This is a genomic window from Pleurocapsa sp. PCC 7319 (genome assembly GCF_000332195.1).
In the GTDB taxonomy this organism is placed as follows: domain Bacteria; phylum Cyanobacteriota; class Cyanobacteriia; order Cyanobacteriales; family Xenococcaceae; genus Waterburya.
Genome location: NZ_KB235917.1, coordinates 1 through 57,671, shown reverse-complemented (window position 1 = coordinate 57,671; position 57,671 = coordinate 1). Strand labels below are relative to the sequence as shown.

Annotated in this window: 53 protein-coding genes and 3 pseudogenes (1 of these 56 running past the window's edge); 23 read left to right on the top strand and 33 right to left on the bottom strand. The window is 39.3% G+C overall.

The genetic code is table 11. The features are described from left to right. From PLEUR7319_RS0100685 to PLEUR7319_RS0100645, 9 genes are all read left to right on the top strand, one after another. On the top strand, positions 1-1,001 hold the 3' portion of the coding sequence (locus PLEUR7319_RS0100685) for a helix-turn-helix transcriptional regulator (protein WP_192816063.1). Its footprint begins 415 nt before the window's first position; the window shows 1,001 of its 1,416 coding nt (coding positions 416-1,416); its start codon lies off the left edge, out of view; the stop codon is at positions 999-1,001. A 773-nt stretch (positions 1,002-1,774) separates the two neighbouring features. Continuing rightward, positions 1,775-1,969, top strand: a complete 195-nt coding sequence (locus PLEUR7319_RS0100680) for a hypothetical protein (RefSeq protein ID WP_019503276.1) — start codon at positions 1,775-1,777, stop codon at positions 1,967-1,969. Positions 1,970-1,975: 6 nt separating this feature from the next. Continuing rightward, positions 1,976-3,856, top strand: a complete 1,881-nt coding sequence (locus PLEUR7319_RS37610; protein ID WP_019503275.1) for a hypothetical protein — start codon at positions 1,976-1,978, stop codon at positions 3,854-3,856. A gap of 222 nt (positions 3,857-4,078) precedes the next feature. After that, the gene (locus tag PLEUR7319_RS0100670) at positions 4,079-5,263 is read left to right on the top strand and encodes a J domain-containing protein (RefSeq protein WP_019503274.1); all 1,185 of its coding nucleotides are present in this window, start codon (positions 4,079-4,081) and stop codon (positions 5,261-5,263) included. A 27-nt stretch (positions 5,264-5,290) separates the two neighbouring features. Beyond that, positions 5,291-6,019, top strand: coding sequence for a hypothetical protein (locus PLEUR7319_RS0100665; protein WP_019503273.1), 729 nt, complete (start codon positions 5,291-5,293; stop codon positions 6,017-6,019). Between the two features lie 60 nt (positions 6,020-6,079). Next, on the top strand, positions 6,080-6,283 hold the full coding sequence (locus PLEUR7319_RS0100660) for a hypothetical protein (RefSeq protein WP_026102224.1): 204 nt from the start codon (positions 6,080-6,082) through the stop codon (positions 6,281-6,283). 137 nt (positions 6,284-6,420) lie between these two features. Beyond that, on the top strand, positions 6,421-6,693 hold the full coding sequence (locus PLEUR7319_RS0100655) for a winged helix-turn-helix domain-containing protein (RefSeq protein WP_019503271.1): 273 nt from the start codon (positions 6,421-6,423) through the stop codon (positions 6,691-6,693). A 79-nt stretch (positions 6,694-6,772) separates the two neighbouring features. Beyond that, entirely contained in the window at positions 6,773-7,981 is a 1,209-nt protein-coding gene (locus tag PLEUR7319_RS0100650) for a SprT-like domain-containing protein (RefSeq protein ID WP_019503270.1), read from the top strand. A gap of 275 nt (positions 7,982-8,256) precedes the next feature. Beyond that, complete coding sequence (locus tag PLEUR7319_RS0100645) at positions 8,257-11,391, top strand: AAA family ATPase (RefSeq protein WP_019503269.1); 3,135 nt, start codon at positions 8,257-8,259, stop codon at positions 11,389-11,391. Positions 11,392-11,412: 21 nt separating this feature from the next. Here the strand turns inward: PLEUR7319_RS0100645 and PLEUR7319_RS39845 are convergent. Further along, positions 11,413-12,491, bottom strand: a pseudogene (locus PLEUR7319_RS39845) (IS630 family transposase). Positions 12,492-12,561: 70 nt separating this feature from the next. Between PLEUR7319_RS39845 and PLEUR7319_RS0100630 the strand changes: the two are divergent. Beyond that, positions 12,562-14,394 (top strand): hypothetical protein, encoded by a 1,833-nt coding sequence (locus tag PLEUR7319_RS0100630; RefSeq protein ID WP_019503266.1) that lies wholly within the window; start codon positions 12,562-12,564, stop codon positions 14,392-14,394. Here the strand turns inward: PLEUR7319_RS0100630 and PLEUR7319_RS43320 are convergent. Next, positions 14,381-15,428: pseudogene (locus PLEUR7319_RS43320) on the bottom strand (ISAs1 family transposase). The gene PLEUR7319_RS0100630 and the pseudogene PLEUR7319_RS43320 overlap by 14 nt on opposite strands. A gap of 113 nt (positions 15,429-15,541) precedes the next feature. Between PLEUR7319_RS43320 and PLEUR7319_RS0100615 the strand changes: the two are divergent. Beyond that, the gene (locus PLEUR7319_RS0100615; RefSeq protein WP_019503263.1) at positions 15,542-15,748 is read left to right on the top strand and encodes a hypothetical protein; all 207 of its coding nucleotides are present in this window, start codon (positions 15,542-15,544) and stop codon (positions 15,746-15,748) included. Positions 15,749-15,788: 40 nt separating this feature from the next. Here the strand turns inward: PLEUR7319_RS0100615 and PLEUR7319_RS0100610 are convergent, their stop codons facing one another. The 11 genes and pseudogenes from PLEUR7319_RS0100610 to PLEUR7319_RS0100555 form a co-directional block, all read right to left on the bottom strand. Continuing rightward, complete coding sequence (locus tag PLEUR7319_RS0100610; RefSeq protein WP_019503262.1) at positions 15,789-16,556, bottom strand: Abi-alpha family protein; 768 nt, start codon at positions 16,554-16,556, stop codon at positions 15,789-15,791. Positions 16,557-16,657: 101 nt separating this feature from the next. Then, positions 16,658-16,981 (bottom strand): helix-turn-helix domain-containing protein, encoded by a 324-nt coding sequence (locus tag PLEUR7319_RS0100605; protein WP_019503261.1) that lies wholly within the window; start codon positions 16,979-16,981, stop codon positions 16,658-16,660. An 11-nt stretch (positions 16,982-16,992) separates the two neighbouring features. Then, entirely contained in the window at positions 16,993-18,048 is a 1,056-nt protein-coding gene (locus PLEUR7319_RS0100600; protein WP_019503260.1) for a YhcG family protein, read from the bottom strand. Positions 18,049-18,141: 93 nt separating this feature from the next. After that, positions 18,142-18,735 (bottom strand): recombinase family protein, encoded by a 594-nt coding sequence (locus PLEUR7319_RS0100595; RefSeq protein WP_019503259.1) that lies wholly within the window; start codon positions 18,733-18,735, stop codon positions 18,142-18,144. Between the two features lie 255 nt (positions 18,736-18,990). Continuing rightward, on the bottom strand, positions 18,991-19,287 hold the full coding sequence (locus tag PLEUR7319_RS0100590; RefSeq protein WP_019503258.1) for a hypothetical protein: 297 nt from the start codon (positions 19,285-19,287) through the stop codon (positions 18,991-18,993). A gap of 30 nt (positions 19,288-19,317) precedes the next feature. Continuing rightward, entirely contained in the window at positions 19,318-19,878 is a 561-nt protein-coding gene (locus PLEUR7319_RS33650; protein ID WP_019503257.1) for a Spy/CpxP family protein refolding chaperone, read from the bottom strand. 35 nt (positions 19,879-19,913) lie between these two features. Next, complete coding sequence (locus PLEUR7319_RS0100580; protein ID WP_019503256.1) at positions 19,914-20,246, bottom strand: hypothetical protein; 333 nt, start codon at positions 20,244-20,246, stop codon at positions 19,914-19,916. Between the two features lie 49 nt (positions 20,247-20,295). Then, entirely contained in the window at positions 20,296-20,730 is a 435-nt protein-coding gene (locus PLEUR7319_RS0100575; RefSeq protein WP_019503255.1) for a heavy metal-responsive transcriptional regulator, read from the bottom strand. A 66-nt stretch (positions 20,731-20,796) separates the two neighbouring features. Further along, positions 20,797-21,762, bottom strand: coding sequence for an efflux RND transporter permease subunit (locus tag PLEUR7319_RS0100570; RefSeq protein ID WP_071592892.1), 966 nt, complete (start codon positions 21,760-21,762; stop codon positions 20,797-20,799). Beyond that, positions 21,743-23,116, bottom strand: coding sequence for an IS110 family transposase (locus tag PLEUR7319_RS0100565; protein ID WP_019503253.1), 1,374 nt, complete (start codon positions 23,114-23,116; stop codon positions 21,743-21,745). The genes PLEUR7319_RS0100570 and PLEUR7319_RS0100565 overlap by 20 nt, the downstream gene beginning before the upstream one ends. Positions 23,117-23,425: 309 nt before the next feature. Then, positions 23,426-25,750, bottom strand: a pseudogene (locus tag PLEUR7319_RS0100555) (efflux RND transporter permease subunit); the annotation flags it as partial. A 190-nt stretch (positions 25,751-25,940) separates the two neighbouring features. Between PLEUR7319_RS0100555 and PLEUR7319_RS0100550 the strand changes: the two are divergent. Next, positions 25,941-28,604, top strand: coding sequence for a hypothetical protein (locus tag PLEUR7319_RS0100550; protein ID WP_019503250.1), 2,664 nt, complete (start codon positions 25,941-25,943; stop codon positions 28,602-28,604). 117 nt (positions 28,605-28,721) lie between these two features. Here the strand turns inward: PLEUR7319_RS0100550 and PLEUR7319_RS0100545 are convergent, their stop codons facing one another. The 3 genes from PLEUR7319_RS0100545 to PLEUR7319_RS0100535 all read right to left on the bottom strand — a co-directional run bounded on the left by PLEUR7319_RS0100545 (position 28,722) and on the right by PLEUR7319_RS0100535 (position 31,724). Beyond that, positions 28,722-29,156 (bottom strand): FixH family protein, encoded by a 435-nt coding sequence (locus tag PLEUR7319_RS0100545; protein ID WP_019503249.1) that lies wholly within the window; start codon positions 29,154-29,156, stop codon positions 28,722-28,724. A gap of 104 nt (positions 29,157-29,260) precedes the next feature. Further along, positions 29,261-31,048, bottom strand: a complete 1,788-nt coding sequence (locus PLEUR7319_RS0100540) for an efflux RND transporter periplasmic adaptor subunit (RefSeq protein ID WP_019503248.1) — start codon at positions 31,046-31,048, stop codon at positions 29,261-29,263. Positions 31,049-31,175: 127 nt separating this feature from the next. Then, positions 31,176-31,724, bottom strand: coding sequence for a DUF2808 domain-containing protein (locus PLEUR7319_RS0100535; protein ID WP_019503247.1), 549 nt, complete (start codon positions 31,722-31,724; stop codon positions 31,176-31,178). A gap of 336 nt (positions 31,725-32,060) precedes the next feature. Here PLEUR7319_RS0100535 and rppA point away from each other — a divergent pair, with 336 nt between their 5' ends. Both rppA and rppB read left to right on the top strand, forming a co-directional pair. Next, positions 32,061-32,741, top strand: coding sequence for a two-component system response regulator RppA (gene rppA, locus PLEUR7319_RS0100530; RefSeq protein WP_019503246.1), 681 nt, complete (start codon positions 32,061-32,063; stop codon positions 32,739-32,741). A gap of 34 nt (positions 32,742-32,775) precedes the next feature. Further along, positions 32,776-34,251: a two-component system sensor histidine kinase RppB gene (gene rppB / locus PLEUR7319_RS0100525; RefSeq protein ID WP_019503245.1), complete on the top strand. Its 1,476-nt coding sequence runs from the start codon at positions 32,776-32,778 to the stop codon at positions 34,249-34,251. 114 nt (positions 34,252-34,365) lie between these two features. On the opposite strand, the gene PLEUR7319_RS0100520 is transcribed toward rppB, so the two are convergent. The 7 genes from PLEUR7319_RS0100520 to PLEUR7319_RS0100490 all read right to left on the bottom strand — a co-directional run bounded on the left by PLEUR7319_RS0100520 (position 34,366) and on the right by PLEUR7319_RS0100490 (position 38,425). Continuing rightward, the gene (locus PLEUR7319_RS0100520) at positions 34,366-35,889 is read right to left on the bottom strand and encodes an IS66 family transposase (protein WP_019503244.1); all 1,524 of its coding nucleotides are present in this window, start codon (positions 35,887-35,889) and stop codon (positions 34,366-34,368) included. Between the two features lie 61 nt (positions 35,890-35,950). Further along, positions 35,951-36,157, bottom strand: a complete 207-nt coding sequence (locus PLEUR7319_RS33645; RefSeq protein ID WP_019503243.1) for an IS1 family transposase — start codon at positions 36,155-36,157, stop codon at positions 35,951-35,953. Positions 36,158-36,216: 59 nt separating this feature from the next. Further along, on the bottom strand, positions 36,217-36,642 hold the full coding sequence (locus PLEUR7319_RS0100510; RefSeq protein ID WP_019503242.1) for a reverse transcriptase domain-containing protein: 426 nt from the start codon (positions 36,640-36,642) through the stop codon (positions 36,217-36,219). A gap of 255 nt (positions 36,643-36,897) precedes the next feature. After that, the gene (locus tag PLEUR7319_RS0100505; protein WP_019503241.1) at positions 36,898-37,086 is read right to left on the bottom strand and encodes a hypothetical protein; all 189 of its coding nucleotides are present in this window, start codon (positions 37,084-37,086) and stop codon (positions 36,898-36,900) included. Between the two features lie 149 nt (positions 37,087-37,235). Further along, positions 37,236-37,574 (bottom strand): hemolysin XhlA family protein, encoded by a 339-nt coding sequence (locus tag PLEUR7319_RS0100500; protein WP_026102222.1) that lies wholly within the window; start codon positions 37,572-37,574, stop codon positions 37,236-37,238. A 109-nt stretch (positions 37,575-37,683) separates the two neighbouring features. Beyond that, a complete protein-coding gene (locus PLEUR7319_RS40380; RefSeq protein WP_144054206.1) occupies positions 37,684-37,920 on the bottom strand; it encodes a hypothetical protein in 237 nt (78 codons plus the stop codon). Positions 37,921-38,122: 202 nt separating this feature from the next. Continuing rightward, positions 38,123-38,425 (bottom strand): hypothetical protein, encoded by a 303-nt coding sequence (locus PLEUR7319_RS0100490; protein ID WP_019503238.1) that lies wholly within the window; start codon positions 38,423-38,425, stop codon positions 38,123-38,125. Positions 38,426-38,668: 243 nt separating this feature from the next. On the opposite strand from PLEUR7319_RS0100490, the gene PLEUR7319_RS33640 reads away from it, so the two are divergent. Beyond that, positions 38,669-38,896 (top strand): ribbon-helix-helix domain-containing protein, encoded by a 228-nt coding sequence (locus PLEUR7319_RS33640; protein WP_019503237.1) that lies wholly within the window; start codon positions 38,669-38,671, stop codon positions 38,894-38,896. A gap of 232 nt (positions 38,897-39,128) precedes the next feature. After that, positions 39,129-42,122 (top strand): phage/plasmid primase, P4 family, encoded by a 2,994-nt coding sequence (locus PLEUR7319_RS37605; protein ID WP_019503236.1) that lies wholly within the window; start codon positions 39,129-39,131, stop codon positions 42,120-42,122. A gap of 121 nt (positions 42,123-42,243) precedes the next feature. Here the strand turns inward: PLEUR7319_RS37605 and PLEUR7319_RS0100470 are convergent, their stop codons facing one another. Continuing rightward, positions 42,244-42,462, bottom strand: coding sequence for a hypothetical protein (locus PLEUR7319_RS0100470; protein WP_019503235.1), 219 nt, complete (start codon positions 42,460-42,462; stop codon positions 42,244-42,246). Positions 42,463-42,790: 328 nt separating this feature from the next. On the opposite strand from PLEUR7319_RS0100470, the gene PLEUR7319_RS0100460 reads away from it, so the two are divergent. The 3 genes from PLEUR7319_RS0100460 (at position 42,791) to PLEUR7319_RS0100450 (ending at position 49,701) form a co-directional block, all read left to right on the top strand. Beyond that, positions 42,791-47,170, top strand: a complete 4,380-nt coding sequence (locus PLEUR7319_RS0100460) for an AAA domain-containing protein (protein WP_019503234.1) — start codon at positions 42,791-42,793, stop codon at positions 47,168-47,170. Continuing rightward, a complete protein-coding gene (locus PLEUR7319_RS33630; RefSeq protein WP_019503233.1) occupies positions 47,151-48,845 on the top strand; it encodes a phospholipase D-like domain-containing protein in 1,695 nt (564 codons plus the stop codon). Before PLEUR7319_RS0100460 ends, PLEUR7319_RS33630 begins: the two co-directional genes overlap by 20 nt. A gap of 472 nt (positions 48,846-49,317) precedes the next feature. After that, on the top strand, positions 49,318-49,701 hold the full coding sequence (locus PLEUR7319_RS0100450; RefSeq protein ID WP_019503232.1) for a hypothetical protein: 384 nt from the start codon (positions 49,318-49,320) through the stop codon (positions 49,699-49,701). A 102-nt stretch (positions 49,702-49,803) separates the two neighbouring features. Here PLEUR7319_RS0100450 and PLEUR7319_RS0100445 read toward each other — a convergent pair whose 3' ends face one another. From PLEUR7319_RS0100445 to PLEUR7319_RS0100420, 6 genes are all read right to left on the bottom strand, one after another. After that, positions 49,804-50,034, bottom strand: coding sequence for a hypothetical protein (locus PLEUR7319_RS0100445; protein ID WP_019503231.1), 231 nt, complete (start codon positions 50,032-50,034; stop codon positions 49,804-49,806). An 81-nt stretch (positions 50,035-50,115) separates the two neighbouring features. Beyond that, positions 50,116-50,565: a hypothetical protein gene (locus tag PLEUR7319_RS0100440; protein WP_019503230.1), complete on the bottom strand. Its 450-nt coding sequence runs from the start codon at positions 50,563-50,565 to the stop codon at positions 50,116-50,118. Positions 50,566-50,601: 36 nt separating this feature from the next. Next, entirely contained in the window at positions 50,602-50,898 is a 297-nt protein-coding gene (locus PLEUR7319_RS33625; RefSeq protein ID WP_026102221.1) for a hypothetical protein, read from the bottom strand. Between the two features lie 105 nt (positions 50,899-51,003). After that, a complete protein-coding gene (locus PLEUR7319_RS0100430) occupies positions 51,004-51,855 on the bottom strand; it encodes a hypothetical protein (RefSeq protein WP_019503228.1) in 852 nt (283 codons plus the stop codon). 23 nt (positions 51,856-51,878) lie between these two features. Then, on the bottom strand, positions 51,879-52,265 hold the full coding sequence (locus PLEUR7319_RS0100425) for a DUF6573 family protein (protein WP_019503227.1): 387 nt from the start codon (positions 52,263-52,265) through the stop codon (positions 51,879-51,881). A 70-nt stretch (positions 52,266-52,335) separates the two neighbouring features. Beyond that, a complete protein-coding gene (locus PLEUR7319_RS0100420; RefSeq protein ID WP_019503226.1) occupies positions 52,336-52,788 on the bottom strand; it encodes a hypothetical protein in 453 nt (150 codons plus the stop codon). Positions 52,789-53,072: 284 nt separating this feature from the next. Between PLEUR7319_RS0100420 and PLEUR7319_RS0100415 the strand changes: the two genes are divergently transcribed. Then, positions 53,073-53,306 carry a helix-turn-helix transcriptional regulator gene (locus PLEUR7319_RS0100415; protein WP_019503225.1) on the top strand — a complete coding sequence of 78 codons (234 nt, stop codon included), beginning with the start codon at positions 53,073-53,075 and terminating at the stop codon, positions 53,304-53,306. 55 nt (positions 53,307-53,361) lie between these two features. Here PLEUR7319_RS0100415 and PLEUR7319_RS33620 read toward each other — a convergent pair whose 3' ends face one another. Next, complete coding sequence (locus PLEUR7319_RS33620) at positions 53,362-53,562, bottom strand: hypothetical protein (protein WP_019503224.1); 201 nt, start codon at positions 53,560-53,562, stop codon at positions 53,362-53,364. Between the two features lie 78 nt (positions 53,563-53,640). Further along, on the bottom strand, positions 53,641-53,874 hold the full coding sequence (locus PLEUR7319_RS40375) for a hypothetical protein (RefSeq protein WP_144054205.1): 234 nt from the start codon (positions 53,872-53,874) through the stop codon (positions 53,641-53,643). On the opposite strand from PLEUR7319_RS40375, the gene PLEUR7319_RS37600 reads away from it, so the two are divergent. Continuing rightward, on the top strand, positions 53,862-56,474 hold the full coding sequence (locus PLEUR7319_RS37600) for a VapE domain-containing protein (RefSeq protein ID WP_051044351.1): 2,613 nt from the start codon (positions 53,862-53,864) through the stop codon (positions 56,472-56,474). The genes PLEUR7319_RS40375 and PLEUR7319_RS37600 overlap by 13 nt on opposite strands. 71 nt (positions 56,475-56,545) lie before the next feature. Here PLEUR7319_RS37600 and PLEUR7319_RS0100395 read toward each other — a convergent pair whose 3' ends face one another. Further along, entirely contained in the window at positions 56,546-56,842 is a 297-nt protein-coding gene (locus PLEUR7319_RS0100395) for a hypothetical protein (protein ID WP_019503222.1), read from the bottom strand. Between the two features lie 130 nt (positions 56,843-56,972). Between PLEUR7319_RS0100395 and PLEUR7319_RS0100390 the strand changes: the two genes are divergently transcribed. Then, complete coding sequence (locus PLEUR7319_RS0100390; RefSeq protein WP_019503221.1) at positions 56,973-57,326, top strand: type II toxin-antitoxin system RelE/ParE family toxin; 354 nt, start codon at positions 56,973-56,975, stop codon at positions 57,324-57,326. 9 nt (positions 57,327-57,335) lie between these two features. Continuing rightward, on the top strand, positions 57,336-57,665 hold the full coding sequence (locus PLEUR7319_RS0100385) for a helix-turn-helix domain-containing protein (RefSeq protein ID WP_019503220.1): 330 nt from the start codon (positions 57,336-57,338) through the stop codon (positions 57,663-57,665). Positions 57,666-57,671 lie beyond the last annotated feature (6 nt).

Here is a 57,671-nt window from a genome sequence, read left to right as displayed (position 1 = left end):
GTAAGTTTACTCTTTCTGCTGACAATCTTATTAGGGAATTAGGTTGGGACAAGCGCACAGACATCAAGAAAACTCAAAAACTAAAAGAAATAGCTAAATTGGCATTTGCTTTAGGATGTCTTACTATTCAAGCTACCTGGGTTGAAGGAAGAGGTAATAATAAGATTTCATGCAGTGTGCAAACTTCTCGTATCTGGGAAACCTATGTTGATGTTAGAAGTGGACAGCTTAATTTAGAACAAAAAATAGATGAACCTACTGAAGTTTACATTACTGTTAGACCAGGACTTTGGACTGATGCCTTTTTAAATAAGGCTGGATGGGAAGCAAAAAATGCTTTATATCAATTTGGTTACTTGGCTCAAGATGTTCTTAAAATCGATCCTTATCGTGATGATTTGGCGTTAAGATTGGGTCTTCATCTGACAGTAGAAAGTCGATTTCACATAAGCGGTACTTATAGAGTACAAACTTTACTCGAAGCACTTTTACCAAAAACTGATATTGACGAAGCTTTAGAAAATTTTGACAAAGCTCGTAAACTCACTAATCGTTGGAATCATGCTTTGGAAGTTTTATCAGAATTAAAAAGAGCATTTCAAATTGAATTCGATCCAGGTACTTATCCAGAAGTATTACGCCCTAACAGCAAAAATAGAAAACCACGAGGCTATTTTAAGCAATTACTAGCTGCCAAGATAACAATTCATCCACCTGCACCCATTCCAGAATTAATTGCTATTAAAACTCAACCAAAATTGGTGAAACCCCAAAGTGTTTCATCCCCAAAAAATGCAAGAAATGTGAGTGAGCCAGCAACTAAAACTACTTTAGTAACAGGAACTCAAATCAAGAACGCCCGAAAAACAAAAGGCTGGAGTCAAGGTCAGCTTGCTGGGTTTCTGGGAATATCCCAAAACTTGGTTTCTCTAATTGAACGAGATAAGCGTTCGATCAATAGAAAGCTCAGAACTAAGTTAGGTAAGCTTCTGGAAATTTAGAACAAAATTTTTGTTTTAAAACAGAAATAAATTTGGCAAAAAATAGCCCTCAAAGTATTGCTGTATATACCTTGAAGTCTTAAAACAAGAGCATCTTAATACTGCCATAAACTTGTCTAGGTGGTGCAACAAAGTCATAAATTTGTATTTCTCGTTTTTCTGTAAATCCCTTATTTAATCGGGACTAAGAGCTTTTAAAACTCAATAACGGCAAGTACGAACATAAAAGATTTTTGTTTTAGTTTTAAAACAAATTTAGCAAATAAAAGCCCTCAAAGTATTGCCCTACGTTATTTTGAGCCTTAAAACAAGCACTCTAGAATGCTGCCACAAACTTGTTTCTGTACTATTTACTAATAAATATCGAATTTGCTTTATATCAATCTCTTGTGGAATAAGGGATATAGGCTTTTTCACTATTCTATTTAGACGCAATATATAGCGATGGGTATGGGCAATAATTTACGTTTCTTAAAAGAAAAGTTGTTTTAAAACAAAAAACTTGAAAAATAGGCTTTAAACCTTTGGTGCATATGACCTAGAGTCTTAAAACAAACACTCTAGAGTACTGCCATAAACACTCTAGAGTACTGCCATAAACAACTCTAGAGTACTGCCATAAACTCATTTTTGAGATCCATATACAGCAAGCATTTCAGCGTTTTAAAACAAACCCGATAAATATATATATTTGATCAATATAGATCCAACTCCAAAAACGAACTTTCGATTTCTGGCATTATTTCGGGGTTTCTGAATCTTTGTGATGTTGGATGCTTATTTTTCAGTTAGTACATTCCATTACCAATCGCTTCCTCAAAATCGGGCAAATTAAAGGACTATTTTCTGCCATCCGAAGAAATCATCGTCCTCATAGGTTAACCGCCCAAAATGAGGCTTTAAACCACCGCAGAATTGATGTGCTGACAGAAAGTGAATCTCCACTTTCTGCAAAAGGCTGGGGGTAAAGAAAAATGCCCAACGATTTTCTTTACCCTGCTAATCCCAATGCCAAAGAATTCTTCCAATACTTTTGCCATCATTGGGACTTTATTACCGCCCCTGTGGGAACAAAAGACTGGCAAACCATCAAAAACTACAAACTACAGCCCCGTGTATTGTGGCGTAGGTTTCAAGATAGCCAAAAGCTCCTCGGTGTACGCTTTGGACAGTACACAAAATACGGCATGGTCGATTTGGATCGCACCAGCTTGCTGCATTTTTTCAACAATCCTCAAGCCTTTAACGACCTCTGCGCTGCTTTCGAGCTTATTGGCTTATGTCGTTTTGTAATTCTCTTCTCCAGTTGGAGTAGCGGATTGCACATTTACTTCCCTCTACCCGATGAAGTAAATAGTTTTGACTTAGCTTGTGCCTTACGTATGGCAGTAGAAGGAGCGGGGTTTAAAATCAAAGGAGGGCAATTAGAATTATTCCCCAATACCAAGCTATTCAAAGAGAATCAAAATGGGACTGATTTTAGCCATTTTAACGGTCATCGTTTGCCCTTACAGCCAAATACAGGTTCGAGACTATTAGACGACGATTTAGCCCCTTATTCTGAGGGATTAGGGGATTTCCTCGACCAAATGAACTGGGCTGCTCAGGGTCAAGATATAGAGCGATTGAGAAATGTTTTATCCATCTCAAGGGATTGGTACTATCAAAGAAAATATCGCTTCATTCGCACTAGTAGTAAAAGCAAAGTCAGAGAGTGGCAAGAAGATACCGAATTTCTAATTAACGAAGGTTTTACCGATTTTGGACAAACCAACGACCTCATCCGTGAAATAGGTAAGTACGGAAGAGTGTTTAAAGCCTTAGAAGGCATAGAATTACAGCAGTACATGGTAGAAACCGTTACCAACCTGCCAGGATACCAACAATACTGCCGTCACCAGCATGAAATCCAAAAGCGATGCCATCATTGGGCGAGAATCATCGAACCATTTTGGTGGGCATTAGGAACTACTCCTACTCGTCATACCTCCTATCAAGAAATCAACGATAAAGGGCAGCAAACGGTCAAAAACAGTCAACTTAACCTAGAACGGGCTAGAGACTGTCAGGAGCGTTTAAAACAAACTATAGCTCATCTAATCGAACAGGCAATCGCTTTACCCAAAAAAGTAGGAGAACGCCTTGAATTGCTGCGTGAGACTAGTAAAAAGTTATTTGGTAAAGCATTTAGCGAGCGTACCTTAAAAAAATTAGCCTATCTTCCTCTCTGGCATCCCAAGTTTGACGAAGAACGAACTGAACCTGCGATCGCAGATATTCAACCTAAACTAGATTCCGAAAAACCCAAAAACATAATACAAAAAGATACACAGCTAGAAACTTCTCCAGTAGAAGAATCTGAAGATTGGGTCACACCCCCCGATGTAGTGTGTCAGCCAAATAGCCAAGCAAAACCTCCAAAAGCCTTACCCAGTAGTCAAATCAAAGAAATGGATCACACCCCCCCCTATATGAAGGGTTTTGAACCTGATGCTGAATTTGCCGAAGATCTATGGGCTGAGGATGCCCACGAGGTAATTGAGACTGAAAATGATAATCTGGAAATTGAAAAAAAAGAGAAAAATAATAAATCCAATCCAGAACATATAACTAAAACTTATGGGCAGGAATCCGAAGAAAATTGCTCAAACCTAGATAAGAAAAACTTATCAGAGGCACAGGAAAACTACTACCAGAAATTCCTAGCTCGCCATCCCGATTGGAAGTCTTTAGACGAAGAACGCCGAAATCCCGAATATCAGAAAGGAATAAAGACCCTATTTGCCGAGGTTAAGGAAATTCTGAAGAAAAAATCAAAATCTCGTAAGTCTCGCCTCGATCGCCATGATGAATAAAGGCGAGTGATTTTCCTTGTTCTCTTTAACAGCAAAATATGGGTGTTTTTATAGGTTTTGTGGTGCGTTCTAGCAAGTAGTAATCCTTTACGACTAATTGAGATTAACACACCCACTCTCAAAATTTCTTTTAGGAAAAAACCAGAATTGGTTCTGATGGAGAGTAATAAAATTTAGTCATAAAGGATTACTACTAAAAGCAAGCCTGCTTTTCTCTCTCTCATGGCATGGCACAATCGCTATATCATTCCCAAAGACCCTAAAAAACCTTCAGGCGGACTCAGACAAACAGTGACCTTCATTCGTGAAGACTTACTGTGGCATTCCAAAAAACCTCTAATCGATCCTCATACGTTCAGCGAAATAACTTTACCCATTGGCAAGTTAGAAGAAAATGAATTATGCCAGGGAGTAAATATTCTCGATGTCCTAGAGCGGGTAAAAGTAGTCGATAAATCCACTACTCCACCCACTACCGATGTCATCTGGCAACTAAGGGACACCAACGAATTCTTTACCACCCTCAAAGAACGAGAAGAGGGCGAAGAAATCATCAAAAAGAAATTTCGTGCTGGGGGTACAATAGTCTCCCTAGAAGATGACTTCATCCGCGTCGAAAAACGCTCGTCCGTCTCCGTCGGCTCTTTAGTTTATCGTCTAGCAGTCGGCATGACAGGAAACTATGCGATCGCCTCCCGTAGAATCGGCGAACTAGCAGCAGCAGCCTGGAGTCGGGATTTAGTCAGAGCAAAATCCCTCTACGACATCATTGTTGCCTCCAAAACTGGTCAAGTATCCCAGATAGATATTCCCAAAAGTTGTTTTGTTAGGTCAACCGTCTCCCAGGAAGTAGAGACTGCCATTCTCAGAGAATGCTGCTACTGGCTAGATGTCGATCCCGATACCCCCATTCAAAGAAAGATGGGGCAACCCCGCAAACACCATCATCGCAAAGAAAAAAATCGTCTGGCTGGCACGATTATCGAACTAGAGCTAACAGAAGAAGGAACAGCCATCGGTAGGCTACTTGTCAGCTTCGATAACCTAGAAGCAGGTACATTACTATCATCCCTAACCCTGATGCGTCTGGTGAACCTTCTGGCTGCCCTAAAAGACGAAGAAGACTTAGCTGATGATGCCGAACTACTAGAATCCTACCTGTTTGCCATTGATGAAGAATGGGAAGCCAAAGCAGCAGCCCAAGTCTACGGCAAAGACACCATCGAAGTAGATGACCCCTGGACTACCTTGGGAATAGACGATTCCGCCAGCCTCAAAGAAGTAAAAGCAGCCTATCGCGACATCATGAGAAAGGTTCATCCCGACTCCAGTAAGCTTCCCGATTGGATTTCGGCAAAAATCAATCAAGCCTACGAACAGCTTTGCGAAGAATTAGAAGAAGAATAATCGATTAACCCCAACTCACCAAAACCCATGCCTAAAAAGAAAAAAAACGCCCTAGCAACCAGCAAATCAGACTTTCTGGCTCAAGTAAGAAAAAGCAAAGCATCCGTTACCAAAGCAGATTCCACCAAACTAGCCAAAGCCCTAGAGAGAAAGAATCCCAGACTACTATTCAGTATGGATGCTACCGCCAGTCGCCAAGCAGCCTGGAATATCGCCAAGGAAATAACGGGAGCAATGTTTGATGCCATCCCAGGAGAGCTAGATGTAGCTTTGGCATATCATGGTGGGGGATTTCTACAGGATGTTACCCCCTTCACCTCCAAACAGACAGGATTCAAGCGCAAACTGCAACAGGTAAGCTGTAGGGCTGGTGGTACGGCTTTCAACCCCATCCTCGACAAAGCCGTCAACATACCTCGCCTCAAAGCCCTAATCTACATAGGTGACTGCTTTGAAGAAGATGAAGATCATGCCTATTTCCTCGCCAATCAACTGCTACTAAAGGGTGTTAGAGTTTTTATCTTCCACGACATTAGCTCCCAAGAACAAGGATATGACATCAATACAGCCCGTGAAGTGTTTCATGAAATAGCACGACGGAGTAAGGGCGCGGTATTTCCTTTTGATGTGAACTCCCCAGAGGTAGTCAAAGCACTCCTTGAAGCCATTTCTATCTACGCTGGACGGGGAATTAAAGCTCTTAGAGAAAGTAAATCCGAATCTGCCCAAAAACTACTCAAAGCTATTGGAGAATAGCAGCAGCAACCGCAGCCGAAGACACTGTGGAAAAAATATTAACTTTTACTGATATGAAAGATGAATATTCGATTTATGGGTAGTCCCGATCTGGTTGAAAGAATTAGAAATATTGCTAATAAGAAGGCAAAGCTATACGACAATCGTGGTTCGGACGACAAACGATTCTTTTTGGAAGTTGACGATCGCGTAGTGGAGCAATGGCTCGACTTAATAGAAACTGCTAATACTCCTATTAATATTGACCCAAAGGACTTTCGATAGTTTGCATCGAAAAGAAAATATTTTAGATTTTAGTTATTTTAGTTTTATTCCTAAGTAGTCGTAATCCATTACGACAAATTCAAGCTCAAGCCCATGCTACAACCACAAAATCAAAAACAATTACCCTTGATTCAAGTATGCTTGTACCCTTGATTCAAGTATGCTTGGTTTTACAGTTGCTCAAAAAGCCCTCCCAATCAGTCAAGGAATTGGCTGAAAATATCGACTTCTGCCAAACTACGGTCAGAAAACATCTTGCCAAGCTCGAAGAGTGGAAAGTAGTTAAAACTGAAAGCTGGCAACCAGTTCGATATTTTATAGCGGAAGATGCGCCCCAGGACTTTATTCGCCGATGCCATGCTGCCAAATCAGAATACAAAATCACCTTGTTCCTGCGCTGTCTGGATTAATAAACCATACATAGGTAGTTCTGTATTTGTTATAAAATCGCCTTAATAACAGATCGATCGCGCTTAAACTATCTTTCAAATGGTTCGTATCAAGGGAATTGTCAAAACAGCAGAGCGAGTAAAAAACCAACTACAGCATGGGATCGATCCCCAAGAAGTAGATTCCCTCAAAGCCTTTGTGCTTAATTCCCTGCATACTATCGAACAAATCTGCACTGAAGCCAAGACTACCCCCGATAGCCTGACTACCCGCTCTCGTAAAGCCTACTACTACCTCAAGAGTATAGACTGGCATAACTTACCATTAACCGAGCGATCTAAAGAAGAACCTACATCCACGTCAGTATCGACACCACCCCCAACTCTGCGAATCAAGAATATAGTCAAACAACAAAAAAATATTCAACAACAGATAGGACAACTAAAACCCGATCGCATCGATTCCCAGCTAGAATCAATCGGGCAAGCATTAACCGACTGCATCCGAGAAATCGATCGCATCTGCCAACAAAACCAGCTTACTCCTGCTGCTTTAACTACGCCTTCCCGTAAAGCCTATGCCTGGATGAAGTTTCTGACCGACCGAGATAATCTCAAGTTACATATCCAGACTACGCAAAGAATAAAGACTTTAGCCCATCGAGCCATTAAAGCCCAAAAGTCAAATATCTCAGAGATTCAAGTCACCATCACTAACTACAATGGCTTGTACAAATACAAACATAATCGCCAAGGAACTATCGAGCTACAGTTAAGTGAAGGCTTTATCCAGGCAGAGGATAAGATTCTAGAAGCCATTATCAACACTGCAATACAGGGAAATAATCCCCAAGATAAACAATTAATTCGTCACTTTAGTTCGACAGAAGCATATAGCGATATCATCCTCGAACTAGATTTAATAGCAGATCTTGATGCCGAGACACCCCAAGGAAACTATTACGATTTAGAAGCCCTATTTCACCTAATCAACCAAGAATACTTTGCAGGGGAGATGGCAAAACCCCGCTTAACCTGGAATAAGACTCTAACCCATCGTAAGCTAGGACACTACGAGCCTTTGCGGGATAGGGTAGTTATGAGTCGGACATTAGATAGCGACCGCGTACCGCAAATAGTTGTGGAATTAGTTCTCTATCACGAACTACTGCACAAACATCATGGTGCTAAATTGTTAAATGGAAAAAGGATGGTGCATACCCCTGAATTTCGTCGCAGCGAGCGTCAATTCCAACACTATCAAGAAGCACAACAATGGTTAGAGAGATCTCTAGCACTGGCGATGTAGCTAAAAAGTATTGAGTAGCAATTGTACCGATTCTTAGAGAGCGAAAAATTTCGGGGGAGCGATTTTATTTTTTTGAGAACCAAAGTGATCGCGGAGAATCATATCTTCCATCGACTCAACCCAACGCCAAAAATATTGTCCATTAAATCTAAATCGTTTTCGCGTTGTGCTGTAATTGATTACTATTAATTTCCATCCCACTATCCCAACTTTCTATTTCCTATTTCTATCGGTTATGCTTGTGAAGATATAGACATAATATACTAAGTTTTCTATTGTCAGAAGAATTTCAAGAGCAGATACCAGAACAAACATCATTAAATCTTCCTACTTCTGCTTTAGTCTCTCAATTTGATGAGTTGAAAAATGTATGGGAAGAACAACAGACTGCTCGTGCAGAGGGGGGTTTGCTTGCTTTAAGTGGCTTTGAACACCAGTTTCTTCTGACATTACTTAAATTAGTCCGTAGATGGCAAGAAGTTTCCGAAGCTGAAAGAGGGAATCCCGACGTTATTCAAACAGTTTTAACTGAAGCTATTTCTGATATTGCTGAATCTGGTTTAGTAGTAACTCTGACACAAGTTAAACAAACTCTCTCTAAACCTGCTATTGCAAAAGCACTTGAAGAACTCTGGGAAATTTTCAATCTAGCATTGCTACATACACCCAATTTAGTCGAACATTTACATTTTGTAGTTTCTGGGAAATTTGAAGATTCGGATGAAAATGATCCTGGCAAAGCTATTGATGGTTGGGGAACTAGAAAGTATAAAGATCGAACTCGACTGCTTAAAGAGTTTAAGTCTCGTGTTCGCTGGGAAATAGTTCCCAATCCAAAAGAGGATTTAACAACAGAATTAGAAGCTCTTGGACGAGATGAAGATACCAGTACAGTTATTAGCAGATGGTTGGGTTATCTGCTGCAATTAGGTTCGGGATTATCTCCTGAAGCTGCAAGTACCCTCGTCTGGAGAGAATTAACACATGATGCTAGTTTAAAAGCATTTCAGACTACTCTCGTACGCATATTTAGTCGTTCGCGATATCGATTAAGGGCAATTCGCTATGCGATCGCAGATCGGTTTAAATTATCTAGAACAAGCGAGCTTTCTCAGCTCCAAGACTCAATATCATCAAATCATATAACTTTATTGAGTGGTTCTTCTGGTTCGGGGAAATCAGCTCTCTGTAAAATTGGCATCCAAGAAACTTTTCAAGACTATACTTGCTTATTTTTACGCCCTGATGACGTGGCGATTTTTGAAGATGATTCTAATGCGGTCTTAAGTAAGGATCTGAGACGTTTTGATGAGTTACTGGCAGCCCGTATTATTGATCGCGTAATAGTATTTGTTGATGATGTCGATGAGGCTAATCAGCAATCCTTAGATTCTTTACTAAATCTACTGCAAAATACCATCTCTGGCGATGCACCTGCTAATGTTCGTTTTGTTTTCGTCACGCATCTTGATACCGAACAATACATTCAAGAACAAATCGCTGCCCGTTTTGATAGACAACCATCTATTGGGATGGTCGAGTTACCACAACTTCCCTTTGAAGAAATATCTTCTATAGATAATTTACCTAAAAGCATTACAGAGCTTATAAAGCGTTCCGAACAATTCGGTTCAGCTTTGAATTTTAAACTTCTTGACTGGCTTGTTCGCAAAGCTCAAACAGAAGAAGTAGATACTTCTAATTTTCAAACCGACCTAGATTTATTGAATTGGTTTTGGCGCAATCAGGTAGGTAATGGTCGAGAATCAAGTGAAGTCCATCATATCTTAATCAAGATATCTCAGTTGTTGGCAGAGAGATTTGCGCCTGATGTAGCAATATATGATAGCGATATCAATCCCAAAACCTTAACTACTCTAGCTCGTCGAGATTGTCTTCGAGTTGCTGAAGAACGGATCTCCTTAACGCACCGTTTTGTAGGCGACTGCGCTAGATTTCATTATCTTTTGTCAAAAAGACGTGAGTTAGAGACAGAAAACTTAGCAGAAATGCAGAGTAACATTTTGTGGTCGCAGCCAATGAGATGGTTTGCTCTTTACATTGCAATAGAATCCGACGAAACAGAAATCTGGCAAGAATTTTTACAGGAATCTATCGAGAGCGAACATAAGCAACTAATCAAGCTACTGATAGATGGTGCAATCTTAAGTGGGCGGGTAAAAATTCTGCTAAATAGTTTTTCTGAGGAACAAATTCCTTTTTTGTTAGAACAACTTTGCTCGCGTCTTATTGCTATTGCGACTCTGCCACACTCAGAATATATAGAAATTACAAAAAGTCTCTCCCCAGGAGCAAGAATAGCTTTCTTAGAGGAAAATCCTGGAACTCCTCGCGCTCATCTTTGGATACCAGCATGGCAGTGGATTTTATCTTTGGAGATGAAAATTCTAGCATCAGAAAACCGTTTAATTTTCAAAATAGCGGAAGCTTGGTTGAATTGGGGAAAGTCAGCAATAAGATTACCGCACCGTGCAGAAATTGCTAAGTTCATTTTCAAGTTAGCAAAATATATTTTATTTCCCGATACAGATAGAGAAGAACGATTACGGTTAGGAGATTCTTCAGCAACATATAAATGTATTGTATTTTCTCTAATTCATCTTCCCAATGATGCAGCTTGGTTACTAAAGGCTTTGGCAGGTCGTGAATTAACACCCAAAACACAGCTACCACCGACAAGACAGCATTGGATGTATAAGGACATTGTGGGAACACTTGAGTTTTCTCATCCCAAAGGGGCTAAGGGAGAAGTTAAGAACGATTTTCGTAGATTTATGCTTTCAACTAATGGTCTTTATCTCAATGCCATTGTCAGAGTAAATCCAGAACTCGGAGCGGAGATACTTTTAGCTCTTACCATTGCAGAGCCAGAATATCGTTTTCCACTAGCCGAACGCTCTTCTATTTTTGATGATGATTTGGGAACAGCAGGATCTTCATGTCTTGATGTTTGCACTTTTAAGTTTTTACCTCTTCTCTCTCTTCTTAATCTCAATGAAGAATTAGGTATTGAAGTGGTTTCTACTTTATGTCAGGTAGCTAACAATTATTGGCAAAAAAATCGCTGGGATAAAGATGAAACCGAAGGAATGCCCAAAACTGATATCAATCAAGTAGAGCTATTGATTAATAACGACAGAAAATGTTTTCAGGGCGGTCGGCATTCTCTTTACTGGCATCGCAAATATACATGGTCGCCTGACATTCTTGCCTGTCTTTTAATGACCTTAGAGGGCTGGCTATACGAACGTCCTGACGATGAATCGCTGAAAAGTTCAATTGAGCTTGTTTTCGATAAAGCTGATACTGTAGCAATGTTAGGTGTTTTAGTATCCCTCGCTAAAAAAGAGATGCACCTTCTCACTAGCTCTTTGCTACCTCTAATATGAAGTCCGTTTGATTAGTTCTAATTAAACGGCTGTTGCTAAACTAGACTGTGGCCACCAAGAGAAATTAGTAATTCCTTTGACCAATTCTGGTTGTTGCAAAATGACTTGACATCTGGTGTACAAGATTTCTTCTAATTGCTCCAAATTAGTAAAGCTACGATTAGCCAGAGGCTCATCTACTATCGGCCACAGTCTTTCGGCTGGCTGTAATTCAGGGGAATAAGGAGGGAGAAATTCCAGATGTAAACCTAATGGTAAATTTTGAGTAATTTCTTTGCTGACGTGCCAGCCAGCCCCATCCAAAACTAACAGAATCTGTTTACTTTCACCAAGATTAAACTCTCGCGCAAAATCTTCTAAAACTTGTAAAAACAACTCTTTGTTGACATAGGGAAGAATCCAAAAGTAAGTTTCTCCTGACTGGGGAGCTACAAAACCATACAACCAGAGCCATTGATACTTCCAATTAACATCTGCTGTCAGATTTTCGCCAATTTCTGCCCAAATTCGTCTTGGAATTAGTTTTAATCCCAAACGGTGTTCATCCATAGTCCATAGTTCTACTATGGCCTGGGGATTATCTCGGCATAGTTTTTGATATCTGTTTTGAAGTTTTTTTTCCATTTTTCTTGCTCAAAAGGGTCTGATTCAGTATGAGCTGGTCTCGGTTGTTTGAGTCTGAGTTCGTACCCTCTAAGATATTCCCATCCCCTTTGTTTACTCACGGGACGTTCTAAAAGCTCCGACATCCAGTCTGCCACTTTACGACTATTCCATAAACCTCCATCTACTGGTGGGGTTTGTAATCTTTGCCACAAATGAGCTAACTGCACATCATCTAGCAAAGGTTTATTCCCCTGATTTTGATGTCGGCGATCGCCTAACCCTTCCTCTCCTAAATGGTTATAGCGACTAGCTAACTTATAAATCCATTTTGTACTATAGTTGGTAATACTACTTACTTCTGCTACAGTCTTGCCACTAGCTAAAAGCCATATGATTTGATAATGAGAACGTTCTACTGAGTCACAACTGTTTCGATAACGTTGTTTTAGTTCTTCTAAACTCAGATGAGATTTTAATTTGAGGGAGCTGGGCATTGATTTATGTCATATTGATAGCTTCAATTAATTTTAGAACTAATTAAGCGGACTTCATATAATATCGTCTTTGCAGCTATTAACCTGGTATGAATATGAGCAAAGAGATCATGGTCAAAATTTTGGTTTTGATGATGTAAGAGCATATAGCTGCTTGCCTGAAAAAGAATATCAAGAGCTTCTTGACTTTCATCGAATGCCTCATCGAAACACCTCTCTCAGCTCAATAGCACTTCACTTGCTTCTAAATGAAGTATTTGAGACTAAAATAATTGATTTAATTCTAAAGGATTGGGATAACTATCAGCTAAATCTCATTCCCGAATGTAATCAATATTATGCTCGCAAATTTAGGCAACAATTTGAGCTAACTAACTGGCAAGAAGAGCAAAACAAGAAAGGACATACTTATTTTCGCTTTATTGGAACTTTGCCTGAAGATCCAAAAGCAGAAGCAGAAGCGAAAGCAGCACGGTATCAACTATTTCAAATGGGCTTTGCCGTTAAGTGTAGGCAGATTTTAGAAGGAAAATTATCTATAGAAGAAATCCCAAAAGAAGAACTAGTCAACTTTCTGACAAATGAAAAAGAACTTAGCGAGTTGAAAGAAAACTTAGATGAGGAAAAGTTTTTCGATACTCTTTGGGCAGCATTAGCTCTGGTTTTGAAGTTTTATTCTGATGTTGAAAATGAGAATTTAGACGAAATATACAAAGTTGTAACCGAAACTCTATTAGATTTTCCAGTGTCTTTACACTACCATGAACGCTGTCAAAATTATGATTTAGATGCTTCTGCATTTATGGCTAATGCAGCACCAAGGCTGCTGATAAAAACTGAAAATATAAATAGCAATTCTAATACTATTTTTCGCTGTCTGATTGGAGTAAGAGATAAAAATACTAGTATTTTTATGGCTTCTTTGCTTGAGGAGTGGGAAGTTTCTAGTCTAATTTGTCAAAGAATAATTCAGGCTATTCCACTCATCTCACGATTGATCTGTCTAACTCGTTCTTTGTCCGATGCTAACTGCGATATGGAAATTAACAGAGCCTGGGATACATTAGAGCAGCAATTTACTGACGATTTACTTCCAGAAATACATATTACAGATATCTTCAGTTGGACTCCTGATAATCTTGAACCTTTTTACCAAGAACTTCCCAAATATTTGAAAAACAATATTGATTGGAGTTTTGCGATCGCAGCATATGCTCCCGTGATAAATGCTGAATCTAGCAACAAAAACTCACCAGATATAATTATTGAAGCTAGAGAAAATGTCTTGTCAGCTTTGTTATATGAACGAGTTAGATTATACGAACATTGCAAATATTTACGAGAAGAAAAAGACAGGGAATATGACTATGGAAACAAAATAATTTACCCAGCACAAGAAACTTTAATATCTTTGCTTATTGGGTCATCAACTCAAATAATGTCTTCTCGAATTAATCGGATATTTTCTCAAATTGACAAACTAAATCTAAGAGATTTTATTCTAGTTGATAACATCATATATAAACTCCGAATAGGAGTGCTTAAGATCGATGTAATAGAAACAGATATAGATAAACATATAAAGGATATAGCATATACCATTGGTGATTTCCTTTCTAGTTATCGCAGTTATAGTGAATCAGAGCTTACTATATTGGGAGACATAGAGCGAAGCTGGGAAGAGTTAATAGAACTTTTAACTAGAGTTTTTCAGATAAAAGTCGAAGATAATAATCGAGTAGACCAGCTATTAACTAAGTTTTTTAATCGTTTTGATGCTTCAATACTTTCTTATCATGCTTCAAGAAGAAAAGTGTTTTCAATAGGAAGTAGTCTAGGGTATGAATCTTTCAGAAAAACTTTATTTAAAAAGCTATCCAAAGACAGGGCTATTTCATTCTAAAAAGAGAAGCAATCTGTTTTAAACTGAATTGGCATTTACGTTGTGCCTGAGCCATATTGTCAAATCCAGAATCTCGATATAAATTGAGAGCTAAGTTACGTGCGATCGCTAAAATCTGAGGTAATGGTAAGGTACGAATTCTAGATTTGTCTTCTCCTTGAGTAACATCGCGAACATAGTGAACTTTATTTTCTACACCCCAATAACCACGAATTCTTTGATAAAACTCGAAGGCTGATTCGGTCAAATCAGAGATATAGTATCTGGTACTAAACTCCGTTTTATACTTGAGTTGGCGTTCTGATTCTACTTTAATGAGCGTTTTAATACTCGACCATTTAGGCAACTTCAAATCTAAGTAAGCAGTACTAACTCTGCGTTTTTCGATTCTTCCGTGACCTTTAAAAATATTGTAAAAACTGTCATGTTCGACAAATTTCGTTTTTACAGCTTGATCTAGTTTGGGTTGATTTCCTTTGACAGCAGCAAGATAGTGATTTCCGCTATTGATAATTGTTTCAATAGTTTTTTTGTGTATTGATTGCATCAAATGCAAAAACTACCCCTTCAACGGCTAAAGCCTCAATAAATTTGGGTATTGCGGTAATTTCATTACTCTTGTTTTTAACTTTTTCTGGTCTTAGGATTAGTCCTCTTTCAACTAGGTAAGCCGTAACTAATGTGATTGCCTTGTGTGGCTCACAATGAGGGTTGTCTGACGAAAGTAAGTATGAGCCTTTTAACACTTTTCCGTCCAATGCCAAAGTCTCACCTGCTAACGGTTTGATTTCAAAAAAACTTGCTAATCTAGCTGAATACTCCTCGTAATCCAAATTTAATAATGCTCTCCTAATTGTGCTGTAAGAAGGGATTCTTCTGACTTCAAATAACTCTTTTAATTCTTCACTGTACGATTTTAGCCAATCTCCGAGCGCAAGAAAGCCTTGGTTGCCTGCTGTCACCCCCAGTGTAAACAGAGCCAAACATAATTGTAATGAATGCCTTGTTCCCTGTTTTCTTCTACGATCTGGCATTCGAGAGAATGCTTCTATTATCGCTATTTCACTCACTTTTCTAGTTTATTTACACTACCACAATTACAATATCACCTAGAATGAAATAGCCCTGATCCAAAGATTTAACTATTTTGGATAAATTATGGTCTGGAGAGGGGATACTTTTAGTTAAAACTTTAGCCAATTCATGGGAGTCAGAACGCTCATGGTTTTTCGGCAAACAATCAAGATTAAATGATTTAAAAAGAATATTAGAATATTTACACTCTAAAGATGTTGAAGGAGCTAATACTTTGTGTGAAAATATAGCTAATGATCTTGCAAATCGCCCTCAGTAAATACATCAGAAAAACCTGACATCAACTATTAAATATAAAATTAAGAGGAGAAATTCACAGCACGCATAAAATTACGGGTTAAGGTTCTCAAAGTAACTAAATATGCCGAATATTCTGTAACGTGTGGTTTTCCATTAATCATCTCTGCACAAAAAATTGACTCCGCCTTTGTACACAAAGACTGCTCTAAAAGAGCATCTATACATTCAGATATATGAACAGATTTGCATACAGAAAAAACCTGACTAGCATTATATATTTTACTTACTTTCCTAAACTTCTTCGCTCCTCTTTTTCTGATATAAGGAACTGCTATTGAATCTTCTTCAATGTCTCTTTCTAAAATTTCTAATTTATAGAACTCTGCCACTGGTTCTGTTCGATGAACAATAGCTTCAGAATCATTATGATAAATGGTGTCTAATACACTTGCATCTAAGGGTGTCAATGCTGATAAAATCTGAACATATCTCGGACGAATGCTAACACCAGATATCTCAGAAGCAAGTAATCTAGCCCATTTATCCTGTAAATTTTCATTGTTTTCTTGAGACATACCCTCCAAAATGGGGAGTACAACTTTAGTTTGAAACGATTGCGCTGGTAGATTAGATCTGCCTAATATTCTTTGCGTCTTTTTCAGACCTTTGATTAAATTTATAGTTCTAACTCTTCTAAAATAGTCACCGAATATTAAGCCTAATTCTTCTGCTCCTGGTTCTACAATTTTGACAATTATTTCTCTCAATTCTTTTGTTAACTCTGGTAGCTGCTCTGCTAGTTTTCCAATACCAGTGATATCTTCCATAAATATCGATAATTTTCAGTCAAACACTCAATATCTTTCTAAACTGAAGATTATAATTTATTTTTTCCAAAAGTGCTTTTTGATTTAGCAATAACCATTCCTTAGCAAACTCTAATCTCTGCTTCTCGATTTGAGTCAGTGTGGGGACGGACTGTAATTTTAATATCGAGACCTAACAAATTTAAAAACATAAACAGGCGATCGCAGTTAAACCCATCTAGATTACCTTTAGTCAGAGCTAACACTTGAGCGCGATCGATGCCTAGTATCTCAGCAGTTTCAACTTGAGATAAGTTTCGCTCCCGAACTATCTCACAAATCTGATGGGCTAATTGTGCTTTAGCCAGATAAAGCGATGGCTTTGGAATGTTTAAATCGGCAAAAACATTACCACTGCTTTCTTCTCTTTGATTGACCTCTATCATGCTGCTACCTCCTATTCTTCGGAATTTGATGACTTGGCTTCAATCTCTGCTGCTGCTTCGTTCAATTCCTGCTGTAACCGTTCCACCGTTGGTAAACTCTCCTGTAACTGCTCTGGAAGCTGTTCGATACTGTGAGTAGAAACCCCTATTGGGGTACTAATACCGCGTAGAGAGTATTCAACAATAGTATTTTCTTTTGACTTACAAAGCACTAGACCAATTGTCGGCTGGTCATCAGGATGTCTCAACAAGTCATCTACTGCATTGACGTAAAAGTTAATCTGTCCTGAATAAGCTGGTTCAAACTTGCCCATCTTCAGATCGATAACGATAAAACACCTGAGTTTGAGATGATAGAACAACAGGTCAATTCTAAATTCCTGTTCCGCTACCTTCAGTGCATACTGACTGCCGACAAAGGAAAACCCAACCCCTAACTCCAGAAGAAAATCTCGCATATGAGCAATCAAGGCACGTTCTAAATCTCTCTCTTGTGCTTCTTTGCCCAAACTCAAGAAATCAAAGTTGTACGGAGACTTGAGGATTTGTTGTGCTAACTCTGACTGGGGTTGAGGTAAAGCTTGGTCGAAGTTGGTAATTGCTTTTCCTTGTCGCTGATATAGTTTAGTTTCAATTTGATGTTCCATGACTGCCCGACTCCAGCCATTCTCAATAGTTTGTTGGATATACCAGATCCGCTCATCTTGACTCTTAACCGAGTCCAATATGCGGACATTATGACCCCAAGGAATTTGTGCAACAAGCTGTTGCACTATTTGCTCGTCGGGATAAGTATCGGCAAATGCTCGCATATAATTGATATTACGGCTAGAAAACCCCTTCATCTCAGGAAATTCAGCTTTGAGGTCTTTTGCCAGCCTACCAATAACTTTAGCTCCCCATCCCTCTTGCGATTGTCTTTCTAAAATTTCCTTGCCAATCTGCCAGTAGAGCAGCACCAGTTCTTTGTTAACTGCTAAAGCTGCCCGAACCTGAGCGGTGCGGATACGCTCTTTAAGGGAGCGCAGAAAGTTATCGTAATTATCGGGAACTGGTGTATTAGTCACGTACTGGTTAGCCCTTGGTTAGTTGTAAAATCATAGCTCTAAGCGTTTTATTCTAATTGTGCAGCAGCTTGTTGCACAAATTTAGTCAGTACCTTAAGACGTTTGTTTTTGATACTGGCTAATCTCCACCTTACGATACCGCAAATATTTATAGAGAGTGGCTTTGGAAATATTCAAGTCCTTAGAAATCTGGTTAACTGGCATTCCCTCTTTGTAATATGACTCGGCAATTCTTGCTTTCCTTTGTGCTTCCTCCGATAGTCCTGGTTTTCTGCCTCCTTTTCTACCCCTAGCTCTAGCAGCAGCTAATCCCGCATTAGTCCGCTCTCTAATTATCTCCCGCTCGAATTCTGCCAGGGATGCAAAGATATTGAACACCAGTCTGCCTTGAGCGGTAGTAGTATCAATGGGGTCATTCAGACTTTGTAACCCAATCTTACGTTCATTTAACTCAGCTACCAATTCAACCAGATGCTTGAGCGATCGCCCCAGACGATCTAATTTCCAAATTACAATCACATCATCTTCGCGAGCATTTTTTAACATTTCATCCAAACCAGGACGATTTGCTTTTGCTCCGCTAACAACATCCGAAAAAAAACGTTCGCATCCATGCGAACGCAGAGCGTCGAGTTGTAAATCTAAATTTTGGTCATTTGTACTAACACGGGCATAGCCAAGCAGCATTATTTTCGGTTTAGTTTATTTATCTCATCTACAAGACAGTATTTTAGACTTTGATTGCCTAAACCACAATAATGAACAAAATCTGAAAAATGAAAAATTAGAAATGTTAGAAACGATCGCAGTTTTAGAGTCTGCTTATTATTGTACTGCAACAGCTAGTACAGAGTCTATTAATACGGACGTTTTGTTGAACACTTATCAAGATCGAAATATATAGTAGTTAAGCAACAAAAAAGCTACTTCAACAAACAAAATTTATTGTTGTTTGTGCAGTCTTTTGACTTTCTTGTTAATTTGCAGCCACATTATGATTCCAGTAATAGCTATAAATAGAACACCAAAAGCGTTAATTAGAGGATAAATAAGCTCTAGATCGATAATGCCAAATTTGCCTCGATGTAATTCCAAAAGCCAGAGAAAGTCTTCTCCTTTACCTGTAATTACTGCTACTTGAAATAGCAAACCTGTAATTGCCGTTAAGAATATTGGCAAAAACATAATTGGGGCGAAAATATAATGTAGGTGACGCAAACGAGCTTTATTAATTGCCATAAGAAAATATTTACCTATTGTCAGTTAGTCTCAGTTTGCTATTTCATATCCTCGCAGTTGATTGTATTTTTTAATCTGCTCGGTAGATAAAATCGGGTTGATTTTCAAGTGCGCTTGTAAGTGAGTATTTCTTAGTTCTCCGTAGAGTGTTGCCAATTCCTCAGTTTGTTTTTCTAGTTCGGTATTGGTAATTTTTCCCGAAGCAAATGACTTGCCAAGTTCTTGTTCTTTACTGACTATAGTTTTGCCGATAGTTTTGGCTTGAGACTGCATCTGCTCGAAGGCTACTTGTATGTCTGTTTCCTGTTGAGCAGACAGCTTTAGTTCAGAACTTAAGTCTAAAACATGACGCAGCCCAGGATAGCCGTTAAGTTCAGCCATCCGAGCATAGCCAGAACCTCTGCCGTTAAGCAGATTATCGACTTCTTCAGAACTCAAACCACGCACGGGAGAGTCTAACTGCTCTACGTAAGGGGAACGAAAATTGTTATGTTGTTCGCTATGTTGGTGTTGTTGAGCAGAAACTGAGTTGACGCTGATTAGATAAATAGCAATTCCTATAAAAAGATATTTAATTATGCTTTTATTCATTTTTAATAAATAGACAAAGTTTTAATTTGGGAAACCTATCTATGTAGCCATTTTTTAAAGCTAAATAGAAAAAATGGACTAACAATTAGTAAAGTAAAAATAGATTCTCCAAACCCTGGAAACAACGTAGCAGAAGTCAAACTTTGTGTAGTTTGTATTTCTGTCGTGGTTGAGTTTTCTGTTTTATTTTCAGGAGTTTCGACTATTTGCTTTTTAGATGAAGAATTGTCTTCAGGTGCGACATTTTGAGAATCAGCGTTTGGCTCTGTAACTGTTTTTGTTTCAGTAGTTGATGGTTTTGGTTGTTCGACTGAATTAGATTTTTGATGGACTACTCCATTGTGAGCAATTAAAGATTGAAAACGCATGATTTATCTTGAATTAATAACTACAAAATATCGATTAATTTACTGAAGATTAAGCAGTAGTATCTAATGTAACGCTGGAAATTAGGGGACATACTTCTTGAGAGTCAGATTCGCGATTGGGGTTATTAATCCAGCTTGTGCGATATTCTTCTAACTCCTGCTTGAACAAGCTCATCTTCTTAATTTGAATCTCTAGCTGCTCGATCTTGTTATCTAGTAAGCCCTGCACTAAATTACACGGTTTCTCACCGCGATCGCGTACATCGAGAATGGTCTTGATTTCTTCGAGGGTAAAGCCAATAGCCTGAGCTTTCTTAATAAACTCTACCTGCCTACTGGCATTCTGACTGTAATAGCGATAGCCGTTATCGCCTCTTTGTACTGGTTGCAGAAGTCCGATATCGCTATAGTAGCGTAAAGTCCCCACAGCTAGACCTGTTTGCTTTGCCAGTTCGCCAATTTTAAGGTTTGTTGATTTGCTCATGATTGTCTGGATGTCATTAAACCATCTTTATTTACTGTAACTCTCTAGCTAACTAGAGAGTCAAGACTATGCTTGTGGAAGTTGTTTGCGAGAAGAACGTTTCTTCTTCCTACCTAACCCTTTCAACCCCTGAGTAATGTCATCAACAAAGGTATAAACGATGGGAATTACGATTAAAGTCAGCAGGGTGGAAACAGTCAGCCCGCCTAAAACTACTGTGGCAATGGGAGAATAAGCATCCATGCCAGTTTCGGGATAAAAAGCCAACCGCACGATCACAATCATAGTTGTCAAAGTGGTCATAGAGATTGCCTTAAGTCGTACTGGTGCAGCTTGGCGGATGGCTTCGGCTCTGGGTACTCCTTCTTCTCGCTTGGTAAGGATTAATTCTAGTAACAGAATGGCAGCAGAGACGGAAATACCAGAAAGAATAATAATTCCTAGAATAGAGACGGATGAAAGGGTTTGTTGAGCCAGTAATAATGCGCCAAATACCCCAATTAACTGTAGGGGAATTGAAAGCATCATGACTAGGGGTTGAATAAACGAGCCAAATTGGATTACTAGAATTAAGTAAATCAAGATGATGGAAACTATCAGACCTTTAAGCAGGCGATCGAATTCAATCATCATATCGGTCATGTCACCCATAGAGTCTAAACCGTAGCCTGGAGGAAAATCTAACTCTTCTCCCGCACGCATCGCGATCGCCATTGATAGATCCATCGAAGCAGGACTGGATTTACGATAGTAACCATTAACGTAAACTACCCGTTTGCCGTTAACGTGTTCGATTAGAGTTGCCCCGTATTCCCGCTTCAAAGTAGCGACGGTACTGAGGGGTACTTGCTGCCCGTTGGGGGTAGTAATGTAGGTAGCAGCGAGATTCTGACCGTAAGCGCGATCGCTTTCGGGGTAGCGGACTAATATCAAGTACGGATAATTAATTGAAATAAACAGGCTTATTGCAGACCTAAAAAACTTATTACTTGTTACTCTCCAGAAACTAAAATCAAGTAGAAGATGCCTCAACTACTTCTAAACCAAGGGATTTTGCTCTTTGCTTGAGATTTTTGATGAGTCTTTCTTGATATTTTTGTTCATAGTAATCAGCTCCACGATCGAGATAAGATTCTTTTTTTGTCCAGAGAGTATAGAATAGACGAGCAATTTTGTGTGCTGTAGCAGTAATGGCCTTGGGTGCGCCAGCACGGGAGCGAATGCGTCGATAAAATGCGCCCAAAGCTGAATGAGAACGACTAACAGCTTGAGCTGCCAATCGAAAAGCTGTTGCAGCTCGATTGTTAACTCGACGAGTCTGAGAACTTTTAACTTTGCCCCCTGTAATCCGACAACCAGGACATAATCCGAGCCAAGAGCTGAAATGTTTAGCACTCTTAAATTTAGTCGGGTCTAATCCTACTTCACTGAGGATGGTTTGCACTGTGACTACACTTAAACCATCAATGCTGGTAAAATCTACTCCCGCAATACGATAGAGATGAGAATGTAAGTCGAACCCTGATTTGATTGAGCGACGACACTTTTTCTGGCTATTTAGGGGCGGAGTCTCTTTTGTTTGGGAGGGCAATTTACTGAGACATTGTTCGATTTGTTCCTCTAATAATCCGATTTGTTGTTGATAAAATTGATAACAAGATAATTCTTGATGCAAAATAAAAACCATTTCTGGACGATAATTACCCGTTAGGGCATCTCTAATTTGTTGTGGACTACTTTTAATTCTTCGGTGTGCTAATTTGGCTAAGGTTTGTGGATTTCTTTCCCCAGCAATAATGGCCCTCAGAATATTTAATCCTGTCACCCCTGTAAGATCGCTAATGACTTTATGCAACTGCAAATTCATCTGTGTTAAAGCTTTTTGCATTCTTTGCACATGAGTCGAACTAGCTTGAATCAAATTTTCTCGTTGTCTTAAATAGCTTCTCAGTACAGTTATTTCTCCTTCGGGGATAAAGGAAGGTGCAAGTAAGCCATAACTATGCAGTTGTTGTAACCATTGACAATCTTGGACATCGCTTTTTCTTCCTGGTACTGTTTTTACATTGTGAGCATTGACTAAACAGACTTGGAAGTTATGCTGACTTAAGATGTTAAATAAAGGTATCCATTCTACTCCCGTCGATTCGAGGGCAATACTCGTCACACCGCATTCACTTAACCAATTTGCCAGAGCTAGTAAATCTGGTGTACTACACCCAAAACAACGAACATTAGATTCTGTTGCTGCTATAGGTACACAAACCCAATGCTCTCTTGAGCCAATATCAATTCCCGCCGAGTGCGGATTGATGACTTTTATTTCTGGCTCCTGTCTTTTGCTACTTTTTTTCTGGGATTTTTGGCTTCGACCAATTGGCTTCATTTTTTGCCCTCACTCTTGATAGGGAAATGTTTTCGATGAGGAATGGTTTTCTCTTGTCATTCTCTCCAACGGGATAAGGTTTTTTCTCCTTTCACCAATTTATTTGTCCACTTTCCTCTAACCAAGCTTATTCTCGGGCGTTCGTTGCACCATTGTAACTTCGGCTTTTTTGTGATGAAAACATTTCCACGTATCATGATACTTGGTCTACCAATTTGGTTTCTCATCTTTATTTTGGGGCGCAAAGCGTCCTTCAGGAGCTTATTACTTGACCTCATTCTTAATTTAAGTATTCAACCGAACTTGATATAAGATATCATTCTGTCTGAGATTAGGACGGTTATAGTATCTACGAGTAAAACCGCCATTGAGGGCATAACGGGCTTGTTCGGCTACTTCTTCGATATTTAAGCCTAATTCCTGGGCGCGACGGCGATCTATCTGCAAGCGATATTCGGGTTGAGATAGAGAAGAACTGGTATGCGCCATAACTAGCCCTGGAGTGTCTTTAGCAATCTCTAGTACCTTGTCTGCTAGGGGATAAAGTATATCTAAATCTTCCCCGTATACAGCGATTTGAATCGGTGCAGCCGAAGTTGCCATGACATCTACACCCATTTCTTTGATGGCAATGCGCCGTAAACCAGGGATAGTGCGACGGGCTTGTTCTTCTACCCCATCCATAATTTGCCAGATATCGCGATCGCGTTCGTTTAAATCCTTGAGAGTGACAACAGAGGAAGCTGTGTTGACGCTACCCATGCTGTAACCGCTAAAGTAGGTACTGTTGCGGGTAATCTCGAAACCCACATTAGAAGATACTTTTTCTACTTCGGGCTGTTCTAACAAGATCGCTTCAAATTGCTGTGCCACCCGATCTGTACGCTCAAAAGATGCTCCTGCTTCCAATTCAATAGTAGCGGTAAACTGTCCCGAATCTCCTAGAGGCATCATCTCCTGGGGAACTAGGGGATAGAGAGCAAAAGCTAAAACAATGGTGGCAGCAGCGATCGCTAGAGTAATTTCGCGATTGTTCAAACAGATATTCAATAACCAACCGTAACCTTTCTCTAATGCCTCAAAACCCAAACGGAAGGGAGACAACAACCATTGCAACCATGTCCGACGGTTTCCTTCTCGCTGTCCGATAGGCTTGAGGAAAAAGGCTGCCAGCAGGGGAATTAGAGTAATCGAAACCACCAACGAAGCGATAAAAGCAAACACCATCGGTAATATTAACCCTGCAAACATTAACCCCGTCAAACCTCCTGAAAGGATGGTGGGGATTAAGGCTGCAATCATCACACAGCTTGCAGCAGCACTAGCCAAAAATACTTCTTCCGTACCCTGAATAGCTGCCTGTCGGGGCGTTTTGCCTTCTTTGAGTTTGCGATCGATCGAGTCGATCACAATAATTGAATCATCCACCAGTTTCCCAATTGCCATCATCATTCCCACCAAAGTAGAGGAGTTGAGGGACATGGAAAAGGGAATAAAGGGCAGCATGGAAAGAGCAAGGGTAGTGGGGATGGAAATCATGACGATCGCCGTTGCCCGAAAATCTTCCAAAAATAGCAGGATAACTAACCCCGCTAATGCCACACTGATTAATAGTTCTCCCGTAGTGCTATCTTTGATTAACTCAACTAGGAAGGAATTATCGTAAGCCTCTTCAAACTCTAACCCTGGATACTGTGACTCAATTTTTTCCAGTTCCTTTCTCACTCTGGCAATTACCTGGGGGGAACTAGAGTCGGGTTTCTGAATCACGTTAACTGCCAAAGCAGATTCGCCATTATAACGATAGGCACTGCGACGCTCTTCGTAGGTATCTTTTACCTGTGCCACATCTCGGACATAAACGATCTGCCCATCCCTTTCCAAAATGGGGTAATTCCTCACTACCTGGGCATTAAGAGCGCGATCGTCGGCACGTACTAAGATTTCTTCGTCTCCTTGGGTTAAAACTCCCGCACCCTTACTGACATTATTATTATCGATCGCATCTCTAACCTGAAGAATCGATAGTCCATAGGCTGCTAGCTTCTGGCGATCGACGATTACCTGTAGCTGTCGGCGATAACCACCCGTAATAAAAACCGACTGTACGTCTTGTACGTTTGTCAGGCGATCGACTAAGCTATTATCCGCAAACTCCCGTAACTTCACCCGATCCCATCCCTCAGCCTTGAGTGCCAGAGTCAGCACGGGACGATTAAGAGGATCGATGGGCAGCACCCAATAGGAACGAGTATTGATTCCGTCTATAGGCAAATCTCCTTCCGCCGATTTCATCACGCTTTGGACATCCCGAACCGCTTTATCTACATCTCCACCCCAAGCAAACTGCACCGTTACCAGGGATAAATCCTGCTGGGAACTAGAGCGCACAAAACGCACCCCATCCAAAACGGTCATACGTTGCTCGATAGGCTTACTGATATAGGTTTCTACCTCCATTGGAGACGAGCCAGGAGTTCGGGTAATCACTGCTACCAGTGGACTCTGCACGTAAGGCATCATCCGCACTGGGATAACAATTAAGGTAAGCACAGAAAGGATTAGCACCCCGATGTAAAGAGCGACAGTAATTACGGGGTTACGGATTGACCAGCGAGTGAAAAAGGTTTTCATGAAGTGGAAGTTCTGGGCAGATTGAATTGCTTGACTTCCACCCACAATGACACATGAAAATTAAATCACTATGAAATATTGGTTTTGTTGGAGGGGCGATCGCCTTAAAAATAGAGATAGCAGTGTAATTTTTCCATGCTTAATGGGCTAAATAATAATATATCAAGTCTACTTTTGGGGATTCTATTTCATGAATGTTGGTATCGTTAACTGGTTTGGTGGCGTAAATAAAAAAACTGGAAAGGCGAATGATTTTGGTTTTCTCACTACTATAGAGCCAGAATATGGAGAAGAATTATATTTCAATCAAAAAAGCGTATTAACTGAAGAACAACATCTTTTGGAGTCTGGAGTATATATCCAATTTGAAATTATCGTAAGCAACAATGGTCGGAAAAAAGCAAATAATGTAAAACCCATCTCTCATGTTGGAATAGTTGATTGGTTTAAAAATGGTAGAGGGTACATTAATTCCGAAAACATACCAGATGTAAGAATTGAAACCTCACAGAGTTTGAAATCGGGAGATATAGTATTCTTTTTCCGTAAACGCAATCTGGTATATAAAAAAGATGAAGCTATCTCACTAAAAAAAGTTGAAATAACAAATGAAGATGAGACGATTATTGAAAAATGTGCCAATAGTCAAGTATCTACTATATATAAACTATTTATTGTTGATTATGCTTTAAAACTACCTGAATGTGAGACTGTAGAATTTATTTTAAGTAAGCTTAAAAAACTTGACAATCTATCTAAATATACAATTAAGTATCCAATACTGAAAAGCTTAATAGCTAAGTCGGAAAATCTATTTTGTTTATCAGCAGAACTACGATATCAACTGGCTATAACCGATTCTTTAATTTACTGTGACTTCATTAACAATAATCTTTCTATAGTCTCAGCAGATTTGCGACAAGAATTGTTGAAAGAGTTAATTTGTCAAATTAAAGAAGAAAGCAATGACGAAAAGTCAAAATATTGGAATAGAATAGATTTTCTCAAGCAGAACATTGAATATGAAGGATATCTTTGGGATATCGCATCAGAAAATGTCAAGATTGAGCTAATAAAAAAACGCTATCAAAAATTTGCTAATCTCGCCCTAGCTTTACCTAAAAAAGAATCGATTGCTTTTCTTATAAATAAAATCAAAGAGATAGATGATAAATATAAGCCTCAAGTAATTGATAGTTTATTTGAAGAAGCAGAAGATTTATTTATAAGCTCATCTGAGTTATGTAAACTTTTAATTTACAGTTACGATATTTCAAAGTATTGCCATTTTATCAATACATATATTGAGATAGTAGATAAAAATTTAAAACATGAACTGCTGAATGATTTAAGCCATAGGATTGAAAAAGGACACAGTTCATTAAGATCGCAGTATTGGAGCAAAATAGATTTTCTCAAGAAAAATATACAATACAAGGGGGATTTTTGGGATTTCGCGCCAGAAGATCTCAAAATCAAGTTAATAAAGGAACACTATCAAACATTTTTTGATTTGATTTTTCAATTTGAAAAGTCTGAATATCCATATTCAAAAGAATTAACTATTTTATTCAAAGAGTTATATCAGTTTGATGATTTAGATTGGAGTCTAATAGATATTTGGTGTCCAAAACAAAATGGAAATATAAATGAATTTGAATTAGCAAGAATGATGTCTGCTCGTGGTGCAGAAAAGCTTGTATTTAGTTTTTATAAAGCTCTAGGATATTCAGTAGAAGATACTGCTGCTCATCAAGTAACTCAAGAAAGTAATACTTGGATAAAAGGAGATATAAGACTAAATTCAGATCTATTGATAGATGTTAAGAATGCCCGCACTACAATTAATTCTGATACCTATTCAGAATTTTGTGTACCTGCTTTCAAGCAAAATAGAGGTAGTAATGTCTTGATAACAGCAGTTTTATCTCCGTATCTTCAAACAAGGTTCATGAAAGATGCTGGTGATATTAACTTTCCTGTAACCAATCCAGTAGTACTAGGAAGTCTAAATAACAAAACACTAATAACTTTAGAAGATGTTTTTAGCGATAGATTATTATCAATTGATATATCAAGAAATTCAACTAGTAATAGATACCTTCCACCTTGGATGTTTGATTATGATGATAGTTTTTATGTAGAACAGCATAAAATAATATCTAAATTTAAAGCACTGTCAGATTCAGATATTCCTGATTGGGAGGATATAAGAATTACAAAAGCAAAAGTATTTCCTTTGTTCATCGCTGCAAAAATAAGAATACCGAAGAAATGGCAGAGTCATGTACCTGTTTGGAAATCAGATTTTATAAATAATTTTATTAACGTGCCTGTAGAGAATATTTCGTTACCGTATCTTTTCTTAGGACTTTTAAAGCATTTTCTGAAGAATCTAAGTAAAGAAGACAAAACTTACTCTCCAAGAGATTACAAAGATCTAATCTATGCAAACTCGTCAGAGATACATCCTTTAAAAATCTACGATCATCTGAATATTATCAGGAATTTTTGTGACACTTTACAAATTCTGTGGGAAAACAGAGAAATAGCCAATTTAGACCAGTTCACAATGTTTAAATTCAATGGACAAGGTTTACTTCAGGGTAAAAAAGAGCATAGTGATAAATTTCTTACTACTATACTTGCCTACTGTGGTGGGTGGGTTGAGAAAAAAGGTAAGTGTGGACATAGACCTTTAATTGTCGGCAGACACAACAATTGCTCCGCTTGTGGTAGGCTAATCTGTCCAAAAGATGATTGCCAATTTTGTAGTGCAAACTGCGAGAATTATGTTCAAAGACAACACACTCGTTTATTGACCGATAACTTTGATTATTTCGACAATTTCTGAAGCAACAAAAAAGCAGAGATATAAGATCTGTTTCTGATTCAGTATCCGAATCTAGAATGAATTTATATTACAATCTCTGCTAATTGAAAATTAATTACTGCTACCGATCTTAATCTTCTACTTGACTTCAAAAGAAAATTCTTGGTTCGCTTGATATTGAGGATCTTGCACGCTGGCAACTACATTCCAAGTACCCTGCATTCCAAAATAAGTAGTAGCTTTAAAACGTCCTGGTTCTTCTGCGGGGGTAACTTCTACCTTGCCCATCATGTCTTCCATTCCGTCCATTGGCATAGTTGCGCTGACATCCAAGCTTTCTACTTTTACGGGATTGCCATTGCTATCTACCACTTCTAGAATCATCTCGGCTGCACCCATAGGAATTTCTGTTTGGGGTTCGGGACTGACTAAATTTACAGTAGCGGTATTGGCTTGTTTATTTTGTGCTTTTTCAGTAGGGGCAGTAGAAGTAACATTGGTATCGCTTTGGGCAGGACTACAGGCGAAAGCTAAGAAACTTAAGGGAAGTAAAATTAAGATTAGTTTTTTCATGGTTGGTATTTCAGTTAGTAGATAAAAATTTGTATGGGTAAACTGTCCCTGCTGGGATAGTTGATGTTATGGACTTGGGGGAAAACTCGATCGGCTTTGAGTCGCTACTGAACTTTGACGGTAAACTCTTGCTTGCCTTTATTTTTCGAGTCTTTGACTTGAGCGGTAATCGTCCAGTCTCCTTTCATGCTGAGATAGGTATCGGCTTTAAATTTACCTGGTTCACCTGCGGGCTGGACTTCTACGGGGGCAGACATCGGTGCCATGTTTTTCATCGGCATGGACGCGCTCATCTCTAGGTTTGTAACATCGAGCGGTTGACCTTGAGCATCTTTAACTTCGATTACCAGTTGGGCATCACCCATTGCTACCTCGTTATTATCGGGACTGACTAACTGGATTTGAATATCTTGAGTCGCAGCTTGATTAGATGCGATGGGTTGTTCGGATTGGTTAATCACCGCTACGGGGGCATTTTCTACCAAGCGATTTTGACCCGAAGTTACTACCGCCTGTGCCGACTCTAAACCACTGGTTACTTCCACCCTGTCTCCCGTAGACATTCCCAAGGTTACGGGTTGGGCTGTTACCGTATCTCCTTGGACTACCCACACTGAGGGCTGGTCTTGAAATTCCACCACCGCAGCTTGAGGAACAGTAATGGCATTGGGTTTACGGGCGGTAACAATCTTCATTTCAAGGAACTTACCAGAAAGTAATTGCCCGTCGGGATTGTCGATAACTGCCTCTACCGTTACCGTGCGAGTTTGACTGTTAGCTTGGGGAAAGATGCTGGTAATTTTTCCTTTAATGGGGGTCATGTTACTGCCAGGAACAGTAGCAACTACTGTAGCCCCTGGATTAATCTTAACGGCATCGCTTTGAGCGACGTTAGCCTGTAGGCGTACCCGATTGTAGTTGCCGATTTTAACGATGCCCATACTGGGTTGAACTACTACCCCAGGATCGACGTTTCGTTCCTGCACGATACCAGAAATAGGAGAATTAATAGTGGTGTAACCCTGCATCACTTTGGCAGTATCGACTTTAGCTTTGGCTTGATTAATTTTGGCGCGGTTATTAGTTACCATCGCTTCCATCCTCGCCAATTTTACCCGTGCTTGCTTGAGGGCAGCTTCTTTACTTCTGACTTCGCTATCGACTACATCAAACTCATCTTGGGAAATAACTCCATCCTTTACCAGACGAGCAAAACGGTCTTTTTTAAGGTTAAGATAGTCCAAATCTGCTTCAATCTGAGCGATCGCGCTTTTTTGTTCGTCTACCTCAATCTTGCTCATCTCCAGGTCGGTTTCCATCGTGCTAACCTCGGCTGCTGCTTCGGCGACACCCGTAGTTAACTCCGAAGCATCTAGAGTAGCTATGGGCTGTCCTGCGGTAACGCGATCGCCTGGATAAACCGAGTAGTTGGTCAATTGTCCAGCTACACGAGGATAAACCATAATTTCTTCATAGGGTTTAATCGTCCCCGTATAGCTCACGCTGGCTTCTAATACCTGGGGTTTGACGGTTTCTACCCGCACGGGATTAGGATTAAATGAACCATCCACCGCCATCATCTCATCGTGAGACATATCCCCATGATCCATTCCTTCCATCCCTGCCATTGAGCTAGAAGGTTTGAGGTGGTTGGTTAATACCAGGATGTTTCCTGTCAGCAGAGCGAAAACGCCTAATCCCAAAAGGGTTTTTCCCCATTTAAAATTTGAGGCTGATTCCTGCTGAGGAGCGGTTTCTGTTACTGACTCTGGTTCGACAGTTGAAGGGTGCGTAACTTCTTCGGTTGCGGGATCTGATTTTAGAGAATCTTCTGGTAAGTTCTCATTATCATCAGACGTTGACCCTTGATTCTTTGTAGTATTTGCGGTCATGGGCAAAGTTTTCAGCTAAAGTCGTATCTTTAAACAAGATTACACAAGACTATTAAATCAGTATGAAATCTCTTGAGTTGGCTGTAGATTGTAATGAATAAGCGATCGCTCTCGTTCTTTTGAAAAACTATTCGGTAATGTGAATTCGACCAGAACCAAGATATAAACCTGGGCTATTTTCGCCAGTGGGATAGGCAGTAACGCCAAATAGATATACTCCATCAATAGAAGGATTCTGCTTGGGTTTGACAGATATTGTGACTGTATTTCCTGGCTCTACAGGAGTGTCGAAAACAACGGTGGTTTCTCCAGGCTGAGACTCTCCTCCTACCGCAGCTAGAGGAATATTATCCCCTGCCAAACTGTTGCCCAATGAAGCTTTTGATTTATCTGCTTTGAAAACCACAGTATCGGAGTTTTCTTTCTGAGTAATCTTGACGGACTTTAAAGCTTCTCCCGCGTCTTCGGGAACTTCAATCGTAAATTGATATTTGGCTGAGGAACTATTGCGACTGCTAAAAGTGGCAGCAGCGCGGGTGAGACGAAGCCCGCTTTCAAAAGCTTTTTTACCGTCGAGTAGTTCCACTGCATTTACAGGTTTGAAAATTAAATAATTAGCTCCAAAAACTATAGTAGAAATAGCCATTACCGAAGAGATAAATATTTTTTTAGACATGATATTACTTGCAACAATTAACTACAATCGATCGTTTTTACTAGAGCAGACCTACAAGAAGATTTAGTTTTTGGCAATTGTTTACACCAAAAAAATATCGATCTTTTAGTTAAACGAGGTGTAAATCGATCTCTCGCTTGTAGAGTGACAGAAGTAATAATCGATTAATTGCAACTTTTACATACGATAATTAAATCGCTATGAAATTAAATATTTGTTAGCCAAAAAAGTTTTTTTCATCCTTATTTAATAACTTCGTGCCAGAATAAATATTTATGGGTTTGAGCAGCTAGGTCTGTCTCGAACACTATTGATAATCTAAAACCAATGTCCTGTATGCGAATATTGCTAGTTGAAGATGAGCCAGACCTAGGGGCAGCTATCAAGCAGAGTTTAGACCGCAGCAATCACGTTGTAGATTGGGCTGTGGATGGACTGGATGCCTGGGATTACTTCAAGCTCAAGGAATACCATCTGGGAATTTTTGACTGGCTATTACCTGGAATATCGGGAATAGAATTAACCAAGCGAATTCGGCAGCAGCAAAAGCCTTTACCCATACTGATGTTGACGGCAAAAGACAGTATGGAGGACAAAATAACTGGCTTAGACGCGGGAGCAGATGATTATTTGGTTAAACCTTTTGATATGCCCGAACTGCTAGCAAGAATGAGGGCTTTACAAAGAAGAACTCCTCAACTACAACCTAAAAGATTACAGGTGGGCAATCTTAGCCTAGATTACGCTACTAATACCTTTTGGCTGCAAGAGGAGTCGGGGGAAAAGCAGGTATTGCTGACAAAAAAGGAATTCCAGTTACTAGAGTATTTCATGCAGCATTCCGAGCAAATCGTTACCAGCGACCAATTGTTGAATCGCTTATGGGAATTTGGGGCAGAACCACCCAGTAATGTAGTGGCAGCCCAGGTATATTTGCTAAGACGTAAATTAGCTAAGTATGGCTGCGATGAGATGTTAGAAACCGTTTACGGACTGGGTTATCGTTTCAAGTCTTAAGCATAATAAGAAATCTTTGAATTAACCTTTTGATGTGAAGCAAAACCGACTTTTTGAGCGATCGCGCTGGCGACTAGCTAGCTGGTATGCAGCAATTCTGAGTATAGTCCTATTTGTCTGTGCTTTGGGCTTCTATGAAGCAGTTGCCCACGCCCATCGCATTACTATTAACCAAGAATTAAGATCGGTCGCGGGAACTCTCCACGACAGTCTGTTACCCGTTCTCGAACAGCCAGGAAAAATAGAGCCTGAAGTAAAAGAACTATTGCCAAATACCTGCCTTGTAGAAACAGGCTGCTATAATCCAGATCGCTTTCAATCGTTACGATTGGGGGTAATCGGGCAAGATAAATATTATTTACGTCTCTTCGATCTATCGGAAGATCTGATCGCAGTGGCAGGAATGCAGCCAGAATTACCACAGGTGTCTAATCAACAAGAGTGGGAAACCCTAACCGATCCTGAAGGGGTTCGCTACCTGGCAATTTCCTTTCTTTTACACACTCAACAGGGTCAAAATTGGGGATATCTCCAAGTCGGGCGAAGTTTAGAAGATTTCGATAATTATCTTGCTAATGTCAAATTAACTCTTTTGCTAGGAATACCTTTTATAGTATTGCTGGTAGCAGTAGCTAGCTGGTGGTTGTCGGGATTAGCCATCCGCCCAATTTACCAATCCTATCAACAGATGCAGCAGTTTACCGCCGATGCTGCCCACGAACTGAGAACGCCCCTAGCAGCCATTCAAGCTACTGCTCAATCGGATCTGATGCTACCTAATCTATCTGAGGATAAAGCGAAAGATACCCTAAAAAGTATCGTGCGTCAGAACAAGCGATTGTCTTATTTGGTAGCAGATCTATTAATTCTGTGTCGTATTGATGGTGAGATAAATAGTAAGACCTCCCATAAAAAAAGAGAAAAAATTGCTCTGGCAAACTTAATTATTGAAGTGGAAGAAGATTTAGCAGCCCTAGCGATGGCTTCAGAAATCGAGCTTAGTTCCCAAATCAAAGTATCTCAACCTGTAGAGATATTTGGCGATCGCACTCAGCTATATCGTTTAATTACTAATTTAGTAACTAACGCGATTCAATACACCCCAGCAGGGGGAAAAGTAACCTTAAGTATGATAGAAGAACACAATGATGTTGTAATTAGTATCCACGACACAGGCATCGGCATTGCTAAAGGCGATCGAGAGCGTATCTTTGACCGTTTTTATCGCGTAGATAAGGCTCGCTCTAGGAGTAAGGGTGGTTCTGGATTGGGGCTAGCTATTGCCAAGGCGATCGCTCTGGCTCACAACGGTAGTCTGGAAGTACAAAGCGAAATTGGCAAAGGAAGTAGGTGTAACCGTTCATTCCCCCCTCCAAAAAAGCAAGGAAAAATTAGGACACTGGCGATGCGATCGCTATGTCCATTAATTAACTGCCAACAGGAAATGGTGGAGGAGAAAGACCTTTTCGAGCCAGAGCTAAAACTTCAGCTATGTAAGTCCAAGGATTAATCTCTCTCAGACGGCAGGTTTCGATGACACTTAACAAGGAAGTAACCGTTCATTCCCCCTCCAAAAAAGCAAGGGAAATTTAGGACACTGGAGATTCCTACCACTGTCCATTAATTAATTGCCAACAGGAAATGGTGGTGGACCAATTCCTTGTCTAGCCAAAGCCAAAACCTCCGCGATTGTTATCCAAGGATTAATATCTCTCAGACGACAGGTTTCAATCACGCTCAACAAAGAACTGTAAGCCAAACTTCCCTCGCGGGTGCGAGTGCCAAATCCAATCTGTCGGGCAATCACAGCATGACGTAATGCCCTTTCAGCCTCATTATTGGTGGGTGGTAATTCAGGATGATGAACCAAAGCGATTACGGCATCCCAATCATTGAAAATCTCTTTGGCTAAGGCTTGTAACTTAGTATGGTCAGCCTTTTTTCCTAGATGACAAACTCTTCTGAGGCCAGCGATTCGTTTACGAATCAGACGATTATCTTCACTTCCTTGCGCAATCAATTCAATCAATTCTTTGAGGTCATCTAAAATCCATTGTCCGATTTGAGCAGCTTTTTGATTAATTGCTCCTGTTATGGCAATGGCTTTACGAATCAAGTGAGCTAAACACCTTTGTCTTTTTGGATAAGAACGATAGGCAGCATAACCATCACTGATGAGCCACCCGATAAAAGCTTCTGTGACTAGATAGGATAATTCTTCTTTCCGACGAGAGCCGATATGAAATACGGCGGTTTTGGTGGTCACAGCAACCCATAACCAATGCAGTTTTCCACTCTCATACCAATGAGTTTCGTCTAAATGTAGAATATCTGCTTGTTGCAGTTGTTCAACTAACTCCTCGACTACTGGCACACAAGCAATTCCAGTCTCTCGGATACATCGATCTATTGTTCCGATACTCAATTTAGTATTGGTCCAATCATTTAAAAACTCTTGAATTTTCGTACGACTCATTCGGTAGCGAACGCTCAAGGAAGCGATGAAAGTTGCGAGGAATGCTCCTACTAAAACATACTCTGTCAGTTGTAAATCTTTGCTTCTTCCTTCTACTACAGAAACCAACCCTGTTCCTGGTTGGGCATGGGTGCAATGACCACAACTGCAAGTTGTCCGATAGTAGTGATGTAATTGAGTGACGATCCTCAACCCAAATAATTCTGGTTCTAGTTCCAGGACATAATATCCCATATACCTAAAGGACTCAGATTCGCTTAAATCATGATTACAAGCGGTACATTTATGGGGATAGTGTGGAATGATTACTTCCGCCTTCAGAGGTTGCTGACGACCAAAACCTTTTCCTCCTGGTTGTTTTCCTGGCTTCCTCTTTGATTTTTGCTTCTTTTCTGGTTCTGAAGATTCATCTCTTTTATCCAACTCAGTTTGTCCCAACTCGGTTTCAGATTCTGAACCTGGGTTTGATTCTTCTGTGGTTACTTTTAAACCGTAAGGATTATCTTTTGATGGTGGCTGAGAACTATTTTCTGAACTCTGCTGTTGCTTTTCCCATAAATCTGTGGCTAATTGATGTAGATTTTTGGCTACTTCTACCAATCTCTCTTTTTCGAGAGACTTGAAGTAGTCTTCGTTCATCTGTACCAAGTCATTTTTATCTAATTGAGCCATGTTTTTAACATACACCACAAAGGTGGAGTTGGCTTATTTTTGACTGGGGGGAAATGAACGGTTACACCCCGCTTCCATTGTGAGCCATTTCGACTATTTTCTGTTGTACTTCTTTGGTTCTGCCTGGATGAGCATGATTAAGAATAAAAGTCCGACGCTTACATTCAGGATTCTCACAACGATATCTTTGTTTTCCTCTGGAAAATCCATGTTTAAAGATATTATCTGACTGACAATCAGGGCAAAGTACGGGAATAAAAACTGCCATCTCTTGTGAGTTAATTAATTTCTAAGCTATTAGATTCAATTTCTAATTCTATCATTATTTTAAACACACATAAGTTGCATCACCAATTCTTGGATACTGTTTAGTATTGCTTCAGCGTTATTTTTGGGTTTTAAGATAAACAGCATATCGTCCGCATAGCGGATTGAATGATGTATGTTTTCTATCCCATTGAGTGCTATGTTTGCTAGTAAAGGCGAACAAACCCCGCCCTGTGGGCAGCCTTGATCTGGAAATCCTACATTTGTTCCCGCTTTAAGGCATCGGAAGATGCCCAGCTTAAGCCCTTTTGGGGCGATTAGGTTTTCCATGATACAGGAGTGGCTTATTCTGTCGAAGCATTTTTTTATATCGAGTTCTATGACTACTCTACTTCCTGCTGAAGCCTTGAGAGTTTTACGTATCAACCATTCACAATCGCGTAAAATAATCCTAGCTCCTGGCGCAAGTGCAGCAGAACTAAGCATATTAAATATCTATTTAAAATATCTATATGCTTTAAATATGCCCAGATTTAATCGTTAAAGTTACAAGAATATATGTATTTAGTTATTATCATCTAAACTATTTTAAAGTAATCTCTAAACAGCTAAAAGCTAAGTGATATTACCAATGTAATAGTATGTTAAATTTACTGATCAATTAAAATAGTTTGTATTAATGAGGTTTTGGTAAAATCCTATGACAACAGTTGAGTAATTAATGGATTTGACTGGCGGTTTTCAACGTGTAGTTAACTCTTTAGAAGCTCTGAGCAAAGAATCATGGAATGATTGCATTTGAGTCAAAGGTAATTGATTATAGTGGGGAACGCCAAACTGTTGAGAAACCCATTGATTGACTCGATGACGATCAAAATTGTGGTGATGAATTAGTAAATTGATACTATTTAAAAGTACAGTACGATTCATAAAATTGAGCAGAAAATTGTTCAACAAATTGTACACAATAGTGAAGCGGATGCACAGTAGAAAATAGGGCAATCTACACTAAGTAGCATAAATGTAACTTAAGTAAGTTTTGAAGGTCAACTGAGTCTCAGTGAAATCAAAAAGATTAACTAAGGACTGAAAAAGACGACCTTGCCAACAGCGACGATAAAACCACCGACAGCAGTAATCAAAATGCCAATGAGTGTCCAAATTTGCGCTTTTTGGGAGCCTTTGATGTCTTTAATTTCAGTGCTGAGTGCATCGAGTCGAGGCATAACACCTTCATCTAATTTAGTTTCGACCTTGGTTAATCTCAGATTGATATCCGTAACGTCATCAGAAAGCTTGTCGATTTTGTTATCAAGCTTGTCTAATTTGTGGTCAAAGTCATCAGAGAGTTTATCAAGCTTGCTGTCGAGCTTATTAAGAATCTCTTTGAGATCAGATTCGATTTGGATATTACTCATTTTGGTAGACTGGAGATATTGAAGAAAAAGTTGGTCACAAGAGAAGCTTGTTTGATGTGGAAGTCGGGAAGCTTCTCTAATCATTGTAATTGCTTGTCACTTCGCTTTATTACTTTCTCTTACTCGAAAGGAAGGACGGAAGTTGAGGAGATTTACGAGAATTAAGTTTAATCAACTCATTTTGTAATTGGTCATGTTTAGCTTGGAGTAGTCGGTACTCGTGAAGAACGGCGAGATAGTCTTCAAAGTGGGAAATAGCATATTCATGTGCTTGTTGAGGATTATCTTGGATGTAGCGTCGGAAACGTTCAGACTCAAATTTGTATTCTATTGGTAAAGATTTCATGATGATGAAGCTTGGGAGTAGAGTAGTTTAGAGAAAGATTGCGGGCTGGTCTAAATTGGAAATGCAAGTAACAGTGGAACTGGGTTTAACCTCTTTGGCATACCAACCTTGAGCCTTAATATTACTAGTCCAAGCGTTACAAAAAGAGGTCAAGTCTTTCAGAGGACGGGGCTTAAATTGTGTAATCTGATTACGTTGACGATTAAGGCTGAAAATTTCTAGTGGGACTTTCATAACGAGCTGAGTAAAGATAAGCCTGAAATTCAGTACCAGGAAGGATTTGAATATAGAAGAAGAGAGGATAGAGATGATCTGAGTAAAGATGAGGAATGGAGTTAAGGATGGCGGTCTTAATTTCATTAATACCAGAAGCTAAAAAGTAGTTGTTTTCCTCGTCTTGAAAGATAGTGATGGTGGGAAAATATTGAGGTTCGGGATCGTTCGGGTCGAGAGGTTGAAGAGTGCGAACTTCAAGAGAAATCAAATGTTGAGTTGGTTGGGTCATAATAACAGCCGAGTAATGAAGTGAGCAAAAGCTAGTAGGGCAACTGCGATGGGTGCAATTGCCCGATGATTAGTTAAAAGATGTCTGACGAAAGTGAAAAGGAAATTGAGTTTTCGGAGTGCGGTTTTAATCTACAGTTATAATAGTATCATCATGATATGTAGATGTCAACATATCACTTTATCGAGTTATCATGATATATTGTAAGTAGTTCCTCTGGTAAGTTAAATTTGAGGTGTAGATATGTTGACATCAATAGTGCCAAAACAAGAAAGACCAGAAGAATGGATTTATAACGAAAAAAAATCTGCCAAGCAATTTATGCTGACCGATACTGCCTCAACTGCAATAGACAAGTTAGCGAAAGAATTAGGTATTAGTAGATCTGAGGTGGTGGAAAGAGCAGCAAGATGCGGTGGAATGGACAAAGCAAGATGCTTCAATCCCAAAATCGGGAAATGTGAAGCATGATTATAGTCTATTCATTTTTTCTGAATCTTTGAATGTGGGAAAAGCTGTTAGTAGCTTATCTATTGAAAAGCGATCGCTGTCCTGAGAAAACGTGCGATCGCTTTATATAAACCCAATTCCCTAAAAGGAGGGAAAGAATTGTTATGTATATTTTATTTGATGTAGTGAAAAAGTGCATCTCTGGTTTGTCACAGCAGCAAGTAGACCACTTGAATAAAGATGGAGGTGCAGCATGATTGGATTGATTGCACCATTCCAAATATTAGACCATCTAGATCGTCTGAATATAGTCAGAGAAACATCAATTGAATACCACTGCACCTGTCCAGTCTGCGGTGACGGTGGCTTCAAGGTCAACAAAAAGAACGGTAAATATCAAGCTTTCAAATGCGATTGTAGTACTAAAGAAATAAGAGAAGCGATACGTCCCTGGAGCGAAGTAAAAGAAAGTCAGTCTCCAAATTCTAATAAAAAGCGCGACAGCCCTGCGGACGGTATTCCCTCCGCAGGGGACTGTCGTAAGAAGTCAATCAAACCCAAGTCTGAGATAAAATTAGCCCGACTGAATGTAGCGGCTTGTGATAGTCCCGTACAAGAATCAAAAGCGATACCAAATTGGCTACAGAAACAAGGAGTACCCCAAGAAGCGATAGAAACCCGTTACTGGTACTCTAAAACTCAATGGGTAAGTCGCTTTGAGTGGATAAACAGTGATGGCATTAAGGAGAAAACCATTAGGCAAGGTCATGTTAAATCGAATGGTCTAGTTCAGTGGAAGAAGGGTTCAAAAGAATGGAGAGCATACAGATTATCCGAAGCAGTTAAACACTGCCATAACCAATGGGTTCTAGGAGTTGAAGGGGAAGAGTGTGTTGAGACTGCAAGAAAGAAAGCCCTATCAGCAATCACCTGGCAAGGATCTAACTGGGAAGAGAAAAGTATAGCTTCTGACTTAACAAAACTTAAGGAGTCGGGAGCAAAAGGATTAGTCTATTTTCCTGACCATGACGAAGCAGGGGAGAAAAAAGCTGAGCTAGTCAAACGAGCTTGTCAGGAAGTCAACTTGTCATGTCTAGTTTTGTCTCCTACAGAAGTATGGTCAAAGATGCCAGAGAAGGGAGATATAACTGACTGGGTGGAGGCACACCCTCAATTTAGTACTAATGAATTAGTCGAGAAATTAGAATCAGCCATCTTTAAAGCTGCTGCTAGACAGAAGAAAGAAAAGATTAACAAGGAAGAGTCAGAAAGACTAGCTAATCTTCCAAACTGGTCACAATCAGATATCGGGTTTTGGTTAGCGGAGCGTTATCGATCGCAGTTAGCATGGAACACTGAGTTACAGGAATGGTATCGCTATAGTTCCGTGATAGAAGGAATCTGGAGCGTTGAACCTGTTGAATTTGTGGGTCAATTAGTAAAGTCAGAAGTAGAAAGACTAGCTGATTCAATTGCCCAATCGAGTAAGAAGAAGCCGAGTTTCACGGTTAGCTTTGTTAATGGTGTAATGGCACTGTTGAAGATGGATTTAGCCGTGCGAAAGTGGGATGAAGCAGAAGGATGTGTCCCGTTGCTCAATGGAGTGTTAGATCTAAAGACAAAAAAGCTAACACCTCATGCTCCAGGAAATAGATTGAGGTGGTGTCTGCCTTACAACTACGAAATGCTAGCCACTTGTGACCCGATCAAAGAATGGTTGTTGGAGATGTGTAATGGCGACCAAAATTTGGTCCAACTAATGAGGGCGTATTTATTGGGAGTAGTTACAGGTAGAACAGATTGGCAGAAGTTTTTAGAGTTAGTTGGTGCGGGAGGAACAGGTAAAAGTACCTTTACTCGTCTGGCGATCGCTTTAGTGGGAGCAAATAATACTCACACTACTACCTTGAAAAAACTGGAAGGAGAGAGATTTGAAACAGCATCAATAGCTGGCAAGCGGATGTTGTTGATTAACGATTCAGAAAGGTTTGCTGCTTCTGTTAGTACTCTAAAGGCCTTAACGGGTCAAGATACTCTTCCATTTGAAGTTAAGTTTAAACAGTCATCAGGAGGGTTTAATCCTAATGCCTTGGTGATTGTAACCACTAATGAAGTAATCCAAAGTAGCGATTATACAAGTGGATTGGAAAGAAGAAGAATTTCTATTCCAATGTTTAATCGAATTAGGAGCGATCGCCAAAGGAACTTGATAGAGCATCGGAATGGGGAGATATATGGTGAATTTGTGCCTTATATACCAGGCTTACTCAATTGGGTGCTGGAGATGGATGGAGAGGAAGCGACTCGAATAGTAAAGAATTACGAGACGGCTGTACCATCATTAGCGGCAATGAAAGCGAGTACGTTGGTGGAAACAAATCCGATCGCTGATTGGCTGGATAACTTTGTGGTTTATGATGCGTCAGCAAAAACAAATATAGGTGTAGCCAAGCGTGATAAAGATAGTAATTCAGCAACTTGGTATCTGAATACCGATATATGGCTGTATGCCAATTACAAGGAATATTGCCAGAACAGTGGGACTCATCCTGTTAGCTTACGCCGATTTGTGAATTTGTTATCGGATTTGGTTAAGAACCAATTGAGTTTAGATATTAATAAGAAACGCGATTGCGCTCCGCGCAGTGGCAGAGCCAATCGCTTTGGTTCTTATTTTGAGGGTTTGAAGATACGCAGTGAAATAGATAAACAGCCGCCGATGATCACGGGAAATCCATCTCTAGAAATCAAGACTAGTCCAGTGGCAAGTAATACGAATGTCATCAACAAGCTGTGGACGATGGTGATGGATAAGGTGACGGATGTTATAGAATATGTGATGGCTGAAAGTATTGCTGGTGATAGATGTGACGACAGTGATGGTAAAAATAAAAAGTTATCTGAAAATAATAATGGTAGAGAAATCAAAGTTAAATGTAATATGCCAGATGAGGTTCAACTGGAGAAAAACAATTCAGTAGAAGAGTTTTCGATTTTGCCGTCACCGTCGTCACAAGAGAAGTCTCAAAGTCAGACGGTTCTAGATGTGACGGATACTTTAGCTCATCCATCATCAGCCATAAAATCACCCATCACAGTAGGAGATAAGGTCACAATTTCTGACTGTCCAGGTCACTGGTCATGGGCATCGCCATTTACTGTAGAGAGGATTGAGGGTGAGATGGTGAAGCTAGAAATGATAGAAGAATTGGTGGAAATGAGTCTTTTGGAGAAATGGTCAAAATAAGAATCAAAGAAGTACTAGTAATCCAAGGCTGTATTCTAGCGGTGTACTATTCTCCAGGAAAGTGCTATCAGTTTTCGATAGTGGATGAGAGAGGAGAAGTGATCGAGTCGTCTGAGATTTTTTATACTTCAGAATCGGCAAAGGAAAAAGGAAAATCAGTAATCAGAACGGTGTCTCGATAAATGAGAGTAATTTGAAAATTGAAGCTGTCGCCAGCGTTTTGCCACTGCCCTTTTGGCGATTGGCTTTGCCACTGCGCGGAGCGCGATTGAGCAAAGCTCACCGCAGTCTTGCGATTGGCTTTGCCACCGCCTTTTAGGCGATCGCCTTGTTGATGCAAAACTACTAACTTTTGCGACGCGAAGCTAGTCCTTTAGGGCGACACTTTTCCAGGATGGAGAGGCTAAGGTTGAAAATCGGTATGCTTGCGTTAGTACAAATGACCAAAATTTAGACAGCCAGACCGTAATTCTGAATGAAGCTGGTTGTAAAGTGAATTACGGGGAATTTGAGCCGAGGCTAATATAAAACCTACAAAATAATCTGAAGCATTTGCAAAAAGTTGATTCTTTTGGACAAGCTTGTTGCCATGATTCATACCCCGTACAAGTCGATTTTTTTTTGATGAGAATGGGAACACTAAACATAGTGTAGCGATCGAGCATCAAATGGCAACTATATACAATCCTTATGAAGATTGGGGTTATAAATTTACAGGGAAAGCAATTGATAGTTTCATTCGGGATATTGAAGGCGAAGCAGCTTTAGAAAACTATCCAGAATTTCAAGATCGCCGTAATCGTGCCGAACAATTAATGTTCGACCTCTTTGGTCAAACCCCCTATTTATTTTATGTACGTCGCATCGAACAAGGACATAATTTAGGGGAGCAAAAATGGGAACTAACTTTAGCAACAGGCTTCGACAATCTCGAATTACCAATACAGCTTGAAGAGCACGGGTCAACTTTAAAGTTAATAGCTATTGTCGATCGTGATGGATATGGTGGTATAAGAATTATTTATGCTCGGTTGCGCCCCAAGCGTGAGGGGACAAAAGATAGTTTTGCCAAGTCTTTTTATCTACGTCTTCGCTCCAATCATCAATATCGTATTGGAGTGCCACTCCAAGCAATAGAACGAATGGCAGATACGCCATTTAAACAGGATTGTATCCCGACAGAACAACAGCTAGAAGCTTGGAAAGTCTTCGCTGAAGTTGAAGAACGTATAGCTAAGGAGAAACAATTCTGCGTACCTTTTGTCAGTCACAATTACGGTGAAGCTACCAGAAATATTACCTTTGGTATTGATGCTGAATCAGCAACTGTAGATAGTCAAGCTGAAAATAGCATCACACTAGATGATTTTTGGAGAAGAGCTAAACGGGCGCGTAATCAAAACATCAAGCTGTTAGAAAATAGTTCGAGTAATAGCGATGGAAGAGAATTAGGAACGATTGAATCAATAGATTCTGAAAACAGCTTTCTCAAAATTAGTTTAGATTCTGAGATATTTGATTCCCTTGCTGAAGGACATTATGCGTTACCACAAGAAGGACTGCTATCTTTCGAGGCAGTTGGCGATCTGACTCAAGTTAACCGTAAGAAAAAAGCTTTAAAGAACTTAGAAAAGGGAAGAACTCAAAATCCCTATTTAGGTCAGTTTTTGTTTGATGCTTCTCAAGCTAGAGAACCCAGAGAAATAGTCCAAATTCAGTCACAAGATTTATTATTAAAAACTACCAATTCCTCTCAAAAAGCTGCCGTAGAGACGGTGCTGTCTGCACCAGATTTGGCATTAATTCAAGGACCACCAGGAACAGGTAAAACTACGGTAATCGCAGAAATTTGCTATCAAGTTGCTTTACGAGGTGGACGTACCTTAATCGCTTCTCAAGCTAATTTAGCCGTAGATAATGCTCTGTCACGATTACAACACAATCCAGCAATCCGTGCTGTCAGGAAAGGAAATAAAAGCACTGTTGGACTAGAAGGAATGCCATTTCTAGAAGAGAATGTAATTAAGACTTGGCTGCAAAATACCTCCGCAGACTGCGAACAAAGGCTTAATGCTAAACTCGAACTTGCTAAAATTTTGCGTCAGTTATTAGCATCAGCAGAACAATTTAGTGCTTATCTCATAACCGAAGAGCAATTTGAGCCAAAGCAAAAACAACTAATAGCTCATCAAGAAATTCTAGAGGCAGATTATCAAAACAAACTAGACATTCATAAGATTGCCCAAAATAAAAAACAGGAAGTTGAATCTTTATTTGCCAATTTAGAAGATTTACTTGATTCTCAATCGACAGCAGATTGGGATCGACCTTGGTTAAAGAATCTCGATCCTTATTTAAAGAAAAACGATTCAGCTAAACAGTTAGCAGAAAATGTTCGCTCGGCAAAAGATATTGTTGCTGAACTGAGCTTTTCCTGTCCTGACATACATTTTTTAGCTATGGCAAAATGCTTTAAAGATGGGATGTTGGAAAATATAGTCAAAAAAACTCAGCACACTTTGGAGTATGCAGACAAAGTTGCTCAAGCAATTTCCACACTTAATTCTAAGCAACAATTGTTTACACAAAACAATGACTCTTTTAAAAAGCTGCAACAGAATCAACAACAAAACTTTATTTCTCAACAGAATCAACAACAAGAGCTAGTTAAAATTCAAAGCCATCAATCTAGCATTAGTTCAGCCCAAATTGAATTAAAGCAGTGGTCGTCGAGTGCTTCGACACAAATAAAGACAACACTCAAAAATTGTTTAGAAAAGCGCAAAAACTTTAGCGAAAATCTGATGACTTTTCCTAAACAACTACAAAATTTTATCTCTACAATTCCAGATTCATCATGGCATAAACAATTACCAGAATCTTTAACTGGCTTTGATAGCTTAATCGAGCAGTACAGTCAATGGGATAAAGCTTATGCAATCGCTAATGAATTAGACAGGCAAATTACAGATGCTTTCGATAAGACAACCATCCATTTACCTAGTGAAGAAACTATTGCTTCGGCAACTAAAATGCTGCCTGTTAAGAATTTAGATGTTGTCTCAGCGATTCATCAACTAAAGCAAATTACTCGACTTAATATTGCCGAAATAAAAAAGCCACTGAGTTTTTGGAAACGGGCGATCGAAGGAATATTAGCAGTTGCTTCGAGTCTGGGATGGTGTCAACCAAGTCGTAGAGTGAAAGCAGTTGCCACATTGGAAGCAATTAGAAGACAGGGACATCAGATTGTTCGAGGTTCAGAACCAAACAATTCCAGAATTATTATTGAGTCTGTTACTCCTAAGATTGTTAATAGTATTGTTACCAATGTCGATCGCTGGCTTAACGAATTAGATATTCAGACAAAACAACAGCTTCAATTACTGGAAAAGGAACTAAGTAACCTCGAAGGATGGTTGTCAGAAATTCAACAACAAATATTCAAAACTCAAAAAGAATTAACAACTGTCAGTCAAGACGTTGAGATTAGTACCGATTCTGTCAATAAACTTTTACATAATCTGTCGCAAATACCACAGATTCCAGTCCAACTTAAAGATTTAGCCTCTGAGTATCTTCAAAACCCAGCCAAAATAACGATTGAAGCATCTCGATTATCAGCCCAAATAAATTATTGGCAAAATTGTGTTGTTCGGCTTGAAGCGTTGACTGAATCATTTAACCCTTCAGAAATACTTTCAAGTACAAAAACTAAAATTAATGACGAGATAGAAACTCAAAACCAAATTATTCTTGAATCCAACAGAGAATTACAGCAATTCGAGCAGCAAATCAAGCAAATTAAAGCTCAACTACAGCAGCATCTAGACAATAGAGAGCAGAAACGGTATTGGTGGCAGGAATATTGGCAAACTATTCCTGACTCTCTCAAACCAGAAGAAGAATTTACAGAGTTATTCGAGCTAACTTTCTTACGCAGATTTAAACTTCAGTTCGAGGTTTGGCAACAACAATTAGGGGTAATAGAGGCTTATCTCAACCGATATCAAAATTTAATGTCCGACTGGATTGAGGGACTAAAAAATCCTTCTGAGCAAAATCGTCACGAACTAAGAAGAATTTATTTGGATAACGCCAATGTCATCGGCATTACTTGTAGTCAATCAGCTAAGGGAGATTTTTCTAAAGAGTTTGAATCTTTTGATGTAGTCATTATTGATGAGGTCAGTAAATGCACTCCTCCTGAGTTGTTAATTCCTGCTTTAAAAGCCAAAAAATTAGTGCTAGTGGGCGACCATCGACAGTTACCACCTATGCTCAACAATGACACTATAGAAGAAATTGCTGAAGAATTAGGTACTACAACAGAAGAGCTTAATTACTTAAAAGAGTCTCTATTCAAAAATTTATTTGAATCTGCTCCAGAGAGTATTAAAAAGATGCTGACCATTCAGTATCGAATGCACCCTCAAATTATGGGAGCAATCAATCAGTTTTATGAAGATAATCTTGAATGTGGTTTGACTAATCCAGACGAGCAACGCAGTCATAATCTAGCTAATTATAATATCCAAGATAATAACCATATAGTTTGGGTAAAAACTCCTCAAAATCGAGAATTTAGAGAACAACAAGATGGAACTTCATCGATTAACGAGAAAGAAATTAAACTCATTGAAAAAATTTGCCAACAATTCGAGCAAACTTGGTCGGTTCGAGTGAACCAAGGACAACCCAGAAAAGAAATAGGAATAATTACTTTCTATGGTCGCCAATTAAAGTTAATTGAATCAACAATAGACCCCAAAAAGTTTCCTTCTCTGCATATTCGTACTGGTACAGTTGACAGATTTCAAGGAATGGAAAGACAAGTCATCATTGTCAGCATGGTACGAAACAACAATCAGAAAAATGTTGGATTTGCCAAAAAACCAGAACGGGTGAATGTTGCTTTTTCTCGCGCTCAAGAATTGCTGGTGATTATCGGTTGTCATGAACTGTTTACTCAGTTCCCGATATACTCCAAAGTTTCAGATGTTATTCGCCTATATGGAGGTTTAATCGATGTTTCTGACATCCTCTGATAGACCAATTGACCCAGAATTAAAGCACATAGTAGAAGAAATTGAACGGAAAAGCCCCAGCTTATCCGTTTTGGCTGCTCGTCAGTTAGGCTACTATGTATCTCAAACTCCTATTAAAATTGAAATTGCTAAATCGCGCCAGTTGAATATATTAGAAGATTTTATTTTCCGCGCAGGTGTCGAATTTGACCCTCCAGCAACTGAAGATGAATTAGCCACTGTGCTAGGGTTAGACCCGATATTTATTAAAAACACTACAGCAACTCTGCGGAATGTACATACTTTGGAAACAGAACCAGAATCTGTTATTAAACTTACCCCTGTTGGACAGGAATTTTATCGCGATCATTCCGTCCCAGAATCTCCAGAAACTCAAATTATTTATGCAATATCAAAACCATTTAGCAAAATTGTAGAATCTTCTCCTATTGAAAATGAAAATGAAGCAATAGACTATCTAACTAACTATATCTATATATCGATTGATGATAGGATTGAAAGCTATGCCAGCTTATCACTTTCCGAATTACGAAAACTAATTCAAAATTTAAATTTAGGGTTGCACTCTTTTGAAAAGGATAAATTTGTTATTGATTTTGAAGTAAAAGATATTGCCAAGATAATCTGGAGAACTTTATCAGTAATTGTTATTTTTGATGTCTTAGAAGATAATTTTAGGATTCAAGCTAGAGAAGGGGGAAAGGTTTTAGAGGATGCTTCTATTTGGCTAAATAACTTATTGATAGAAGAGAAGATAGCTTTAAATGATTTGTGCCAATTGACAAATGAAGAAATTAACTATCAATGTCAAAAAGTTGCCGAACGCAAAAATGCTGAAGTTGAAAAGAGAGTTGAAATAGTTAGACAGAAGGCATTAGATAATCTCCGCCAACAACAGGAATCTAGTTCTGAACCAACAAATACTAAGTCTGGTACTGTAGAACAGTTACGTGGTGGTAAAATTTCTCAGGAACTAGCAAACATTTTAGATTCTGCTAAACATCAAGTTCTTATTTATTCTCCTTGGATAAGTGCAAGAGTTGTCAACGACAGATTTATTAAACGTCTCCAAAAGTTGGCTAACAAAGGAGTTTGGATTTTAATTGGATACGGAATTGCCCAGAGTGAAAAAGAGGAAGAAAGACCAATTCCAGAACAAGTTAGGGAACAATTACAAGGTATTTTAACCAAAGAAGGAATACCTGCGGTACAAGTTTTCTGGCTGGGTGGTTCTCATGCCAAAGAATTAATTGTTGACCGAAGAATTCATCTTTTAGGTTCTAATAACCTTCTTTCTTTTCGCGCTAGTTCTGGCTTGTGGGATGAATCAGTATATAAAGTAACAATACCAGAACAAGTTCAACAAGCTTACGAATTTTATGCCCGACGTTTTCAAGCCTTAGCAGAAGAATTGTGGAACATTTCTCTGGAAAACAAAAATATTGAATTAGCTACACAAGCTCTCTGTTTGTGTGGAGCATTGGGGATGGAAGAAATGGCATTAATTCAAATAAAAGCAAATGACTGGGAAGAACTTTATTCCGTATGGATTTCTCTAGTCAGACAAGGAATAAGAGCGCAGAAAATACTACCTGATTCAGCTTGTTTTCAACAATTAAAAGAGCTAGAGCAATTAAGTGGTCAATATCCCCCAGAAAAATTTGACAAAGTTTAAAATTATCTTATTTTATATCCACCGCTCTGCAAGATTACATTTTGCGACCAAGAAAAACAATTAAATACCAATAAAAAATTCACCTTTCAATTGCCATGCGTCAAATAATTCTAAAATTACAAATAGTTTTTTTGTTCACTCTAACGTCCATCTGAATAGACTTTGTACTACTATATTTAGTACTTTTAGTTGTGAAAATTCTTAATTCCCCAAACAACGGAGAAAGACTTGGTAAAGATTGCTCTGGATGCAGTGGCTTGGCAATTAATCTCTGTCAGGATCAAGAGTGATGAAATTAGAAAGTGAAACAAAAATCTGTGGGGAGAGTCTAATGAGATTGAGAGTGTTCTAAATTTTAGAGACGGTGCAGAATTGGGGGTCTATATCAATGATCCTTTTTTTCTTCTTTTGAGGTCTAGAATTGTATTTAACTCGAATAATAAAATAACTTGGAGTAAGTAATTGATTAGTTATGAAAAAACAACTTGTCAGCCAACTATATCCCAGGATGATCATGACGAGTTTATTGGCGGTGGTTTTGGTTCCGACCCAATCTGCTGCTGCTGGTGATTTACTCCGTGATATTGGGATTGGTGCTGCAACCAATGTGGTAACGGGAGAAGTGCTCAATAATGGTTCTACAGTCGGTAATGCAGTTAAAGGGGCGGCTACGGGAGCTGCGGTAAGTGCGACTCATGATCGAAACAATAATTCAGTCGGTGGTACGATTCAAGACGCGGGGATTGGAGCTGCGACCAACGTGGTGACAGGAGAAATCATTAATGATGATAGTAGTGTAGGAGAAAATGCGGTAACAGGAGCTGCCACAGGGGCATTGATCAATATCTTTAAATAATTGACCAGCTCTGAGGAGAACGAGTTCTTGGTAAATAATCTGCATAGTCTATTTCGTTGGAGAATTATGGACGATTGTCTATAATTCTCAAGTCGCAAAATCTCAAGAACGAGAGAGAAAAGAAGGAAGTGAAGGAGATTTACGGCAACGAAGTTTAATTAGCTCATTCTGTAATTGGTCATGTTTAGCTTGGAGTAGTCGGTACTCGTGAAGAATAGCGAGATAGTCTTCAAAGTGGGAAACAGCATACTCGTGTGCTTGTTGTGGATGATCGTGAAGAAAGCGTCGGAAACGCTCAGACTCGAATTTGTATTCAATTGGTAAAGATTCCATTGTTTTTGATAAAGAAATTAAGATATGGGAAGAAAGATTAAGTTGCAGGGGAAATCAAGAAAAGCTTCCCCTTTTATTGAACTAGAGATTAAATTGGCGTTGGGTATTGATGTAGAGAGTTATAGCTAAAGTACGAATAGAGTCTTCAGTTTGAACTTTGTCGGTAAATTTCTTGTTGGCAGTATCAAGACAGAAAGAGAGAAGATCAGCTTGAGATTCAACATAGGAAGCAATCTCCTTTTTCAGCTCAGGAGATAACTCAGGGGTAGATTGAGGTGTAGAAGAAGGAGCAGATTGAGGAATAGCAAGCTGTCGAGTAGTTTTACCATCACGTTCGCTATAGATAAGCTGTATAGGTGAGCCTTTACTTAAGGTGGAGTGAGGAGTGCGACCAGCAGCAAAGTAAAGACGTTCTTCACTACCATCATTCATAGAGAGGACAATAGTTTGCTGTTGTTGCTCAGGATTAAACTTGTTGGGAAAAGTCTTACCAGCAGGGTACTTAACTGTACCAGATTTAATGTGAGTCATAAGAGAAATATGTAGTATAAAAGAAGTAATTGAGGCTTAAAGTCTTCCTCTGGAGGAACTTTCATGACGAACCTTGTAAAGAAAAGCATCAAGTTCGCTACCAGGAAGAATTTGGATACGAAAGAGAGGAGAATAAAGATGGCTAGTAGCATTAAAGTAAGAAATCATAGCTAAGATAACGGTTTCAATTTCTTTAAAACCAGAAGCCAAGAAATAGTTATTATTCTCGTCTTTAAAGATAGTGATGGTAGGAAGCTGGTCAAATTCAGGGTCAGAAGATTCGAGAGGTTCAGAGGCTCTGATTTCAATTGAGAGAAGAGGAGCTGAAGTCATGATAAAAGCCGAGTAATAAAGATTTAAGATGGGTGGGAGATCTCTAAAGAGCGATTGGCTCTGCCACTGCCCTTCGGGCAATCGCTGTTGATGAAATTAATTCCACTAGAAATCTACGAGGCTGTGGCAGAAGTCGTGGTCATGGGAATAACTTGCTGTCAGAAAATCGTGAAACTCGGTTCTCAATCCTGGTAAATCCTTGAATAAAGACTTTGTGGAATAGATAAATAAGGCTTTTTGTCTAGAGTAGTACCAACAAACTTGATTGATTTGATATTGATTGTCCCAGTCTAAGAGAACATAGGCTATTTGCTGCCAGAGGTGTTGCCTAGTTAAAGGATGTTTTTTGAGAGTGGTAAAACACTTGATAAGAGAGCCATTTACAATTTGCTGGGCATCGGCATTGATAAATGAGCTACCGATAAAAGTAGGATTCAAAAAGTATTTATGTCTGGTTAAATTACTGTCGGTAGCATCCCAAACTGATGATATAGATTGAATCAAGTTAACTAAATCATTAATCAAGTTGTGGATGTAACTCAGCTCAGGCTTGAGTTTGTTGTTGTCCTGATTCATCAAAACAGAGGCTATTTCATGTACTGTTCCAGAACGGAATTCGGCTTCAAAAGCAGCAAATATAAGACAGGCAACAGCTTTTTCTTCAACAGTTTTTGCTGATAATAGTTGATTGGCAGTGGTCGCAGTCAGATGATTACTGGCTATTGTTTGGTCAAAACTGGACTCGAAAAAACCCAAGTGCCATCGAAAAGCATAGACAAAAGCAGTTCCAAGAAGGGCAAAATCTCTAATTTCCCCAGACGGTTTGATGATCTGGTTTCTGTTCATTTCTGCATTGTGATTACTGATTAAGCGATTAGCACAAAGAGATTGTTTCGACTGAAACCATTGATATAGAGGACTATCAGAATTTTTCAGTTCTCTGGTTAAACAAGTCATGATGGGTTCAATTAAGTAAAGAATTATGTTTCGTCGGGAAACATGATGGTGATTACGGGTGCAGGATCATCGATATCTTGTGGTCCAATTTGAGCAGAGAGACGATAGCAAGGTAGTGTATCTTCTTTGGCATCAGGTTTTCTTTCTGCTCCATTAACAATGACGGAAAATTGGATGAATGAGCTATCATTTTGTTGGCTCTTAGAAGCTAAAGCAGCCATATAGCAGATGTCCCAGACAATCGCACCTTTTCCCTGAGAGAGTTTCCAGACTTCAGCAGTAAAGTAAACGGGGAATCGAAACATTCTAGTATCGTTGGGAAATTGATCGCTAACGCAAACTTGAAACCCGTCCTCAATAGCTTGCTGGTGAGTATAAGAGTGAATGAGGTCTGATGGTTGAAATATCATATTTTGTCCTGAAAAGATAAGTGAGAGAAAGGGTTTGAAAGGCGATTGCTTTGATCGTCTTGATATTTAGTTAAAAGATTTCTTCAGTGCGGATAAGATGAGATTGATTAGCCTCGCAGATGTCATTCTCAGCTATCCAAATCGACTTAAAGTTAGGTTGGTAATTACTGCCAACTAATTCGTAATACCAGCTAGGTTCAGAGAGATAAGCCTCAGTGCTGCGGTAAAGTTCGGAGTTATACTTGCGACCGATGACGATGAAGCTTGCCCACTCTGTATGGTGTTCATCAGCGTCAATCACTTTAACGGTGCTGTCAATGGCCAACTCAGGATGAGGAGCATCGAGAGGATCGGTATCAGCAAAGAGATCGCAGTCATTGGTTCTCTGGTGGTGCTTCCTGGCTTGTTGCCCAAAAAGTTCGCACCAGCCCCTTCTATTAGGTTCGGAATAGTCATTGAAATGAGGGCATTGTGAACAAGTTTTAGTCTTCGATACTGGCTTGACTATTATTTGTTGTGGCATGATAAAAATACCTTGAATTGATTAAGGTTCAGAAGAGTAGTAACCGTCCAAAGTGGCTACTCTTCTTATGAAATCTTCATTAGTCTCTATCAAAAGCAAAACCATTATTAGCTGATCTGGCAGTGCTGCTTGAATAGAATCATCTTATCCAATTATTTGGTTATTGTCAAATTAATTGGATATATATGCTATATTTGGAATAATCAAATATAATTGGATATACAATCAATTGGAAAAACCCAAGTAAGAATATGATGGTAACGACCCTAATTAAGTCGTCTATCATGAAACTTTCTTTTGCTCAGTGGTTTAAGTTGCGTAGGAATTTAGTTGACGTAACTCAAGCTCAAATTGCAAAAGCACTAGATGTTAGACCCCAAACTGTTAGTAACTGGGAAAAAGGAGTATCTCAGCCCAGCTTAAATCCAGAGCAGACATTAAAACTCTGCTCAATACTAAAAATTAATCTTGAAGATTTAGCTAAAGGCTTTCGAGGAGAGGTATCAGTAGAAGAGTAGTTAGTTTAGTCAGCTTGAGCAACTATTCTCAAGAATTTGATAGTTTTTATCGAATTCAAGCTGATTGAGGATTTTCTAATTCTTGTAAAGCTTTAGCAATTGCTTTTCGTAAAAACTCAGTTCTATTTGGTATGGCTCGAACTTTTTCATCAACGTCTAATGGTAAACGTACGGAAATGGGTCTAGATGCCATTTCTGCTTGTCCACTTTCTACATATTTGCCGTTTTTAGAGTCTCTTAGATATTTCTGAGCCATATAACAAACAACTTCCTTAAGAAAGGATGTTAATCTTTTCTTCTTTGCTTAGTCAAGCAAATTAGACAATAATCCAAACTAGACAACAGCTTGAAACCGACGTATACGCAGGTTATAATTTTCTTGTTTGGGAATAGCGATCGCATTGGTTGGTAGCCTTTGGGCGATCGCTTTATATAACCAAATCCCATAAGGAGGGAATAAATGATTACTTCTATTGTAAAAGAGGTGCAGCAAAAGTGCATCTCTACATTCGCGCAGCAGCAAGGAAATCGCTTGAATGGAATAGGAGGTGCAGAATGAGTAATACATTTGCACCAAACATCAATTCTAAGCACGCTAGCGAATGGGTTGCTGGGAGTGGGGTTTCAGAAGAGATGGTCAAGCTGAATCCCAAGAGTATTAGCGAGAAAAAAGAAATTGCCAAGTTACTGAACTGGAGTAATTATCTAGGGAGTCCAGGATGGTACGTCAATTCGGTAGATTTAGAAACGGGACAACTAAGAGAATTTGGACAATTCAAGCCAAATAAAGCAATCCAGTTTCCAGATGGCGAGAAGCCAGTAAAGTATTTTACGTTTCCTAAAGGACGGGAAAATGAAGTAATTCTGTTGATTCCCGACCAAACGGCATGGTCAAAGATAGCCAAAAGATACAATGTGCCAATTCTGCCAGAAGATATCGACGAATCAAGACTGGACAAAGGGTTTTGGAAATGGATACATAATAACTCCCAAATACCCATCGAAGTAACAGAGGGAGCGAAGAAAGCGGGTTGTTTGTTGGCGAATGGATTGGTGGGCTTATGTTTAACGGGGGTATGGAACGGGAAGGTTAAGCGCTCGCTAAAAGCGATTCCGACTCTAGCCCCATTTTTGGCTAACGGTAGGGGAATTCATCTACTGTTTGATTCGGATGTGGCAGTTAAGCCTCAAGTACAAGAAGCACTCAAAACAATTGGATATCTTGCCCAGAGAGCGGGATGTATAGTGGGAGTTGGAACTTGGGAATATTCAGAAGCCACGAAAGGACTAGACGATTTGGTAGTAAATCAAGGAGTCGAAGCGTTGGAAGAAGTAATCGAAAACATCCAGCCATACAAAGAATGGCTCAAATCTATCTCATCTGCCAACACCAACGCTTCAAAAATGCAGTCAAGAAATACAGCGACCGCAGCCCTGTTAGATTACGTGAGAGACAAATATAGCGATCGCTTACGGTTAAACGAACTAGAAATGCAGATTGAATTAGATGGAAAGCCGTTTAATCTAGAGCGGTTTTATCTACATTTGGCAGAACACGATCGCCTGGAGGTAAATAAGACAAAAGCGATCGATGTATGTACACAAGTAGCAGAAGAAAACACCTACAATCCAGTAGCGGAGTATCTAAACCAAGTTGCCCGTAATAGTGAACTTGCGGATATAGATTCTTTATCAACTAAGTTTTTCGGGACATCAGATCCTATTTACGATATTTTTCTGAAAAAGACTTTAATTGCAGCAGTAGCGAGAGTGTATGCCCCTGGATGTAAGCATGACAATACATTGGTACTGCAAGGAGAACAAGGAATAGGCAAATCAACATTTTTTGATGTGTTGGCGGGAGATTGGTTTGGCGATTCGATGAAGTCAGGAAAAGATAAGGACGATCTTTTGGTGCTACGCAGGTCTTGGATTCAAGAATGGGGGGAGCTTGACAAAATCTTCTCCAAGAGACAGGCAGGAGATTTAAAGGCATTCCTGAGCTGCCGAAAAGATACATTTCGAGAGCCATATGCACGCACTACAAAAGACTATCCTCGACACTCAATAATAGTAGGTTCGGTTAACGATTCAAGTTTCTTGGTAGATTCGACAGGAAATAGGCGTTATTGGGTGATTCCCGTAGAGAAAAAGGAAATAGATATCAAACGATTGAAAAAAGAAAGAGATGCTATTTGGGCTTCTGCTGTGGCAGCATATCGGGAAGGAGAGACATGGTGGTTGTCAAAAGAAGAGGAAAAAAGAAATCTCAACAATAATTCTCGTTTCCAAATAATAGATGAATGGGCAGGTTTCGTTGCTGATTATATTCGGAATAGAACAGGGGTATCAATATCACAAGTACTGCTGGATGTATTTGATTTTGAGCTGAATAAGATCGGTCGTAGAGAACAAATGCGGGTAGCGAATATTCTCCAGATGTTAAATTGGCGCAAAGTGGGACAAAAATTACATCGAGGAAAAAGACAAGTAGTTTGGCAGGAGGCTTCGACTATACCTTCTGTAGGTATAGCAGAGGTGTTGCAGCCCGAAAGCCAGTCACAGCAAGGCTTGTCTATACCTACTATACCTACTACACCTAATTCTCAAACTTTTAATTCAGAGTTAAGAGAAGTAGTAGATAGTGAAAATATAAACTCTGAAAGAAAAGATTTCTCAGAAGGGGTTAAACCCATACAGGGTGAGGAATCTATACCTGCTGCTATACCTGTTGGTGAAGGTATAGATCGCGCTAAAAAATGGTCAGATTACCCTCATCCGAGCAAAGACGAATACACAATTAAAAACAGAGCGAGAAAAGTAGTAGAAAGAATTTTTGACTGTAGCACCAGGGCGGAACTAATCAATTTATACGCCTGTGGTCAAATTACGGCAGCAGAAGTGAAATGGTTGAGAGAAAATTATCTGACTTCGGCTCAATGCGAACGCCTTAATCAGATAGAGAATACAGAACAGGGAAATATATTTAAACAGGACGGATTTTTACACCTGAAACAGCAGATTACGAAGCAGGTTAGAAGACTTGGCTGGAGCAAGCAAAAAGCGATCGCCTATATTCAAGAAAGATATGGGGTCAGTAATAGAGTTGAGATGAGCATCGCTCAACTGAGGGAGATGAAAGATTGTCTTGCTCTAATGTCGAGTTAATCTTGAATCACGAAAGATGAATTGGATTAAATCAAGAAGGAGATAATTTTCTAGGTAAAGCAGGTTTAATCTTACAAAACTGTTATGTTGTAACCATTCTCAGCCAACTGAGCTAGAAGTTCTTCTCTACTGAAACCTTGATGCTTTCTGCTTAAATTATTCTCAATCCTTGCTTGATGCTGCTGGATGTTCTTTGGAGTAAGAGGATGCCAGCCTCTACTGCTCAAAATCTCTTGTGAAGAGAGAAATACCTCACTGTTATCAGTCATGATAGCCACATCGCCAGAAGTGGTTGTTACCCATTCTTTGATGTATTGAGCGTATATTTTTTCAACCTGCTTTCGAGAAAATTGTTTGCTTTTGCTCATGAGAAATCGGAGCGCGATTAATTAAGTATCTCTTTTCGTTATAGCTAATAATACCAATTCCCGTTCTTTTTGTTGACCTTTTGCTTATTCATGCCATAATTAGCATACTAATAAAATAAGTACTAATGAAGTGAAAAAACCTGTAGTTTGGCTGGGAAACTCCCTTGATGAGCTGCGGAAATTTCCTGATCATGTGCGAGATGAAATGGGCTATGCTCTATATTTGGCACAAATGGGTGATAAACACCAGAACTCAAAGCCTCTAAGGGGTTTTAAAGGTGCGGGAGTTTTAGAGATAGTTGATAATTTTAATGGGGATACTTATAGAACTGTTTACACGGTGAAGTTGGCAGGTGTAGTTTATGTACTCCATGCCTTTCAAAAGAAGTCAAAAAAAGGTATTGCCACCCCTCCAAAGGATATGGAGTTAATCAAGAAAAGACTAAAGTTAGCTATTGAAACCCATCAAGCAAACCAAAGATAAGGTAAAAAAATGAGTGATGACATAAGAGTACAACCTAGTAGCGGTAATGTATTTGCGGACTTGAATTTAGCAAATCCTGAAGAAAGACTAATTAAGGCTGAATTAGCGCGAAGAATTAGTGGAATTATCAGTCAAAAAGGTTTAACTCAAATCGAAGCTGCCGAGCTATTAGATATAGATCAGCCAAAGGTGTCAGCTTTAACCAGAGGAAAACTGGACGGCTTTTCGACCACACGCTTATTTCGTTTTTTAAATGCTTTGGGTAATGATATTGAAATTGTAGTCAAGCCCAAACCTGAGAATCGTTCCATGGCTAAAATTACTGTGGTAGAAAGTTAATTAAAC

Excerpts from the sequence above, each read along its gene's own strand:
- PLEUR7319_RS0100680 (WP_019503276.1), top strand. The coding sequence starts at position 1,775 with ATGCTTATTTTTCAGTTAGTACATTCCATTACCAATCGCTTCCTCAAA.
- PLEUR7319_RS37610 (WP_019503275.1), top strand. The coding sequence starts at position 1,976 with ATGCCCAACGATTTTCTTTACCCTGCTAATCCCAATGCCAAAGAATTC.
- PLEUR7319_RS0100670 (WP_019503274.1), top strand. The coding sequence starts at position 4,079 with ATGGCATGGCACAATCGCTATATCATTCCCAAAGACCCTAAAAAACCT.
- PLEUR7319_RS0100665 (WP_019503273.1), top strand. The coding sequence starts at position 5,291 with ATGCCTAAAAAGAAAAAAAACGCCCTAGCAACCAGCAAATCAGACTTT.
- PLEUR7319_RS0100660 (WP_026102224.1), top strand. The coding sequence starts at position 6,080 with ATGAATATTCGATTTATGGGTAGTCCCGATCTGGTTGAAAGAATTAGA.
- PLEUR7319_RS0100655 (WP_019503271.1), top strand. The coding sequence starts at position 6,421 with ATGCTTGTACCCTTGATTCAAGTATGCTTGGTTTTACAGTTGCTCAAA.
- PLEUR7319_RS0100650 (WP_019503270.1), top strand. The coding sequence starts at position 6,773 with ATGGTTCGTATCAAGGGAATTGTCAAAACAGCAGAGCGAGTAAAAAAC.
- PLEUR7319_RS0100610 (WP_019503262.1), bottom strand. The coding sequence starts at position 16,556 with ATGGAAGATATCACTGGTATTGGAAAACTAGCAGAGCAGCTACCAGAG.
- PLEUR7319_RS0100605 (WP_019503261.1), bottom strand. The coding sequence starts at position 16,981 with ATGATAGAGGTCAATCAAAGAGAAGAAAGCAGTGGTAATGTTTTTGCC.
- PLEUR7319_RS0100595 (WP_019503259.1), bottom strand. The coding sequence starts at position 18,735 with ATGCTGCTTGGCTATGCCCGTGTTAGTACAAATGACCAAAATTTAGAT.
- PLEUR7319_RS0100590 (WP_019503258.1), bottom strand. The coding sequence starts at position 19,287 with ATGGCAATTAATAAAGCTCGTTTGCGTCACCTACATTATATTTTCGCC.
- PLEUR7319_RS33650 (WP_019503257.1), bottom strand. The coding sequence starts at position 19,878 with ATGAATAAAAGCATAATTAAATATCTTTTTATAGGAATTGCTATTTAT.
- PLEUR7319_RS0100580 (WP_019503256.1), bottom strand. The coding sequence starts at position 20,246 with ATGCGTTTTCAATCTTTAATTGCTCACAATGGAGTAGTCCATCAAAAA.
- PLEUR7319_RS0100575 (WP_019503255.1), bottom strand. The coding sequence starts at position 20,730 with ATGAGCAAATCAACAAACCTTAAAATTGGCGAACTGGCAAAGCAAACA.
- PLEUR7319_RS0100565 (WP_019503253.1), bottom strand. The coding sequence starts at position 23,116 with ATGAAGCCAATTGGTCGAAGCCAAAAATCCCAGAAAAAAAGTAGCAAA.
- PLEUR7319_RS0100550 (WP_019503250.1), top strand. The coding sequence starts at position 25,941 with ATGAATGTTGGTATCGTTAACTGGTTTGGTGGCGTAAATAAAAAAACT.
- PLEUR7319_RS0100545 (WP_019503249.1), bottom strand. The coding sequence starts at position 29,156 with ATGAAAAAACTAATCTTAATTTTACTTCCCTTAAGTTTCTTAGCTTTC.
- PLEUR7319_RS0100540 (WP_019503248.1), bottom strand. The coding sequence starts at position 31,048 with ATGACCGCAAATACTACAAAGAATCAAGGGTCAACGTCTGATGATAAT.
- PLEUR7319_RS0100535 (WP_019503247.1), bottom strand. The coding sequence starts at position 31,724 with ATGTCTAAAAAAATATTTATCTCTTCGGTAATGGCTATTTCTACTATA.
- rppA (WP_019503246.1), top strand. The coding sequence starts at position 32,061 with ATGCGAATATTGCTAGTTGAAGATGAGCCAGACCTAGGGGCAGCTATC.
- PLEUR7319_RS0100520 (WP_019503244.1), bottom strand. The coding sequence starts at position 35,889 with ATGGCTCAATTAGATAAAAATGACTTGGTACAGATGAACGAAGACTAC.
- PLEUR7319_RS33645 (WP_019503243.1), bottom strand. The coding sequence starts at position 36,157 with ATGGCAGTTTTTATTCCCGTACTTTGCCCTGATTGTCAGTCAGATAAT.
- PLEUR7319_RS0100510 (WP_019503242.1), bottom strand. The coding sequence starts at position 36,642 with ATGCTTAGTTCTGCTGCACTTGCGCCAGGAGCTAGGATTATTTTACGC.
- PLEUR7319_RS0100505 (WP_019503241.1), bottom strand. The coding sequence starts at position 37,086 with ATGAATCGTACTGTACTTTTAAATAGTATCAATTTACTAATTCATCAC.
- PLEUR7319_RS0100500 (WP_026102222.1), bottom strand. The coding sequence starts at position 37,574 with ATGAGTAATATCCAAATCGAATCTGATCTCAAAGAGATTCTTAATAAG.
- PLEUR7319_RS40380 (WP_144054206.1), bottom strand. The coding sequence starts at position 37,920 with ATGAAATCTTTACCAATAGAATACAAATTTGAGTCTGAACGTTTCCGA.
- PLEUR7319_RS0100490 (WP_019503238.1), bottom strand. The coding sequence starts at position 38,425 with ATGACCCAACCAACTCAACATTTGATTTCTCTTGAAGTTCGCACTCTT.
- PLEUR7319_RS33640 (WP_019503237.1), top strand. The coding sequence starts at position 38,669 with ATGTTGACATCAATAGTGCCAAAACAAGAAAGACCAGAAGAATGGATT.
- PLEUR7319_RS37605 (WP_019503236.1), top strand. The coding sequence starts at position 39,129 with ATGATTGGATTGATTGCACCATTCCAAATATTAGACCATCTAGATCGT.
- PLEUR7319_RS0100460 (WP_019503234.1), top strand. The coding sequence starts at position 42,791 with ATGGCAACTATATACAATCCTTATGAAGATTGGGGTTATAAATTTACA.
- PLEUR7319_RS33630 (WP_019503233.1), top strand. The coding sequence starts at position 47,151 with ATGTTTCTGACATCCTCTGATAGACCAATTGACCCAGAATTAAAGCAC.
- PLEUR7319_RS0100450 (WP_019503232.1), top strand. The coding sequence starts at position 49,318 with ATGAAAAAACAACTTGTCAGCCAACTATATCCCAGGATGATCATGACG.
- PLEUR7319_RS0100445 (WP_019503231.1), bottom strand. The coding sequence starts at position 50,034 with ATGGAATCTTTACCAATTGAATACAAATTCGAGTCTGAGCGTTTCCGA.
- PLEUR7319_RS0100440 (WP_019503230.1), bottom strand. The coding sequence starts at position 50,565 with ATGACTCACATTAAATCTGGTACAGTTAAGTACCCTGCTGGTAAGACT.
- PLEUR7319_RS33625 (WP_026102221.1), bottom strand. The coding sequence starts at position 50,898 with ATGACTTCAGCTCCTCTTCTCTCAATTGAAATCAGAGCCTCTGAACCT.
- PLEUR7319_RS0100430 (WP_019503228.1), bottom strand. The coding sequence starts at position 51,855 with ATGACTTGTTTAACCAGAGAACTGAAAAATTCTGATAGTCCTCTATAT.
- PLEUR7319_RS0100425 (WP_019503227.1), bottom strand. The coding sequence starts at position 52,265 with ATGATATTTCAACCATCAGACCTCATTCACTCTTATACTCACCAGCAA.
- PLEUR7319_RS0100420 (WP_019503226.1), bottom strand. The coding sequence starts at position 52,788 with ATGCCACAACAAATAATAGTCAAGCCAGTATCGAAGACTAAAACTTGT.
- PLEUR7319_RS0100415 (WP_019503225.1), top strand. The coding sequence starts at position 53,073 with ATGAAACTTTCTTTTGCTCAGTGGTTTAAGTTGCGTAGGAATTTAGTT.
- PLEUR7319_RS33620 (WP_019503224.1), bottom strand. The coding sequence starts at position 53,562 with ATGGCTCAGAAATATCTAAGAGACTCTAAAAACGGCAAATATGTAGAA.
- PLEUR7319_RS37600 (WP_051044351.1), top strand. The coding sequence starts at position 53,862 with ATGAGTAATACATTTGCACCAAACATCAATTCTAAGCACGCTAGCGAA.
- PLEUR7319_RS40375 (WP_144054205.1), bottom strand. The coding sequence starts at position 53,874 with ATGTATTACTCATTCTGCACCTCCTATTCCATTCAAGCGATTTCCTTG.
- PLEUR7319_RS0100395 (WP_019503222.1), bottom strand. The coding sequence starts at position 56,842 with ATGAGCAAAAGCAAACAATTTTCTCGAAAGCAGGTTGAAAAAATATAC.
- PLEUR7319_RS0100385 (WP_019503220.1), top strand. The coding sequence starts at position 57,336 with ATGAGTGATGACATAAGAGTACAACCTAGTAGCGGTAATGTATTTGCG.